Origin of the sequence: Hungatella sp. SL.1.14 (assembly GCF_024460495.1) — a bacterium.
GTDB classification, from domain to species: Bacteria; Bacillota; Clostridia; order Lachnospirales; family Lachnospiraceae; genus Hungatella; species Hungatella hathewayi.
Genome location: NZ_JANFYJ010000025.1, coordinates 57,672 through 109,568, shown reverse-complemented (window position 1 = coordinate 109,568; position 51,897 = coordinate 57,672). Strand labels below are relative to the sequence as shown.

General features: G+C 47.5%; 41 protein-coding genes (1 of these 41 cut by a window edge). 4 read left to right on the top strand and 37 right to left on the bottom strand.

The genetic code is table 11. The features are described from left to right. Positions 1–320: 320 nt before the first annotated feature. From NE473_RS23390 to NE473_RS23345, 10 genes are all read right to left on the bottom strand, one after another. Positions 321–1,469, bottom strand: coding sequence for a glycerate kinase family protein (locus NE473_RS23390; RefSeq protein ID WP_155560960.1), 1,149 nt, complete (start codon positions 1,467–1,469; stop codon positions 321–323). Between the two features lie 47 nt (positions 1,470–1,516). After that, complete coding sequence (locus tag NE473_RS23385; protein WP_243145815.1) at positions 1,517–2,236, bottom strand: sulfite exporter TauE/SafE family protein; 720 nt, start codon at positions 2,234–2,236, stop codon at positions 1,517–1,519. 90 nt (positions 2,237–2,326) lie between these two features. Continuing rightward, positions 2,327–3,757: a sodium/glutamate symporter gene (locus NE473_RS23380; RefSeq protein WP_243145814.1), complete on the bottom strand. Its 1,431-nt coding sequence runs from the start codon at positions 3,755–3,757 to the stop codon at positions 2,327–2,329. A 20-nt stretch (positions 3,758–3,777) separates the two neighbouring features. Beyond that, positions 3,778–5,100 carry a C69 family dipeptidase gene (locus tag NE473_RS23375; protein WP_256265398.1) on the bottom strand — a complete coding sequence of 441 codons (1,323 nt, stop codon included), beginning with the start codon at positions 5,098–5,100 and terminating at the stop codon, positions 3,778–3,780. Positions 5,101–5,252: 152 nt separating this feature from the next. Beyond that, positions 5,253–6,392 carry a CdaR family transcriptional regulator gene (locus tag NE473_RS23370; protein WP_207746983.1) on the bottom strand — a complete coding sequence of 380 codons (1,140 nt, stop codon included), beginning with the start codon at positions 6,390–6,392 and terminating at the stop codon, positions 5,253–5,255. Positions 6,393–6,427: 35 nt separating this feature from the next. Continuing rightward, the gene (locus NE473_RS23365; RefSeq protein ID WP_155560957.1) at positions 6,428–6,955 is read right to left on the bottom strand and encodes a shikimate kinase; all 528 of its coding nucleotides are present in this window, start codon (positions 6,953–6,955) and stop codon (positions 6,428–6,430) included. Beyond that, a complete protein-coding gene (locus tag NE473_RS23360) occupies positions 6,952–7,641 on the bottom strand; it encodes a flavin reductase family protein (RefSeq protein WP_118041814.1) in 690 nt (229 codons plus the stop codon). The genes NE473_RS23365 and NE473_RS23360 overlap by 4 nt, the downstream gene beginning before the upstream one ends. Positions 7,642–7,682: 41 nt before the next feature. Further along, entirely contained in the window at positions 7,683–9,353 is a 1,671-nt protein-coding gene (locus NE473_RS23355) for a putative manganese-dependent inorganic diphosphatase (RefSeq protein ID WP_006774968.1), read from the bottom strand. Between the two features lie 467 nt (positions 9,354–9,820). Continuing rightward, positions 9,821–10,606: a histidinol-phosphatase HisJ family protein gene (locus NE473_RS23350; protein WP_055650872.1), complete on the bottom strand. Its 786-nt coding sequence runs from the start codon at positions 10,604–10,606 to the stop codon at positions 9,821–9,823. Positions 10,607–10,621: 15 nt separating this feature from the next. Beyond that, the gene (locus tag NE473_RS23345; protein WP_155560956.1) at positions 10,622–12,019 is read right to left on the bottom strand and encodes an MATE family efflux transporter; all 1,398 of its coding nucleotides are present in this window, start codon (positions 12,017–12,019) and stop codon (positions 10,622–10,624) included. Between the two features lie 207 nt (positions 12,020–12,226). Here NE473_RS23345 and NE473_RS23340 point away from each other — a divergent pair, with 207 nt between their 5' ends. Further along, positions 12,227–13,138: an AraC family transcriptional regulator gene (locus tag NE473_RS23340; protein ID WP_006771832.1), complete on the top strand. Its 912-nt coding sequence runs from the start codon at positions 12,227–12,229 to the stop codon at positions 13,136–13,138. A gap of 93 nt (positions 13,139–13,231) precedes the next feature. Here NE473_RS23340 and NE473_RS23335 read toward each other — a convergent pair whose 3' ends face one another. The 16 genes from NE473_RS23335 to NE473_RS23260 all read right to left on the bottom strand — a co-directional run bounded on the left by NE473_RS23335 (position 13,232) and on the right by NE473_RS23260 (position 32,715). Then, positions 13,232–14,014: a glucose 1-dehydrogenase gene (locus NE473_RS23335; protein ID WP_022030428.1), complete on the bottom strand. Its 783-nt coding sequence runs from the start codon at positions 14,012–14,014 to the stop codon at positions 13,232–13,234. Between the two features lie 116 nt (positions 14,015–14,130). Next, positions 14,131–14,679: an AraC family ligand binding domain-containing protein gene (locus tag NE473_RS23330; protein WP_022030429.1), complete on the bottom strand. Its 549-nt coding sequence runs from the start codon at positions 14,677–14,679 to the stop codon at positions 14,131–14,133. A gap of 20 nt (positions 14,680–14,699) precedes the next feature. Next, a complete protein-coding gene (locus NE473_RS23325) occupies positions 14,700–15,881 on the bottom strand; it encodes a helix-turn-helix transcriptional regulator (RefSeq protein WP_138313504.1) in 1,182 nt (393 codons plus the stop codon). 274 nt (positions 15,882–16,155) lie between these two features. Further along, positions 16,156–16,524, bottom strand: coding sequence for a desulfoferrodoxin family protein (locus NE473_RS23320; protein WP_006771828.1), 369 nt, complete (start codon positions 16,522–16,524; stop codon positions 16,156–16,158). A gap of 99 nt (positions 16,525–16,623) precedes the next feature. Further along, positions 16,624–17,568 (bottom strand): ROK family glucokinase, encoded by a 945-nt coding sequence (locus NE473_RS23315; RefSeq protein ID WP_022030431.1) that lies wholly within the window; start codon positions 17,566–17,568, stop codon positions 16,624–16,626. Positions 17,569–17,649: 81 nt separating this feature from the next. Further along, positions 17,650–19,629: a transketolase gene (gene tkt, locus NE473_RS23310; RefSeq protein WP_155560955.1), complete on the bottom strand. Its 1,980-nt coding sequence runs from the start codon at positions 19,627–19,629 to the stop codon at positions 17,650–17,652. Between the two features lie 19 nt (positions 19,630–19,648). Continuing rightward, on the bottom strand, positions 19,649–20,905 hold the full coding sequence (locus tag NE473_RS23305; RefSeq protein ID WP_155560954.1) for a DUF5711 family protein: 1,257 nt from the start codon (positions 20,903–20,905) through the stop codon (positions 19,649–19,651). A 97-nt stretch (positions 20,906–21,002) separates the two neighbouring features. Further along, positions 21,003–22,373 carry a LysM peptidoglycan-binding domain-containing protein gene (locus NE473_RS23300; protein ID WP_155560953.1) on the bottom strand — a complete coding sequence of 457 codons (1,371 nt, stop codon included), beginning with the start codon at positions 22,371–22,373 and terminating at the stop codon, positions 21,003–21,005. 62 nt (positions 22,374–22,435) lie between these two features. Further along, positions 22,436–23,035 carry a spore protease YyaC gene (yyaC, locus tag NE473_RS23295; RefSeq protein WP_006771823.1) on the bottom strand — a complete coding sequence of 200 codons (600 nt, stop codon included), beginning with the start codon at positions 23,033–23,035 and terminating at the stop codon, positions 22,436–22,438. Positions 23,036–23,153: 118 nt separating this feature from the next. Continuing rightward, entirely contained in the window at positions 23,154–24,956 is a 1,803-nt protein-coding gene (locus NE473_RS23290) for a sensor histidine kinase (RefSeq protein ID WP_155560952.1), read from the bottom strand. Positions 24,957–24,966: 10 nt separating this feature from the next. Further along, entirely contained in the window at positions 24,967–26,520 is a 1,554-nt protein-coding gene (locus NE473_RS23285; protein WP_155560951.1) for a response regulator transcription factor, read from the bottom strand. 8 nt (positions 26,521–26,528) lie between these two features. Next, positions 26,529–28,043 (bottom strand): extracellular solute-binding protein, encoded by a 1,515-nt coding sequence (locus NE473_RS23280; RefSeq protein WP_006771820.1) that lies wholly within the window; start codon positions 28,041–28,043, stop codon positions 26,529–26,531. Between the two features lie 23 nt (positions 28,044–28,066). Next, on the bottom strand, positions 28,067–28,918 hold the full coding sequence (locus NE473_RS23275) for a carbohydrate ABC transporter permease (protein WP_207636231.1): 852 nt from the start codon (positions 28,916–28,918) through the stop codon (positions 28,067–28,069). After that, on the bottom strand, positions 28,915–29,832 hold the full coding sequence (locus NE473_RS23270; RefSeq protein ID WP_243145813.1) for an ABC transporter permease: 918 nt from the start codon (positions 29,830–29,832) through the stop codon (positions 28,915–28,917). The genes NE473_RS23275 and NE473_RS23270 overlap by 4 nt, the downstream gene beginning before the upstream one ends. A 35-nt stretch (positions 29,833–29,867) precedes the next feature. After that, positions 29,868–31,316, bottom strand: coding sequence for an FAD-dependent oxidoreductase (locus tag NE473_RS23265; protein WP_050797752.1), 1,449 nt, complete (start codon positions 31,314–31,316; stop codon positions 29,868–29,870). 307 nt (positions 31,317–31,623) lie between these two features. Then, a complete protein-coding gene (locus NE473_RS23260) occupies positions 31,624–32,715 on the bottom strand; it encodes a hypothetical protein (RefSeq protein ID WP_155560949.1) in 1,092 nt (363 codons plus the stop codon). A gap of 210 nt (positions 32,716–32,925) precedes the next feature. Between NE473_RS23260 and NE473_RS23255 the strand changes: the two genes are divergently transcribed. Next, a complete protein-coding gene (locus NE473_RS23255; protein WP_006771815.1) occupies positions 32,926–33,192 on the top strand; it encodes a hypothetical protein in 267 nt (88 codons plus the stop codon). A gap of 70 nt (positions 33,193–33,262) precedes the next feature. Beyond that, on the top strand, positions 33,263–34,150 hold the full coding sequence (locus tag NE473_RS23250; RefSeq protein WP_155560948.1) for a hypothetical protein: 888 nt from the start codon (positions 33,263–33,265) through the stop codon (positions 34,148–34,150). An 89-nt stretch (positions 34,151–34,239) separates the two neighbouring features. Here the strand turns inward: NE473_RS23250 and NE473_RS23245 are convergent, their stop codons facing one another. From NE473_RS23245 to NE473_RS23210, 8 genes are all read right to left on the bottom strand, one after another. After that, positions 34,240–35,022, bottom strand: a complete 783-nt coding sequence (locus NE473_RS23245; protein WP_022030614.1) for a DUF6612 family protein — start codon at positions 35,020–35,022, stop codon at positions 34,240–34,242. 124 nt (positions 35,023–35,146) lie between these two features. Continuing rightward, on the bottom strand, positions 35,147–36,664 hold the full coding sequence (locus tag NE473_RS23240) for an MFS transporter (RefSeq protein ID WP_155560947.1): 1,518 nt from the start codon (positions 36,662–36,664) through the stop codon (positions 35,147–35,149). Between the two features lie 104 nt (positions 36,665–36,768). Then, positions 36,769–37,980: a helix-turn-helix domain-containing protein gene (locus NE473_RS23235; protein WP_196411681.1), complete on the bottom strand. Its 1,212-nt coding sequence runs from the start codon at positions 37,978–37,980 to the stop codon at positions 36,769–36,771. A 37-nt stretch (positions 37,981–38,017) separates the two neighbouring features. Then, positions 38,018–40,306 carry a glycoside hydrolase family 2 protein gene (locus NE473_RS23230; RefSeq protein ID WP_256265397.1) on the bottom strand — a complete coding sequence of 763 codons (2,289 nt, stop codon included), beginning with the start codon at positions 40,304–40,306 and terminating at the stop codon, positions 38,018–38,020. 210 nt (positions 40,307–40,516) lie between these two features. Further along, positions 40,517–42,673: a 1,3-beta-galactosyl-N-acetylhexosamine phosphorylase gene (gnpA, locus tag NE473_RS23225; protein ID WP_022030618.1), complete on the bottom strand. Its 2,157-nt coding sequence runs from the start codon at positions 42,671–42,673 to the stop codon at positions 40,517–40,519. A 40-nt stretch (positions 42,674–42,713) separates the two neighbouring features. Next, on the bottom strand, positions 42,714–43,556 hold the full coding sequence (locus tag NE473_RS23220) for a carbohydrate ABC transporter permease (protein ID WP_006771808.1): 843 nt from the start codon (positions 43,554–43,556) through the stop codon (positions 42,714–42,716). Between the two features lie 18 nt (positions 43,557–43,574). Next, on the bottom strand, positions 43,575–44,468 hold the full coding sequence (locus NE473_RS23215; RefSeq protein WP_006771807.1) for a carbohydrate ABC transporter permease: 894 nt from the start codon (positions 44,466–44,468) through the stop codon (positions 43,575–43,577). Positions 44,469–44,584: 116 nt separating this feature from the next. Then, the gene (locus NE473_RS23210) at positions 44,585–46,018 is read right to left on the bottom strand and encodes a carbohydrate ABC transporter substrate-binding protein (RefSeq protein WP_256265396.1); all 1,434 of its coding nucleotides are present in this window, start codon (positions 46,016–46,018) and stop codon (positions 44,585–44,587) included. A 286-nt stretch (positions 46,019–46,304) separates the two neighbouring features. Here NE473_RS23210 and NE473_RS23205 point away from each other — a divergent pair, with 286 nt between their 5' ends. Beyond that, positions 46,305–47,150 (top strand): AraC family transcriptional regulator, encoded by an 846-nt coding sequence (locus NE473_RS23205; RefSeq protein ID WP_022030620.1) that lies wholly within the window; start codon positions 46,305–46,307, stop codon positions 47,148–47,150. A 60-nt stretch (positions 47,151–47,210) separates the two neighbouring features. Here the strand turns inward: NE473_RS23205 and NE473_RS23200 are convergent, their stop codons facing one another. From NE473_RS23200 to NE473_RS23190, 3 genes are all read right to left on the bottom strand, one after another. After that, on the bottom strand, positions 47,211–49,178 hold the full coding sequence (locus NE473_RS23200) for a diguanylate cyclase domain-containing protein (protein WP_256265395.1): 1,968 nt from the start codon (positions 49,176–49,178) through the stop codon (positions 47,211–47,213). Further along, a complete protein-coding gene (locus NE473_RS23195; RefSeq protein WP_155560942.1) occupies positions 49,171–50,610 on the bottom strand; it encodes an ABC transporter substrate-binding protein in 1,440 nt (479 codons plus the stop codon). Before NE473_RS23195 ends, NE473_RS23200 begins: the two co-directional genes overlap by 8 nt. Positions 50,611–50,911: 301 nt before the next feature. Next, positions 50,912–51,897, bottom strand: partial view of a glucose-6-phosphate isomerase gene (locus NE473_RS23190; protein WP_022030028.1) — the 3' portion only. Its footprint extends 364 nt past the window's final position; the window shows 986 of its 1,350 coding nt (coding positions 365–1,350); its start codon lies beyond the right edge, outside the window — the gene reads right to left on this strand; the stop codon is at positions 50,912–50,914.

Genomic DNA, 51,897 nt, shown 5'->3' with positions numbered 1-51,897 from the left:
AGAATAAGGGATACCACATCCTTTCAGACCAGCGGATAACGGTGGTCTATTTGTTGTACCTGAAATTCAATCAACAATAAATTTTGAAAATTTTTCATTTTCCTATTGACTTTTTATTTGCAGGCTTAAAAGTTTTTTCATACTTATGTTAGCAGGAAATTAACTGAGTAAATACCTTATTGTTGTAAATGGTTTGTAAATTATTTGTATAGGCAGGAATTTCACAACAAGGATTCCGGCCCGCTAAACTTTTAGGTAACAAAAATGGCCGGAGCACATCATGGCTCCGGCCGCAATTCCTTTTATTTTACCTATTATGATTATGATCTGTCATGAAGTCTCATTCCCGCCTTTACCATACGAAATGCCCGCTCCGCCGCACCGGCGTACAGCTCTTCCGCCCGTTCCAGCGCCTCATCGAGCCCCATGGCCCCGTTAATGGTAGTGATGATGCTGTCAATCCCATGATCGAATATCATCTCCGCCTTATCGCCCATGCCGCCGACAATGGCTATAGCCGGGATTCCCTTCTTGCGGCAGCGATTGCCGATTCCGCTGGGAACCTTTCCAAAGGCAGACTGCCAGTCGATTCTTCCCTCACCGGTTATGACCAGATCCACCCCTTCCAGTAGTTCATCAAAATGAATCAGATCCAGCACCGTCTCAATTCCCGACTTCATCTCCGCTTTGAGAAATACGCTGAATGCCGCTCCCAGCCCCCCGGCCGCGCCGGAGCCTGGTATCTGGTCCACATCGATCCCCATTTTCTCCCGGATCAGAGCCGCATAATGAATCATTCCCTGTTCCAGTTCGTCTAAGATCTTCGGAGTGCCGCCTTTTTGCATTCCAAAGGTATAGGTCGCTCCGTCAGGACCCGTTAATGGGTTGTTTACATCGCACATGATGGTAAACTTCGCATCTTTCACTGCACCGTGAAGTCCTCTGATATCAATGTCAGCCACCCGGGCCAGGTCGTTTCCGCATCCGGAAAGTTCCTCTCCGTTCTCATCCAGAAATCGTATCCCCAGCGCACGCATGGCGCCCATACCTCCGTCGTTGGTGGCGCTGCCGCCGATCGCAATCGTGATGTCACGACAGCCGCGGTCAAGGGCAGTTTTAATCAGTTCACCGGTTCCATACGAGGTCGTCACTCGGGGATCTCTTTTATTTACTGGTACCATGGGCAGACCCGAAGACACTGCCATCTCAATGACCGCCGCCCCATCTCCCGACTCTCCATAATAGCTGACCACCTCTTCCATTAATGGACCGTGTGCATTTATCTCGTGAACTGATCCATGGAGCACGGATATGACGGCGTCGATTGTACCTTCCCCTCCATCGGCCACAGGAATTCCCACAGTCTCGCAGTCTGGAAATACTTTTTTTGCAGCTTCAGTCAGAAGAGCGATAATCTGTTCCGAAGTCAGCGTTCCTTTGAATGAGTCTGAAGCAAATAAAAATTTCATTACCACCTCTCCTGTCATAGCAAATTTTATTTTGAGAATAAATTCTATCAGATAACCAGGCTGACCCCCGAAATGATCAATAACAAATAGGTCAAGTGCACAAACCGTTCCTGTTTTATCTTATTATGCAGATAATTTCCCAGAACCAGTGCAAGAATAACAGGAATCATACACATTCCGGTAAGGCGCAGGGTATGAAATGTAATTCTTCCGAACCAGATATCCTGAAGCAAAATTATGGTATTCAGCATTAACCAAACTGGCGCAAGCGTAGCGCGGATTACACCTTTCTCCTTTATTACCGCAGTAACATAGACTACAAGCAGTGCCCCTCCGGAAAGAAACAGACCGTGAATGATCCCTGCAGCCAACACAATTATGATCAATATCCCAGCCGGCAGCTCCATTCTTTTTTTTGATGCCAGCCCGTTCACTGCAACAGCAATAATGAGAACACCATAACAGACTGACAGAAGCTTAACAGGAAGAACAGCAAACAGATACAGACCGATGACCATCCCCAACATCATGAGTGAGGTGATTTTTACCAGCTCTTTTCTGTTGATTTTTTTATAAGTTTTAACTGCAATCGTACTGCTTACCATGAGTGCAACCATGTTTAGAATAACTTTTGCCTCCTCAGCCCCAATCAGCAGCATAGATGCAGGCATTGCAAGCATGGTTCCGGCAAATCCTGTAATTCCTTCTATAATATTAGCAAAAAGAACGATAATAATAAATAGATATTCCCTTATATTTCCAGACATTTCTTCTCCTGTCCCTAAAGAAAGAGAGGCTCTCCGGACCATCAGCCTTTACCGGAGAGCTCCCGCATATCCATATAATCCTCTCTCTGCTTACTGGGCCGCCTTCTGTTCTGTTTCATCATCCAGGGAGTAATAAAGTTCTCCCTTCCTGTAGTCATAGGTCTTCTTGCCCCATACGCCAGTAACAAGCATTGCTGCCATAAATGCAACGCCAACTCCTATTAAAGACACAAACAATGCCGTCGTCGAAATTTCTCCGGCTGAATAAGCAATAACCGCGGGCATAACAACGTAACAGGCCGGTACATTAATTACATTCATTGGACCCATTTCTTCCAAAACTGTAGTTTTCCGATCCGGATCTACCATTCGAACTAATGCCTGTCCTGTAGCATTTGTTCCCGTCATTGCTCCCCATACACCGAGAGAACGCTCGAATCCATATTTTCCTCCCATTCTTTCTCCAAAATAACGGGTAATGATATAGGTGAAAACCGTTGTAATCAGTACGAGGATCAGAATCGGAACCAGCCATTTTCCTACTACTTCAAGAGATATGGCCATAAATGCACTTGTTACCATCATGTCAATACAAAATCCTGACAGATGAATCTGTGTTCCCCTGTCCAGATACTTTGACAGCCCCAGTTTTCCAATAATCCATCTGATTACATATCCGCAAAGCATACTGTTCAGATATAAAAATCCGGAAAATAATGTTCCTATGTACCCCGGTACCAGCGCCCAAAGTTTACCGATATACATACCGCCTACCCAGGCAATACCAACTAAAGCCACATGGAAAGCAAGTGTATCCACATTTCCGGGATGTGTTGTCTGTTTCCCGTAGAATTCCTGTTCATCCGGCTCGTATAACCCCTTTAACATACTTTCGCCGATCTTACCGCTGTATGGTGCAAGCCCTTTTTTAATTCCTTTTTTTGCATAAGGCACCCCAATCAGAAATGCAACCAGAAATCCCATTGCCGCAAAAGTGACACCTACCTGCACAGCATCCGCTACTCCATTTGCTTCCATCATTCCGCCATAGTTAACCGACTGTCCTGGTCCCTGCGCAAATGCAAAGGGAAGCTGCAGACCGTGAATCGCAGGCATACCAAAGTATTTTCCAATCACCTGCAGTACAAGAAATCCGATAAGACCTGAAAACGCATACGGAATGACCCAGATAAATCCCATTCCGCAGATACCGGAAAACTGGCTGTTCGCAAGCTTTTGTCTGAATGACTGGCCATCTGCAGTTTTTACAGTCTCCTTTTTCGCCGCCAGAGTAACGCCCATATTGGCAAATGTAAAGATCCACAACAGGTTGGCAATATCCCCAAATTCACCAACCGTACAGTCCGTAATAAATCCCAGATTCATTACTATAAAGCCTATAACACCACCAATTACACTTGCAGGTACCAGATTATTGCGTAAAAAAGGTACTTTCGCCCTCAATACCACTCCCGCTATAATCATAATTCCGGTCCATGCCAATGCCGCCATACTGATCATAAGTAAATCCCCCATTCATTTTAAAATACAATCTTCGCCCGTTTCTTTGCTACTTCATTTGCCTCCGCCTTCTGTGGCTCTCCGGATGCGCTGGGATGGCAGGTAATCATATGGTACATGTTATCTGCCGCTTTCAGCATTTCCTCCGTATTTGCTTTGATTTTCTCATTTGCAGGTGCGCCATGTTCCCTGACATCTTCTAAGTATTTTTCTTCCAGCTGTCTCTGAACAGTTCTCCACTGCCCAATGTACTTTGGATAATCCTGTTCCATCGCATACTGCATTCGTTCAAACTGCCACCATGCAGAATTTTCCGTGTAACACTGCTCCGCATGGGAAATAATTTCAGGAAGCTCTGACTCTACGGTATACGGTGCAAAAATTGACATACAAGGTACAGAAAAACAATTCCACCAGACAGGCGTCTCTCCTTTTGCAAGCTCTATATGAGCGGCAGCGGCAGTTCTGCTGGCTTTCTCATTGATTGCATGCATACAGATGCTCACGTGAAGACCATCGGCCGGGCTCCATCTCGGTTCAATAATTTCTCCCTCAAAATGGTCTCTCTGTATCATTCTGATCACGTTTAAATCAATACTGCCCTTATGCTGGTTCAACAGTTTATTGAGTCTCGCATATCTTGGATGGGCCGCCCGATGCTTTAATCCCATCGCACTATATACCTTTGCAAAATTAAACGGAACATCACGGCTGACCCAGCCATTCTCATATGCGTATTCTTTCACATCACCTGAGTCTTCATCCCATTGCTCTTCCGTACTGTAGCAATTGGAAATTCCCGCCACATCCTTAACCCTGCGCGCCACCCATCTGCGGCCGCATGTATCCAGGATCCATGCCTCATGATCATCTGCAATCAGAAACGCATTATTGTACCTGTGTTCCATGCCCAGCGCTGCATTTCCCCCCTGTCCATACTGTTTCAAGAGTCCTGTAATAACATGAAGCGCTTCATATGCAGTTCTTCCCCGCTCTAATCCCAATCTGAGAAGGTCCATCCCCAGCAGACCGTCTTCTTTTTCTTCCGGCTCTCTCGCCCATACCGCTTCGTTGCCGATCACCACGTGGTGCTCATTCATACCGTGCTCAAATCCCCATATCCAAAATGGTTTTGATCCCAGTACCCGGTAAGTATGAGCAGCCTGTGGTATCTTAATATACGTACATTGAACCATTTCATCCGGCTTATGATCACCTGCCGGATATACCACCAGCGGCTGGGCTTCTGTCAGCGGTCTGTCACTGTTTTTCGCAAAGATTAAATTTCCGCTTTTTGTACTGTTTCCCAGGGCAACCATTGTATCACAGGAAAAAACCTCCATATCTTCTCCCCCTCCATTTTTTTTGATATATTTAGTATAGCGAAAATAAATTCTTCTGTCATCGTTACCGAAAACGAAAAAAGCTGCCGCATATTTGTTATAAGCGACAGCATATCTTGTATTTTATTTATTTTTCTATACTATTTGCACAATTAAAAGGAATAAAAAAACTTGATAGCAGTTTGATACAGTCCCGCACATGACAGACTTCTTGGGTCGTACCCCGTTATGGAGGCAAGCTTCTTCAGTTGATACTGCAAAGTGTTTTTGTGAATAAACAGTTCGCTGGCAGTCTCTGTTATCGAACCTTCACATCGGTAAAATACTTCCAGAAGGCTTACCCACTTTGCAATTTCTTCATCCGATATAAACGCAAATATACGTTTAACATACTCTTCCCTTGTGGCCCTCGATACCTCATCAACGAAAAGTCCCAGGGTCAGCTGATTGTAGCAGACCAGCCATCGGTCGTTAGAAGCCATTGCGACCAATAAACTTTTACATGCCTTTGTATATCCGCTTCTTATATCTGCACCCGAATACAACGACTCATCCAGGCCGGCTTTTATCTCGATTCCTTCCGGCAGAGTAATCCTCTTCCTGATATCTTCTGCCGTTCTTTTTACCTCTTCACTGTCTTTTCCCGGTATAAAGATACTGAGCTGTGTCAGTTCTCTGTAAACCAGTATCTGTTTCGCTTCTGCCTGATATTCATGTACTTTCTTTTCTGCCATATCAAGATATTCATAAATTTGTTTTGGCCGCTCTCCCCTGCTCCCATCTTTAAAGGACACAGTCAGACATGCCCGGGCTAAAACCGCATCAATTCCTATAGAAAAACCATATTGATAAAATTGTTCCGGGATCCTGTCAAACTCTTCAAACAACAGTTTATAAACGTACTCTCGTCTGGAAGCTTCATCATGCAGCTCTCTGTTTTTCAAATATGATTCCATCAATAAGATTTCCGTTGCCTTCCGTATCAACTGAACATACTGGCTGATCTGATCCCACTCTCCAGTAATTCCAATCACTCCGACAATTTCACCCTGAAAATAGATGGGCATATTAATTCCCATTCTGGAGCCGGAATACTCCTGGTCCGTATAAATAGTTAAACAATCCAGTTTTTCCTCTACAATTTTCTGTGCCCCCCGATGAAACGTTCCAACCCGGTCAGAAGCTGTGCTGGCAATAATTCTTCCGGTTTCGTCCATTAAATTAACATTCTTATTAATTGTATTACTGATTTCATTAACAATTGTCTTTGCCACATCCTGGGTAATTCTCATCCTGTGCTCCCCCTCTCCTTTTGCCGGTCCGGATATCACGTTCTGAGTCCATACATATCTGTCAGCATTTCCCTTAACTTATCAACCGTCTGTCCCGCGTCCAGCCCCGTCTCATCCACAGTAATATCCGCGTATCTCTCATAGTAAGGCACACGCTCCTCATAGAGATCCCGAAGCGTCATTCCATCCTTTAACACGACTCCCCGGTCCACCAGGTTCCCCAGCCTGGCTTCTACCGCCTCGTAACTGAGCTTTAAATAGACCACCGTACTGATCTCCTTTAAATGTTTCATGGCTTCCTTCCCATAGATCACGCTGCCTCCCGGGGCTATGATACTTTTATGTACGGAAATTCCGGCATTTACCCGGTTTTCCACTTCCATAAAGCCGTTTAATCCTTCTTCGGCTATGATTTCCTTTAACAGCCGACCTTCCTTTTCCTGTATGACGATATCCACGTCCACAAAGGAATAACCGAGACGTTTTGCAAGAAGTACACCTACTGTGCTCTTTCCCGATGCCGGCATTCCGACCAGTGTGATATTGTCCAGTTTCTGCATCATTTGCTCTTCCTCCTGTTACCCCCTGCGCGTTTTGCTCCCGTGCCTTTTACGGAAGCATGTTTCTGATTGTCACGTTTATTTCCGATATTCGTCTTCTCCGCAGAACCGCTTTTCTTCCCGTTTCCCGTCTTCTTCACCGAATACCCGAAGCTTCCCAGTTTTTTCCCCAGTTCAAAGTACTCACCGTGAGAATATGCCACCAGCCCGGTACTGTTTAAAAGGAACTTCCCATTCTCATCCATAAAGTTCTCATTCACGGAAACACCCACCACTTCCGCCAGAAATAAATCATGGGTGCCCAGTTTCTTAACTTCCGTCACCCGGCACTCCAGGTTTACGGGACTCTCCCCGATTCCCGGTGTCTTTACAAACTTTGAAGGCGACGGAGTCAGCTTCATCTCTTTATATTTATCCACATCACGCCCGGACTTCACACCGCAGTAGTCCGCGGCGAACACCAGATCCTTTGTAACCAGATTCACCACAAATTCCTTCGTCTCCATCAGGATTGCGTGGGAGTACCGTTCAGGACGGACAGAGATAGACAACATGGCCGGTGATGAACAAACCGTCCCTGCCCACGCAACCGTGATAATATTAGGCGTTTCGCCCTCCCGCCCACAGCTTACCATAACCGCAGGAACCGGATACAGCATATTACCCGGTTTAAAATATTGTCTCGCCATCATAATTCCTTTCCAGCCGCAGCTTCCTTTCCGTCTGTGGCCTAAGCCTGTACTGCCAGCATGATGCCTGGAATCAGCTGTTTCTTCCTGGATACCACGCCGGGAAGGCTGACCACGTGATCTTTAACGCCCATGCCCTCTTCCGAGTAAGTGCGGAAGGCGCCGGCAATCATCTGCTCTGCGCCCTGGCCTTCACAGAGAAGCTCTGTGGACTCGGTCAGAATATTGGTCAGCATGAAGAACATCATATCCATTCCATGTTCTTCCCTGGCCTTCGCCATATACGGCAGCATACGGCCCTTTAACTCCTCCAGCTCTCCGGCATTTAAGGAGCTGATCTGGCCGACACCGAAGGATACCTTTCCAACAGAAAACTTCTTGAAATCCTGATAGAATATTTCGACATCGGTTTTCCCTTTCAAATTGCTTCCGGCTGCAAACATGGCGGACGCATAAGTCTCCACCTCCACTCCGGCGATTTCAGCCAGATGAAGCGCCGCCCTCTTATCCACATCGGTACATGTCGGCGACCGGAACAGCAGCGTATCGGAAATAATCGCGCTGCACAGCAGACCCGCAACCCACGGTTCAATCTCCACACGATTTTCCTGATACATCTGATAGACGATGGTCGCAGTACAGCCAACCGGCTGATTGCGGAAAAATACCGGCGCAATCGTTTCCACCGTTCCCAGCCTGTGGTGGTCGATGATTTCCAGAATCTCGGCGCTCTCCATGCCTTCCACCGCCTGGCTCCTCTCATTATGGTCCACCAGAATGATCCGTTTGCCCTTGGCTCCCAACAGGTTCCGGCGTGAAATCATGCCGCGGTATCTGCCGTTCTTATCGAGAATCGGGAAATCGCGGTGACGTTTGCTTGCCATAACATCCTTGATATCATCGATATAGTCATCCATCTCAAATGTAATCAGCGCCTCTGTCTTCATAAAATAGCTGATAGGCATGCTCTGATTGACAAGGCGGGCCGCCGTAAATGTGTCATACGGCGTCGTCATAACCGTGCATCCGTGTTCCTGTGCCAGTTTCTTTATGGTCATGGAGACAGCCGCTCCCTCGCACACAATGATGCAGGCGGCATCCATCTCGATTGCACAGAGCTGGGATTCATAGCGGTTGCCAAGAATGACCAAGTCCCCCCTGGAAATATAATACTCCATCATATCCGGATTGGCCGCAGCAATGAGGACCTTTCCCTCGCTGAAATACGACGTCTCATCCCCCACGACCATGGCGCCCTCCAGGGTCTCCACGATATTGGCATACTGTGTATTGGCCTTGGACAGAATACTGCTGTCGTAGACGTTCATATAGGATTTGGCGATATCACCTACTGTGATGAGTCCTTCCAGCAGCCCCTCCTCGGTGACAGCCGGAATGGTGACGACGTTCGCCTCCTGCATGAGATTCCAGGCCTTCTTTAGCGACAGATTCTTTTTCACGCCTGCCGTCTCCCTGATTTCAATATCGCGTACCTGTGTTTTCACGTTTTCCACAAATTCCGGGGCTTCCACATTAAAATGCTTTAAGACAAACTGTGTTTCTTCGTTGACTGCTCCGGCCCGGCCCGGCTGATAATTCTCCCCTGTAATGCACCGTTTTAAATTGGCATAACAGATGGCCGAACAGATCGAATCTGTATCCGGATTCTTGTGACCGATAACAATTGTTTTTCTGCTTATTTTCTCTCCCATGAAGCCTCCTTATATTTTTCATAATCTGTTTACATGAAGTTCATATTTTATTCATATGTATTTTTTATACTAAATGCATAGGAAATCATTTATGCGAATTGATTATATCGTCAAATTGCACATAGATTTTTCATAATTGCCCCGGTTGCTCGTCGACCGGGGTCTCCTCATTTATATGAGGATTTTTTTGTTTAAATTCACAGCTCCTGTCCGGTCCGGTCGTTTTCAAAGAGGCACGCAAACCTGCGGCACGCGTGTTCATTATATCATAAAGTGTCATTAAAATCACAGGGTTTCTGCCATCTTCTGCAGATGCACAATCAATTGGATTATAGTATACCATATCCTCAAAAATTGTAAACATCCGAAGACTGGGCAAATACAAAATTTAAAACGGCACTGCAAACCGGACGAAAGTGTTGAACTTTCCTGTTTGCAGTGCCGTTTCTCTTCAGAGCAGATTTTATTTACAGGCTGTGATAAACCGGCTCCATATTTGAAAAGGTGTTAAACGTCTGATACCCCATTTCCTTCAACACCTGTTTCACTTCCGCAATATGGTCACCGAGATGCACCGTCTCATGAGTATCGGACCCGATGGTCAGTATCGTCCCTCCCAGCTCCCGGTAGCGTCTCAATATGGCGCGGCTCGGCATCAGATCCTTTAAGCCGTATTTAAAGCTTGATGTATTGACTTCAATGCCTTTTCCGTCAGCAATCACCTGACTCAGAATCCGGTCCACCATCCCCATGATCCGGTCGTCCGGATAATCTCCGAAGCGGTCATACCTCTTTATCATGTCCAGATGCCCCAGCACGGAATACTCCTTATACTGCCGGATCACATCGTAAATCGCCTCGTAGTAGGCCGTCTGATACTCTTCCTGGCTCTTTCCCTCCTGGAACGCATAGTTCCAGAATTCCCTGTCTCCCACCTGATGGTTGCTCAGGATTACGAACTCGAAGGGATACCATTTAAAATCACGGCGGAACAAAGGAATGGTGTGGCTCTGCACCCCGAATTCTATCCCCGCCTTTATAGTGATCCTGTCCCGGTATCTCTCCTTAAGCCTGTCTGTCTCTTCAAAATATGCCTCATAGTCACAATTCAAATCCGTCTTCACACCGTAATCCACGTGCTCTGTAAAGGCAATCTCATCAAGTCCGATGGCCACGGCCTTCCTGACCATGTCCTCCATGGGACACTCAGAATCATCACTGTAATACGTGTGTGTATGGTAATCCGCCAGCATTTTTCCATCTCCTTTTTATTTCTGCAGCGGGATTTCTGTCTCTGCATTCCCGCTGAGAACCGTTTCCTCCCTGGTCAGATTTCTGACCCACTGATATTTTTTATAATGACGGTAAACCGCCGGAAGCTTCACAAATTCATCCAGATTCAGCAGAAAATAGACCGCCAGCACCGGGAGCTTAAAGACAAACGCAGCCAGCAATCCGACTGGCACGATAATGATCCACATGGTGACCGTATCACACAGAAAACCAAACTTCGTATCACCGCCTGCGCAGAAGATCCCCGCCACAACCGTCATATTAGCCGACTTCGCAATCAGATAATACGCACACATAAACAGCATCCCCTGCAGATAAGCCTGCGCCTGTGGGCTTAAGTTAGCGGCATATCGCATGATCCAGGGACTGAACGCCAGCAAAATAACACCTGACACAGCTCCCATCACCAGGGACAGGCGGCAGAGCCGCCCTCCGTACTCTCTGGCGCGAACGAGATTTCCGCTCCCCAGCTCATTTCCCACGATAATACCGCTTCCGGAACCAATACCGATGCATAAGCAGGATATCAGGTTTTTTACAATTCCGGCTATGGAGTTGGCCGCCACGGCATCGCTCCCCAGATGGCCCATAATAACGGTAAACATCGTAAAACCGCAGCCCCATACCAGTTCATTTGCCATAACAGGTGTCGTGTATTTCACAAAATCTTTCCTCAGTACGGCGTGTGATTCTTTCAGAAGGCTCCAGCGAATCCGGACCACATCGTCTCTGCGGTTTTCCCACATTGCCAGAATCAGCTCTGCCGCTCTGGCCGTCACGGTTGCCACGGCCGCCCCGCCGATCCCCAGCTTTGGAAACCCCAACAACCCGAAGATCAAAATTCCGTTCAAAAAAATATTTAAAACCATGGAAACAGAGCCAAACACCGTACTCTTAAGAGTTCTGCCGCTGTTTCTCATGATACACAGATAGATCTGCGAGATTCCCGCCAGCAGATAAGACCAGCTGACAATCCTCAAATATTCGGCCCCCAGCGCGATCAGCGTCTCATCATTCGTAAAGATATGCATCAGCACACGCGGACAGAGCGCCGCCGCCGCGAAAAACAGAAACGATATCACAAAAGAATACTTCAGGACAATCGCAAGAATCTTTTCCACAGACAGCCTGTCGTTCTTTCCCCAGTACTGCGCCGCCAGAATGGTCGTCCCGATGGTCAAAGCTGCCCAGAACAGGCTCAGTACAAACTGCACCTGTGCCGCCAGCGATACCGCCGATAAGGAATCCTGGTTCACCATACCGAGCATCATGGCATCAGAAGCGCTGACCAGGGCCGACATCAGATTCTGGAATGCAATCGGAAGAACCAGTACAAATAAATTCTTATAAAAGTGTTTGTCATTTTCTCTCATTGGAACTCCTTAAAAGTAATAGTTAAGTTATCGCTGTTAAATCACATTTTATAATTATATTACTTGAAGTGCAGCTCCAATATCTGTATAATCGTTTTATATTATAACAATCGTATTTTATTTCGTGGTTTTATAAAATGAATCCCGACCGCCAATGCCCTGAAATCAGAACCTCCGCCGCCTTCACCAAATGAAAGGGTCAAAAATATGCTGAATAACGAGGAAAAAATAAACGTTGATATCATGCAGGACGCTTCCGAGATCGTCCGTTACGACGAGACAGGCATACCGCTCTACATACAGACAGGCGAATTGTCCCGGTATCCGGACAGAAAAGCACTGTGCCACTGGCACGATGACCTGGAATTTATCAGAATTGTACATGGTGAGATGAATTATTATATTAATGGGAAGAATCTGGTTCTGAAAGAACACGATGGGATCATGGTCAACACGAGGCAGATGCATTACGGTTCCTCCATTAACCAGAACGATTGTTCCTTTCTCTGCATTCTTGTTCATCCTGCGCTGTTTTCATCAAACAGGCTGATTTATCAGAAGTATCTGCTGCCGCTTCTGGAAGACCGCGAGACTGAATTTGTATATCTGGATTCCGGCCGACCCGATCACGGATTTATACTGGACTGCCTGATGGAAATGACACAACTGAAAGAACACGGTGAGTATGGATATGAACTGGAGATCATCGGATTATTCTATCTCATATGGAGACATCTGGCCCGGCAGTTCAAGGCCGGTAAAACTGCCGCTCCGGGCATTGAAGACATGGATACGAAAGTTCAGAAAGATATGGTTTCCTTTATTTACCAGCATTACACGGAAAAGCTGACGCTCTCAGCCATAGCCGCCTCCGGCGGAGTGTGCCGGAGCAAATGCTGTCAGATATTCAAAAAATACTTATGCCAGTCACCGATTGATTTTTTAAATTCCTACCGGCTGGAGGTAAGTTCCCATCTTCTTAAAAAGACGGATAAAAGCATTACAGAGATCGCAACAGAATGTGGATTTAACCACTTAAGCTACTATTCCGAGCTGTTTATGCGCCATTATGGCTGCACACCCAGACAGTTTCGCAGTCAGCATCCTGCAGACAGCTGACAAGCCGGTATGGGGGAAGGTAATCGCTGCCGGATTGTCAGCACAGTTCAACGGTTCGTTAAAACGAACGGAATGCAGGTTTATCTCGCGTTTTTAATAGGCACTCCACCCCCCGTCTATCGTCAGCGTCTCACCGTTGATGAAGGAAGCAGCGTCAGAAGCCAGGAACACCGCCGCGGTGGCAACTTCATCTGCGGATCCGTTGCGGTGACGGCCGGCATTGCCCGTTACCGCCTTCGTAAATCCCAGCTTGCTGGGTTCCCGCATTCCGCTTCCGATGTTACTCTCGATCGCGCCGGGACACAGGGCGTTGCAGCGGATTCCCGCATCAGAATACATGAACGCCACATTCTTTGTCAGACCTACTACGGCAAACTTGGAGGTCGTGTAGGCCAGACCGCCGCGGCCGGCACAGAGTCCGCTTAAGGATGCCGTATTGATGATGGTGCCCTCGCGGTTTTCTTTCAGGAAATACTGAACCGCTTTCCGGCATGCGTACATAACACTGTTTAAGTTAATGTTCATGATTCTCTCCCACATGTCGTCCGGCATCTCGGCAATCGGAAGAAGATTATCCATAATACCGGCATTGTTGATGACCACATCCACTTTGCCAAATGCCTCGATGGTATAGTCAATCATAGCTTCTACTTCCTCTTTACTCGACACATTCACCCTGCGAATCTTAAGCTTATCTCCATACTCCGGCTCCAGTTCTTCCTGAAGTACTTTCAGGCTCTCTTCGTTGATATCCGCAGCCACCACGGAGGCGCCCTCCGCCAGATACCGCTCCACCATAGCTTTTCCGATTCCGGAACCTCCGCCAGTGATTACAGCGGCTTTCCCCTTTAACGCCCCGATCATACATTTTGTCATACTGATATACCTCCTCTAAACTTATCTGACCCTGTCAGAATTTTGCCTCAGTATAAAATAATTTTAGAGGAGTGTCAATACAGCCATTTTTTTCGTTTATTTTTTGACAAAACCGGTTAAAAACTGGAACAGTCTATTACTTTTCCATGTTTCCGGCAGAGAACCATAATCCGCATCATAAGCGAAAACTGCATTTTTCCGCCGTAGCAGTCCGTCGATTCATTTTCCTTCAAAAGCCGGTCCCACAGCCGCTCCACACGGCTTCCATATTCCTGGTCCAGCCGGTAAACAGAAGGGTTTTCTTCAAAAACCGGCACCGGACGGTGGTACGGAGGTATGGCAAACAAAAACAGCATCGCCCCCATATTCATCACGCATTCTTCCCCTTCCAGCTCACCGCCTTCCTCCGCCTGCATCTTCCAGATATGAAACGGATAAAGAATAAATACCATGCCTGGCTCCAGCGGATAAATCCGGTTGTTTAAGTACATGCGCCCTCTTCCCTTCCGTATGGACAGCACGGTCACATCCTCCCTGTTTTCAAAGGCCCCCTCCCCTTTGAAGCGAAAGGAGCGCGCCTTCAGCCTTTCCGGCAGTAATTCCGGTGAAAAATACTGTTTTCCGCGAAACCCGGAGTCTTCTCTCGTCTCCAGTGAACATTCCATATTTCTTCCCTCCTGTCACCTTATCTGCTTTCATAACCGCCATGTACGGAGAAACGCCGGTACTCTCCGGGCGTCATTCCGTGACGCTCGGAAAAGATTCTGATAAACGTATGAGAACTGTTATACCCGCACGCAAATGCAACATCAATCACCGGCATCCGGCTGTTTTCCAGCAGCGACTCCGAATACGTCATTCGAAGCTCTGTGAGAATCCCGCTGTGATCCAGACCAAAGTTTTCCTTCAAAAGGGGATTTACAGAATTCTTCTCCATGTATAAAGCTTTTGCCGTGTCCTGCGTGGTCAGAGGTTCCCGGTAATGGCCAAACAGATGGTTAAGGATCAGCAGCGCCCGCACGTCAATATGAGCCGCCTCGTTACCGCCTTCCGGAAGGACGGCCTTCTGGTACTCCTGAGGCGTCATCCCCATCACCTGTTTAAAGGATCTGTAAAAAGAAGTCTCTGAATGGTATCCCACATAGCGCGCGATATACTGCATTGTCAGGCCTCCAAAATGCATCATATCACAGGCCCGGTCCACCCTCGCACGGTTTAACAGGCTTGCAAAGCTCTGTCCTGCCACAAGATTTAACTGGCAGCTGACCACCCGGTCCGTGACACCATAGGCAGACGCAAGCTTTTCCCTCGTCAGATTCTCATTGCTGTAGGTAAAAATATGCTGAAGCAGCTTCCAGGCCAGACTTCGCTCAAACCTGTTTTCCTGCCCTTCCTGCCGCTCATACTCCCTCGCTGAATACCGGAGAAACAGCGTGACGATCTCCAGAAACAGCGAGTATCCATGTACGATATCTGCTGCTTCGCTCCCGGATCCCTCCTCGATCAATTCTTCCATCAGTGATCTGACATATTCCTCATTTTCCCCGCGCAGCATCACCACAGGGGAACTCTCTGTCAGGACAGTCATCGTAATTTTCAAACTGTTCCGATAGGCGATATAAGAGGCTGACGCATAATCAAATGGACAGCAGAACAGCTCCAGAACCTCCCCCCAGTCCGGTTCGAACTGATAGATATGGTACGTGTGAAGCCAGCCAAAGCTCCCTTTTTTAAGTTTCAGCTTTACTCCGTTTACATGAAGAATACCACTGCCGGAGGCAGTAAAAAAAATCAGGGATTCACACGCAAATACAGGCGGAGACTTCTCTGTAATGACTCGTTTTTCGGGATTGAATCCAAACTTCATGACGTCCCTCCTTTTTCCACGTTTCCTTCACTCCAGACCGGAGTTATCCACTTTGTAAGTCTTTTTCCACTTTTTATACCTGTTATTTTACTTACAAATACAGGTTATGTCCATACTATTGTAAATTTTTCCCACTTATTCTTCCTGTTTGTTAACAATCAAACGGGTTTGCCCACAAATTATCTATAAATTTTTGAGATTACAACATGGCCGGATGCAAAAAAACAGCGCCTGAGGCGATCTGCTTCAAGCGCTGTTTCTACATTTTAACTGCTCATGCCTTCCATAATCCATGCAGATTACAGTACGCATATACCTCTAAGACCTCATCATCCTCGCTGATCATAAACTCTGCCTGAGGCTCCTGGCCCGGTTTCAGTTCTTTCCTCTGATTGCCCTGCTTTGTCGCCAGCGCAATCCATTCGATATAATGCTCTTCAAGCATCGGATGGCTGGTGGAACCTACCGTTACAGTTACCTTCTGACCATCTGTATGTATCACGGGGACATGTTTTTCAACCGCGGCATCCGTGGTATTAGGAACCAGTTCCTTCATGGCTTCCCCACAGCAGACGACAGGAACACCGCTGTTTTTTACATATGCGATAATATTTCCGCAGTGGCTGCAAACATAAAATTTCATAAGAATACCCCTTTCGTTATGTAATATCTATAGTTTGAGTTTACCACATTTATTCCTGATTACAAGTCTTTACGGGCATATTAACGGAAAATTAGCAAATTAATCCAGGATCTGTCTGGCTGCCCCATAGATACCGGCGTCATTGCCCAGCGTAGCCAGCACGATTCCGCTCTTATTCTTGGAAATAGGGGTATACTGATCGTAATGCTTATAGATGGTATCAATCAGGAACTGTCCCGCCCTTGACACGCCGCCTCCGATTACAAACACTTCCGGATCCACTACCATGGAGATCTGTGCCAGTGCGAGCCCCAGATAATGGCCTACCACCTCCATCGTCTCAAGCGCCAGTGCATCGCCGGCCTTCGCGGCATCCAGCACGTTCTTCGCGGTAATGCGGTCGCCAAATTTCCTCATTGCAGACGGCGCATCCGATGCCGCCATCTTTCTTCTGGCCTCCCGCGCAATGCCCGTAGCGCTGGAAATCTGCTCCACACAGCCTACGCCGCCGCAGTTGCAGTGCTCCGTCTCCTCGTCGCGGATATGAATGTGGCCGATCTCTCCGGCCAGCCCATGCTTTCCGGCAACGATCTTCTGTCCGATGATAACACCGCCGCCAACACCGGTTCCCAGGGTGACCATGACGATATCATCAAAACCCTTACCGCCGCCCTGCCACATCTCGCCAAGAGCAGCCACATTGGCATCATTGCCGCTCTTTACCGGCATTCCGCCGAGGAGCCCGCTTAACTCTTTTCCGGGATTTACATTACGCCAGCCTAAGTTTACGCATACTTCCACAGATCCGTCCGGCATAACCGGTCCGGGAACTCCCAGTCCGGCACCGACCACCTCTTCCATCGGAATCTGCTTCTCCTCCAGAGTCTTTAAGATAGAGGCCGCCACATCACCGATGATATACTTTCCGCCCTCTTCTTTTCTCGTTGGAACTTCCCACTTTAACAGAAGGTCACCTGTCGTTTCGAATAACCCGATCTTTACACTGGTTCCGCCTACATCAATGCCAATACATTTCTTTCCCATTTTGAACGATACTCCTTTTCCCTTTTGTATTATCCGGCGGCGCATTCGGTTTTCCTCCTGCGCCGCATCACATTTTACTGTCTATAAGGATCTTGCAACCTCAGCCACATGATCGGCCGTAAAGCCAAAATGCTCAAACAGCTGGTTTGCCGGACCGCTGGCTCCGAATCCGGTCATGGTCACGCAGGCGCCGTCCAGTCCTACGTATCTGCCCCATCCAAAGTCACTTAAGGCTTCCACTGCCACACGCTTCCGAATAGACTTCGGAAGTACGGATTCTTTATATTCTGCGGACTGTTCCTCGAATAAATCCATACACGGCATGGAAACGACGCGGACCTTTCTGTCAGAAAGAAGCTTCTTCGCATTGACAGCCAGTTCTACCTCGGAACCGCTGGCAATGAGAATCAGATCCGGCGTGCCTTCACAGTCGTCAATTACGTAACCGCCCTTTAACGCCTCTTTGCTGCTGCCTTCCATCGGCGTTAAGTTCTGTCTCGTCAGAACCAGTGCCGTAGGTGTCTTTTTGGAGGTCAGTGCAGAATACCATGCGCACTCGGTCTCAGTCTCATCACAGGGACGGAACACATGGAAATTCGGCATGGCGCGAAGCATGGCCATCTGCTCAATCGGTTCGTGGGTCGGTCCGTCTTCACCGACGCCGATACTGTCATGTGTAAACACATACGTCAACGGTACTCCCATCAGTGAGGAAAGACGCGCCATCGGCTTTGTATAATCGCTGAATACGAAGAATGTGGCAATAAACACGCGCAGTCCGCCGTGAAGCATCATTCCGTTGCCGATCGCCGTCATCGCCAGCTCACGGACACCAAAATGCAGGTTGCGGCCGCCGCGGTTATCTCTGGAGAAATCCCCCAGATCCGACATGTTCGTCTTGTTGGACGGAGCCAGGTCAGCAGAACCTCCGATCAGATTCGGCATATATGTCTTAATTTTATTTAAAATCTTTCCTGATATATTTCTTGTGGCATCGGCCTTTTCCGGTTTGCTCCAGAAGCCTGCACACGCTTCGATGGCTTTTTCACCTGCATTCTCATCGTGATAGGCGTTCCACAGCGCTTCCATCTCCGGATATTCCTCGCAGTAGGCTGCAAACATGACGTTCCATGCGGCTTCCGTCTCCGCCTTTTCCTCTGCAATGCGGGCATAGTGCTCATAGACTTCATCCGGAACGTAGAACGGCTCCATGGATGGCCAGCCCAGGTTCTCTTTCATTGCCAGTACGTTTTCTTCGCCCAGAGGCTCGCCGTGAGCACTGGCCTTGCCCTGCTTGGCCGGACAGCCGAAACCGATCTGTGTCTTAATGGTGATAAAAGACGGATGCTCCGTATCTTCTTTGGCTTCCTCGATGGCTCGTCCGATTGCTTCCAGGTCGTTGCCGTCTTCCACGGTAATCGTCTGGAAACCAAACGCTTCCATACGCTTCTGAACATTTTCCGTAAATGCGATATCGGTGCTTCCTTCGATGGAAATTTGATTGGAGTCATAAAGGACGATCAGCTTGGAGAGTCCCAGCGTTCCTGCCAGTGAGAACGCCTCGGAGGAAATTCCCTCCATCATACAGCCGTCTCCGCCCAACACGTACGTATAGTGGTCTACAACCGGGTAATCCTCTTTATTAAAGACCTCCGCCAGATGAGTCTCCGCAGCTGCCATACCGACAGCCATCGCCATACCGGCGCCCAGCGGTCCTGTGGTGGCTTCAATTCCAACTGTGTGGCCATACTCCGGATGGCCCGGTGTCAAGGAACCCAGCTGTCTGAAATTCATGATATCTTCTTTGGATAAGTCTCCATAACCAAATAAATGAAGCAGGGAATACAGCAGCATGGAACCGTGGCCACCGGATAAGATAAAGCGGTCTCTGTTGGCCCAGTTCGGGTCTGCCGGGTTGTGGTTCATGTGATTTGCCCATAACTCATAGGCAGCCGAAGCACAGCCCAGAGGAAGGCCGGGATGACCGGATTTCGCTTTCTGTATGGCGTCGGCGGAAAGAACGCGAATTGCATTGACTGACATGGTTTCGATCTTACTCATTGGTATTATTCCTCCTGGTCTATTTTAATCTTATCTCTTTCATGTTCTGAGGTCCGGTTACCAGCAGCGTATTGGGAAATCTGCCGTTCCGGATCTTGGATACGGGAAAATCAAATGTTCCTTCAAACTTCAGTCGTCCGGACATATTATAAACCCTGCACGAGTCTTCATTATACAAAATTACATGCTCTCCGTCAATATCGGCCTGGGTGTACTGATAACGAAACGCCTCCGAAAATACGAGGTTTCCGTCAGGACTGTAGACGTCCATCCGGTCCGGATTCTCGCCTTCCGCATTATTTACAATAATCCCCACGTACTTATTCGAATAGAAGACCGCCCTGATCTCCTCCTCCACCACAACCTGCTTAAGCAGCTCCGGCGACAGCGCGTTCTTTGTCGAATAAAAGGATACGCTGTTATCTGCAAATGCACAGGAGTAAGTGTCATCGAGGAAATGGACCCGCGCCACCAGAGAAGACTCGTAAGGCTCGTCAAATCCGCCTACCACTCGATCCGGCACGCTTTTTCCGATTTCCGCAAAATTGTGGAACGCGACACGGCCGTTCAGTGCACCGTTCTTTAAATAGGCGTACGCTCCTATCAGCTGGGTTCCATCCGGGGAAAGGCTGATATCCACGGGGTAGCCGGTCTCTCCGTTTAGCAGCGCCTTGATCTTTACATCCAGAACGCTTCCGTCATTCTTATAAAAATAGATGTAGTTTGAGGTTGAGTCCTCCAGGATCGCCGCGACCACACCATGAGCAGAGACCGTGGCCTTAATGATGGGAAGCAGCGTAGTCGCCGTCCCCGTAGGCCCCGACTTATCAAATATGTAGATGCTGTTGCCCTGCTGATCCGCCACCGCCGCATAATTACCGTTGACACACGCAGTGGGCGACTTCATCTCAAAGCTCTGGACCCAGATCTCTTTTCCCTGGTTATCAATGTAGGAGGCTCCATCCTTGCTGTATTTTAAGACGTTGCCGCCAAAATCCATATAACCCACAAAGCTGCCTTCCTTTAACTCTTTTTCCCACACGACGTCATAACTCGTATACTGGTAGAGCCGGAAATACTGGAACAGGCTGATTCCTGCAGCGATTAAGATCACTCCAATAATCAGAATAATCTTAAGCCGTTTCCTTCTGACGCGCTTTCGGGCTTTCCGTACGATTTCCTCACTGTCTTCTTCCTGAGGGGCTGGGGGCGGAACAATCTGCCGTCTCAGCTGCCTTTTTTTAATTTCTCTGTTCATAGAGTCTAAATCACTCATTATGTTTTCTCCTAAAATGCCGTAACTGGTTTGATTGTAGTATACATCATTTCCGGGAGAAACGCATTATTTTTTTCTTTCCGCGAGTTTGCGGCCTTTAGGGAAGCAGAAGCTTCTGGCCGGATACTATTTTATTTTCATCCTCCAGCCCGTTTAACTCACAGATTTCCTTTAATTTATTTACATCATGATATTCCGATATACAGATCCCATACAGTGTTTCTCCATCCTGAACCACATGAACTCTCTGGGTACCACCGGCCGCAGCCTGGGAGGCACCGCCGGATGAACTCTGGCTTCCGGCCCCCTCTTCTTTAGACGCCCCCTTATTTCCTCCCTGCGTCTGGGCAGACTCCTGACTGTTTCCGCCATCCTGGCCGTTTCCGCTGTTCTGACTGCTTTCGCCGTTCTGACCGCCTCCGCTATTCTGGCCGTTCCCGCTGCTCTGGACGTCTCCGCCAGCCTGAGTATTTTCACTCTTCTGGCCGCTTCCAGCCGCCTGGCCGTCTCCGCCATTTTGATCTTCTCCGCCGTTTTGACTGCCCGGCTGGGTTTCTGACATGGTTTCCTTTGTCACCGCCGCCGTCGTCGGATAGACTCCGCCATCCGCCTCTTCCACGACCACATGGGATTCCGGTTTATCCTTCGCCACCGCGTTATCCTTTCCCATCAGGGCCGACTCCACCCGTTCCGGAATAGCGGATGCGATAACGCTCTCCATCTCCTGCATCCGCTCATAATTATTAAACATTACGATTCCGCCTGCCAGGATCACGATAGACATGGCCATGCACATACCACGTAAAAGCCCAAGAGTCTGGTGCCTGTCCGTCACCTCGTCCTTGTGCTCATCCATCCGCTTTCTGAATTCCTGAATAACCTTCTCATCCGATCCGGACTCAATTCTCCTCACATCCTTCCGGAGAACCATATAATCCTGCATCATCTGATTTCTTTCATAATAAATGCTGTAGCCGCAGAGCTTGTAGAATCCGTCTTCCGACGTTATGTAAACTGATTCGTCTCCTTCCACTCCGCTGCTTAAATACATCAGCTTATTAGGTCCCTGAAAATACTGAACATGCTGCTTCCAGTAATTAAGCGGACTTAAATCATTTCCCGGCGCTCCACACAGAAACCAGCCCAGAACGGACCGTTTCGGAAACAGCTGTTCCACGCTCTGATACGCCTTTTTCCACGCAAGTTCTGAAAAGACCACTTTCTGGCCCTGTTCCGTTACATCTTCCATTTCCATGGCGCCGTCAATAAAGATATACGGCGTCCCATCGTTCATCTCCACGCTTCCGAGCAGTAGGCCGACCCGTAGGTCCTGTCCACCCGCCGGATACAGACGTCTCAAATACGTATTCACGTAATCTTCTACATACAATTTTACGATTGCGTCACGCTCCCCGATCTGCCGTATATTCTTCGGCAGCTTCGGGAACGGATTGTACAATTCTCCCATAGGCTCACCCCGCTATTCATATTAATCCAATGAATCATAGCACAGGATGAGCGCAAAACCTGTCAAAGAAGGGAAGCATTTTCCCATAACTTTTCGACAAGATAAATGCTTCTGCTGATGCAGTCCGCCATCCGCATGACGACAGACAGCCGGATGCTCTGGAGCATTAAGGGATCGAAGCTGCCGCAGCTTCCGACAATACCCGTGATAAAAATGTCGCCTACCGCCTTCAGTTCCTTGCTGACTCCAAGTCCCGGCTTCAGCGAGCCTTTTCCAAGCGTCACATACCCGATATGCTCCATGTTCCCCACGGAGGCATCCACTGCCACCACCACGTGATCCGGGTACTGAAATTTTAAAATTGCCTGGTAGGTCTCTAAATTCATGGCGTGTACAGGGCGTTCCAGTGTCCCCAGAATTTCCACCCGCTCCAGCCGTTTTTCCTTCAGCTTGTACCCGATTAACGGTCCTAAGCTGTCACCCGTGGAACGGTCTGTCCCGATACACAGAAACACAACCCCCGCCGTTTTTCCGTTTTCCTGTTCCATACAGATCAAATCATAAAGCCTCGAGGCAAACTCTTCCGCCTCAAAGGACTGTTTTGTGTCATAGTAATAAACTTCCCGATTGCCGCGGATTGCGATGCGTTCCCATAGTCTCATAATATCCTGCCTTGATGTCCTTCTTATTCTCTGTTCTATTATAAGCCGCGATTTCGGGAATTATTCACTATGATCCGGAAGTCGGCACTTCCTTTTTTCGGTACGGAAAACACCGCACTCAATTCTGTATCTGGCGCTCACGCGGAAAGCTTAAAAATATACACGTTCCCCTTTCCTCTCTGCTGTATAATTTCAAATCTGCCCTCTCTCCAAAGCTTCTTTTCAGTATATAATAAATATTAGGCAGTCCAATCTCCGTATGAGGCGCCTTCGAATCCTCATTCAGCCATATGTCGGTCTCCTTCATTGCATCGAGAAGCTGCTGCTGCTTTTCACGGCTGATACCGATGCTGTTGTCACAGACCGCTATTTTGATCATATCCCCCCGCTGTTTGCAGCTCACCAATATATTAACCCTCTTAACAGATTTGGAAACCCCGTGCACAATAATGTTTTCTATTAAAGGATGCAGTAAAAAGCTGGGCACCATACACTCCTGCAGCTCCGGACTGATCCTGTACTCGGTATCGATCCGGTTGGGATATGCCAGCTCATAGAATCTCATACACAGCTTCACATACTCCAGTTCATCCTCCAGCGTAACAAACTGGTGGATCCGCCTTACATTCGCCCGGAACAGCGCTGCGCATTCACAAACCGCATTGCTGACCTCAGCCGCTCCATATAAGAGCGCCATACTGCTGATGGTTTCCAGTGCATTATAGATAAAGTGAGGATTCATCTGGGATTGTACCGCATAATAGCGCAGCTGAAGCATTTGAACCTCCATCTCTTTTTTCTGCTTTTCTTCCGCCACCGTATTTTCCAGAAGCTGCTCAATCTGTTTCCCCAGAATGTTCAACCTGCATCGAATCTTGTCAATCTCATCTCTGCGTTCCGATTGATATTCCGTATGAAACTCTCCGTCTGCAATCCGGTCCATCTGTCCGATGACCCCTTCGATCCTTGCAGATAAATTCCTGGAAAACTTTGAAATCAGCAAAATGGCGACTGCAACTGCACAGCCACCTATCAGGATGGATATCATAATACTGGTTTTCCAGCCGTCGGTAAACACATTCCCCGGTATCAGGTTGACAATCTGCCAGCTGCCCGTCCCGCCCATCAGCGCCTGCATCAGATAGACCGTTCCATCATGGAACAGATACTTCTCCTGATATCCCTCCTCATAAAGGATCTTAGGCGAGATATCGCTCCAGCGGGGGACCCCTTCTGATTCCGTGTAGGTATAACATTTCCCCGTGTCTGACAGCAAATAACAGTAATTCATGGAATTGCGGGGCAGACCTATCAGTTCATTGAAATAATTCTGATTGATATTTAATACAATGGTCCCGAGTCTTTCCATGGTAGTAACGTTAAATATCTCCCGTTCCACATAGATTTCCCCATCTTCTATCTCCCAGATACACTTCCCCGTCTGAGCTTTCAGCCTCTCCCCGTTTTCACTGTCCCACTGCCTGATAAAATCAAGCCCGGAGGAGCCGCCAGAACCGTACCATATCCCCTGTAAATCTTTTACCACAACAAAGTCGATAAAATGGTAGAAATGGCACATCTGTTCCAACTCGGTTCTTATTCCGTCTCTCGAAAACACATCCAGCGGTTCCGTCCCTGCCTCCGCCAGCAGCTGCTGAAGCCTTTTATTCTGCATCAGTGCAAATATCTGTCCTTCCAGATGCGGAATGTTGCTGTTCACGGTATGGTACTGCTCCTCCGTCAGCTGACGGGCAATTTTCTCGATATTCTGCGTGGATTTTTCCAGGTTTAAGAAAAAACAGAACAGAAACGTCAGCAGAACCGCCGCCGACACGATGGCAGAGTTTATCATGATAATCTCTTTTTTAATACCAATATCGGAGTACCGTTCTTTTAGGTAATTCTTAATCTTTTCTCTCATAGGCTCACCTTCACCTGCATTCTCTGGGCGACATTCCCGTTGCTTTTTTAAATGCCTTGTAAAAGCTGATGTAATTCGTATATCCTATTTTCTCTCCGATCTCCTCGATTGAATACTCCGGATGCTTTAACAGTTCCTTTGCCGCATTAATTTTTTCCTGCAGCACGATCTGATTATAATTGATTCCGGTTTCTTTCTTTACCAGACCACTTAAATATCCGGAAGATACATTAAAGTACCGCGCAGTCCTTTCAAGCGAAATATCGCCGTAAACGTTGCCTCTGACATACTGCAGAACGGCCAAAACCAGAGCAGAATACTTTTTATCCTCCCCTGATCGCTGTTTTAAACATTCCCTGTATATCGCATGTAGCTGTTCCTTCGCCTGTTTAATGTTCATGACGGTGTTGAACCCGTTCATCAGTCCGTGGGCGCCCGTCTCCCCATATTCCATACCGTCAAAGGCCCTCACCAGCAAAACAGAAAAACCATTGAGCGCCGTCCGTATCAGAACAAGATCAGGCGTATAGAACTGTGATATCTCTTCCACCAGTTTATCGAGCGCCAGAACCCCATCTTCATATTTACTGGTCTTTACATTCGTAATTACCGTCTCAAAATACGTCATGATGTGGCTCTCACTGAACTTTAACTGATCTCCGGCAACTGTCTCATATAAAAAATACATGCGTTCCTCTAACTGTAATATCAGCTTTTCATATCGGTCCTGCATCCTGTAAAAATGATTGTTCGCGCAGGTTACCGAAAGAAGGTATTCTTTCTGATCCCCAAAATCACGCAAAATATTTCTCATCTTTTCTTCCGCATATGAGATTTTATCTTTCCTCATGTATTTTTTATACAAAACCAGTGTTATAAAGTAACTGCTGTTTACAAAGGAAACGATCTGGATCAGCGGCGCGATATCTCTGTATTTTTCCATCTCGCTTTCGATCACTGCGGAATCTTTTTCAATGATAGACTTTTGATCGGCGGGCATAACAAAAATCGTATACCCGCCGTCATAGCATTCGTGCTTCTCCGTCTGTTTATCAATCCACGCCTGATCGCAGCAGGGAAGAGTTAATAATAATTGAAACATGCGTTTTCTCTGTTCCCGCTCATAGTTTCTCTTATTTAAATCCAGCTTTTTCTGTAAGCTGATAAAATTGTTGTTCCGCTCTTCTTCTTTCTTAAACTCTTCCCCGATTGCTGACAGGGCGCACTGCAGATCATGTAAGGAAACTGGTTTCAGCAGTATTTGATTTACTTTTAACTGAAGCGCCTTCTGTGCATATTCAAACTTGTCATAACCTGTGATAATCAAAATTTTACTGCCTGGACACTCCTTGCGGATGGCTTCCACCATGGTTAATCCATCCATTTCGGGCATACTGATATCGGTGATAATAATATCCGGTCTGAGCTCCTCTATCATCTTTTTTCCGCTGATCCCATCATACGCCACCCCTTCCAGACAACAGTCAGTTTCATTCCAGGGGCCGTTTTTTTTCAGGGATTCCAAAAAAATCTCATTATCATCGATCAGTACAACCTTATACATAATCTCTCCTATTTAATGTATCCACATTCTTTCAATGTAGATTCCGCAGCCGCTTTATAGGTGCTCAAATGATACGTGTCCTCTAATGTTTTCAGGAAATCATCGAACTCATCCATGTCCCTCTTACCATAGATAAAATTCACCAGTTCCTGCTGCTCGTAGCTTCTTAGATCAACAATGTTGAACTTATCCGGAATCTGAATCAAATTTGTATACACATTGATGCGGTCCAAACCGTAAGCAAAATCCCGGTACTCCGTGAGCGTCGGATATTTTACTCCGTAATAAGGAACATCATCTCTTCCAACCAGCTGGTAATTATAGGACCATGTGATATCAGACATTGCCGGCAGAGCGGTAATCTGATCTCCCTCCTTCTTATAATGGACGCCCTCCACACCGTAGCATACGAGATCAAGTCCCTCGCCGCTTGCAATATAATCCATCAGTTTTAACACCTGATCCCTTTTTTCCGGCGCTATATCCTTCGGCATCGCATATCGGTTCGGAGTGTCGCCCAGATCGATAAAACCGTCATAGGAACCTCCCGGGCCTGCCGGCGGTTCAATCTGGATCCATTCCGCATCCGGATTTACTGCCTTCATCTGTTCCTGAAGGTTGCCCTTTACCATATCCGTCCACGCGATATAGATGATGCCTGCCTCCCCGCGAAATGCCTTATCCCGCTCTGAAAAGTTCTTATTCACCACCAGCTCCGGATCAACGGACCCCGTTGCAATGAAGGATCGGATAAATTCAATCGCATCACGGAATGCAGGGTCTTCCGTGGAATAAACCGCTTTTCCGTCTTTCACATAAAACTGGCCCTCCTGAGTCGTTCCAAACGCCCCAAAGACAGGAGATAAACCAAACAGACCCTGAGAACCGGCCGCCGTCATGCCGGGCGCGGTGAAGCCATACGTGTCATCTACCCCGTTTCCATCAGGATCCTGTTTGGTAAATGCAACCGATACATTCACCAGATCCTCAAGCGTCTTTGGTACTTCCAGCCCCAGCGCATCCAGCCAGTCCTTCCTGACCCAGAGAGAGTGCAGCTTGATAAACGGCCTCTTGCTCAGGGCAACGATTTTTCCGTTTACCATTCCCTTCACCCAGTCCTCCTGCTTCAGAACTTCCTGCACATGGGGCATCTGATCCAGATAAGGAGTCCAGTCCAGCAGAAGATCCTGCTCCGCGTAGGTATGCATCTGCTCGTAATTCAGTGAAAACAGATCCGGAGGGTTTCCTCCCGCCACACGGACATTCAACTGGTTGCTGTATTCATTTTGAACAACGGAAAAATTCATATCCATGTTCAGCCGTTCATTCAAAGCATCCAGGATAGGATCTTCATCCGATGACGCCGGCATTCCGGCGCCTTCAACCAATACTTCTAATTTTACCTTATCCGCGTTTTCCTGTCCAATCTCTTTTGTTTCCTTTTTTTGGCATCCGGACAGCAGCGTCATCCCCGCCAGTCCCAGTAAAACCGCAGCCAATCCATATTTCATCTGTTTTTTCATTCAATTTTCCCTCCTGCACACACTCATCCTTTTACCGCTCCGGACAGCATCCCTTTTTCAATATGCTTTTGAAGCAGAAAATACACAATTAAAACCGGAAATATAACTACTACAACCGCCGCCATCTGTATCGTCAGCGTAGGAACATTAATCTCCGTACTCGCCATCGTAGAAACATCAATAATATTGCGGAGAACTACCTGCAATGGGTTCAGCTTCACATCTGTAATGTAATAAACCGCATTAAAAAATTCATTCCAGTGGTTAACCGCATAATACATTCCAACCGTTGTCACTGCCGGTTTCGACAATGGCAGTACAATATGCCACAGCACCTGAAATTCCCCCGCTCCATCTAACATTGCAGACTCCGCCAGACTTTCCGGCACCCCTTCAAAAAACGTTTTTAATATAATGGTATTATACCCCGTTACCGCCAAAGGAATAATCATCGCCCAAACCGAGTTTAACAATCCTGTTGCTTTTACAACCAGGTAAGTGGGAATAATACTGGCCCCAAAGATCATTGGAAAGAGTACAAATAAGAGCCAGAACTTTCTTCCCGGTAAATCTTTTTTGCTCAGCGGATACGCTAAAGTAACAGTCAGAAGCAGATTAATAAAGGTTCCCACCGCTGTTATAAACACGGTGATCATAAAAGCCCTGGGTATTCCTGAATTTCTGAAAATTTCTTTATATCCCTGCAGTGTAATCCTTTTAGGGATCAATACAAATCCTCCATTTTTAAGCACTTCAGAGTAAGGAGTGAGCGACACTGCAATTACATAAATCAGCGGAAATATATAAATGAATCCTATGACCAGCAAAATCGTATGTACAATAAAATCGACTGATTTATCTGATATTTTACTCACCACATTGACTCCCCCCATCTTTTTGATACCTTATTGGCCGCTACTACCAGGATAAAGCTGATGACAGACTTGAAAAGACCTGCCGCCGCCGCAAGGCTGAAATTCATCTGCTGCAGTCCAACTCTGTATACCCAGGTATCCAGAATATCAGCCACCGGGTAAACCGGAACACTGTACATGATGAAGACCTGTTCAAACCCGGCATCCATAATTGTTCCCAGCTTTAAAATCAGCATCATGATAATCACATTTTTTATGCATGGCAGCGTAATACTTATGATCATGCGGAGACGTCCTGCCCCATCCACTCTGGCTGCTTCGTATAGCGCCGGGTCGATACCCGCCATGGCCGCAATGTAAATGATGGAAGACCAGCCGGCCTCTTTCCATACATCTGTCATGATCAGGATAAAACGGAACCACTTGTCCGAAGATAAAAAGGGAATGGTTTCTCCGGTTGACTGACGTATTGCATGATTAATCAATCCTGTTGACTGGCTGAAAAACACCTGGGAAATACTGTAGATAACCACCCAGGATAAAAAGTACGGCAGAAAAGAAGCCGTCTGGACAGTCTGTCTCAACCGTTTCTTCCTGGCTTCATTTAACAGTAAAGCCAGGCTGATTCCTCCAAACGTAACAAAAACCAATTTATAAAAGCTTATAATCGCCGTATTGGTCAGCAGCTGCCTGAAATTGGGGGATTCAAAAAACATCTTAAAGTATTTATTTAACGGTTCCACCCAGTTACTGCGAAAAATTCCGGCCTGAATGTTATAATCCTTCAGTGCAATTATATTTCCAAAAATTGGAGCATAACGATAGACCACGTAGTAGCAGATGCTTACACTCATCATTACGTATAAGGATATATACCGTTTATAATTTTTTTTCTTCACTGGTATTCTTTCCATCTTCCCATCCCCATTTCTTCTCCAGTGAGTGATTATCAAAACGTCAGCCCCTGCCGTTTCAGCTCCTGATGCAATTTTTCATATTCCAGTTCTGCAGGTATTGTATCATATTTTATACATAAGCCCGCCGCAGCGCCTGCCGCCTGACCAAACCACATGCATGGGATCATATTCCTCGTAAAGCTGTCGATCATGTGACTGACAGAAAGGCTTCTTCCTGCAACCAGAAGATTTCTGATATTCTGCGGAATAAGGCATCGGAACGGAAGCTGGTACTCATGGTGTTCCATCGGTACTCTTTCAGGATATTTTTCCAGCCAGTCTTTATCGGAACCCTCAATCGGCTCCGGCATGTGAACATCCAGATCCTTCGGCAGAGGCCGCTTTACCAGATTCCCACTTAAAAACAGAATAGGATCCTCAAACGTGGCATCTCCATATGCGTCTTCATCAGTCAGTGTGTAAACGCCCTTTATTCGGCGGGTTTCACGCACTCCCAGCCTGGAAGATATATCAATTACAAATGCGTTTTCGAATCCGGGAACGTATTTCCGGGCAAATTCCAGGAGCTTATCAATCTGACGGCGGCATATGATCTCTGCTTTTGTTAAATCATCCGCATCTGTTCCATCCAGAAAGTAGGCTCTTGCGGTATTACAAATAACAGTTCCCCGGCTGGCCCACAGATTTTCCAGTCTGAAATAATGACATTCCGGGAAAAGACCGCCTTCCTCTTTTGCCTGTTCCACAAGCTTGTAGAATCCGCTTAGCCTCTGAACCACGTCTTCTTCTCCTGCCTTCAGTATTCCTCCATTCCGGTACTGCGGCTGTATTTCTTCCGGATTCTCTTCCAGGTACTTTAGTGTTTTATATACGTCTACACCGCCCATCCGTGCCAGGAGAGACAGCGGACGCATCTTTCCATCCTCCTCTCGTCCTTTTACACAGGGAGCTCCTGCCCGATAAGCCAAGTCGGCATCCCCCGTGCAGTCGATCACCTGTCTGGCCAGTATCGCCTGCCTGCCATTCTTATTTTCAATGATAAATCCTCGAATTTCATCTCCCACTACAATGGGCTCTGTTACAATGGTATAAAACAATACAGAGGCGCCCGACTCCATCAGCATCTGTAATGCGCAGGTTTTAAACGTTTCCGGATCAAATGGTATTGTATTTACATTTTTTTCCGGTGAAAGCAGGGGAGCTCCATTCCTTTCTCCCATTCTCTTAATCAATTCTTCTGAAATCCCATTGGCTCTCTTTGCATCCACCAGGGCTGCCATCATTGTTGACGTAGCCACACCCCCTAAAAATGACTGACTCTCAACCAGTAACGTATCTGCCCCCGTTCTGGCTGAAGCAATTGCCGCGGCCAAACCGGACGGCCCGCCCCCTGCAATTGCCACATCACAATTCCTGGCAACAGGAATCTCTTTTTTTTCTTCCCACAGACTTCCATTTACAAATTCAAATTTCGGCTTCATTTTCATCTTCCCTTCGTATTTTTAGTATATGGAAAGTATATATTTCTTAATCAAGTTGTACAATATACCGAATTTCATATTTTATATACTTTTTTTATTCATATAATTATTACTTTACCTGGTTTATTTTGTATTCCATTGTGCATGTTTTATATCAATCTATGACGCCAGCCTTATTTACAGTGCTTGCGGTAATTCCGGCTCCTAATGAGTACTACTAAAAAACCGCCGAGCGGATGATTTTTTAATCCATCCGTTCAGCGGTTATTAAAGTCTGTCTAATATTGAATTACCGGTTCCTGTCAGCCTACCCTTTCATACTCCTGTAAAGCGCCTCCGCCTCACTGATGGTAGTCGCCTTCCCCATCCGGATAAAATCGGCCAGTTCATCTAACTTCTCCGGTACCATAAATTCCGTTCCGAGGTACGACTCATAGTTATCCGTAATGAAAAGCGTCTGCTCTTTTACCTTCACCTCGGCTTCCTTCGCCTCTTCCGAAGCCCGGAGCAGTTCTTCCTCCAGCCGTTCTATCTTCTCTCTGCTGGCGCCTGCGATCTCATCAGATATGATTGTCTTCGTCACCTTTTCAAAGGTATTAAGCGCTTCCTTCTTCTTGCTGGTGATATCGCTTAAGTCCTGCTCGATCTGGGCAATCTCATCATCGTACTTCTCTAAATCATATACGGCCTCATCCCGGTCACGCCTGATGGAATTGGTAATGACACGGATTTTTTTATGATTCGTGCGCATCAGATCGCGGATCTTTCGGCCCTGTTTTAACGCCTCCTGATGGCGTACCTTCGTCTTATTATTAATCAGAATATAGATACCGCCAAAGACAACAACCACGGCAAAATATATCCCTATCAGATAATACGTGGACTTCTCCGAAAGCAGCATATAGATCCCGTACGGAACAGCCAGAAAACAGATGAGGATCGTAACCAGCAAGATAAGAAATTCCGAAAACCCTCTCGTAAAATACAGAGAATAGTACCATGTAGATTTACAGAAGCGGGGGACCCGGTCCTTCTGGAACGTTGTCTTCATCTGCAGCTTCAATTCCCGGTTATCATCATGCAGTTCCTTCGTCTCTTCCGCGATCCGTTCCTTAATTCCCTGGCTCTTCGCCTTTTCCCGTTTGCTCCGAACACGCTTTAAACGGTCCTGACCTTTTGCAATCTCCTTGTCATAGGAACCGTTAATCTCTTCCATACGCTTCTTCACAGTCAGGCTGATCGCATCCGCCACGGCCTTCTTTTCCGCCTCCAGATCCTTCTCCAGCCGCTTTTCATCCAAACGGATTTTATCCAGTGAATTTTTACTCGCAGACAGTTCCTGTACGGCTCTGCACGCCTCAGACAGGAATCCGACCTGGTCTGTTATCGGTTGTGCCATTCGTTGTCGTCCTCCTTCGGTTTTATCCGATTCTTTTCCACAAAAAACGCTAACTTGATTCTATCATATTCTAATCATTTTTACAAATTTTTAATCTCATGTTTTGGGTGATAAATAATAAATCCCTTGCGCCGCTTCCGGCCTTAATGATATAATCAACATCGTATTCATTTTATCGCAGCCACAGGTATACGGAAGGAGGAAAAATCTATGTTTCGCATGTGGGGAAAGATTGTTAAGGACACGAGACTCGTCCGGGATACCGTTATCTGCATCTCAGATTATTCAATGTCCAGGACTGCCATGGTATTTCAGGCTCTTGATGATATCTGCTACGAGTTCGACTTAGGCAAGCCAATCTGGCTGGACGCCACGATACATGAATTTAAAGTTCATGACAAGGCCCGTTTCTTACAGGATAATTTTATCGAGCATATTGATTTCGATTTTCTGGAAATTCAGGTCATTGAAGAATAAATATTAAGGAAAAAGAAATACTTCCCTCCCTGTCATCTGTTAAAATTAAATCAGACAAGGAGGGATTTTTATGATACAAAAAAGCACACGTTACTTAAGACTGCTGCCTGCTGTAAGTCTTTTTACTCTCTCTCTTCTTTTATCAGGCTGTTCTTCGGGAAACAGTGAAAGAAAGCTTGCAGACGCCGCAGACGCCATAAATGCCGCCATTGAACAGGATCTATCCATGGACAGCTATGAATTCACGATCCGTGACGGCACCTATTTGAATGATACAAAATATGAGCTCCAGACCATTGCCTACATCTGCGTTTCTGAAGACGGCGGCCGGAATTACTACGTGGCAGGCATACCGTCGGATAAGACTTCCTCATTTACCGTTGAACATAAGATTATCGGAGACAGCCACTATCACCGGATTTTTGATAAGAATAAAGGGGAATACCATATCTCGGCTGATTTGACCAGCCAGTCAGCAGCGCAGACAGAACCTCCGGTAAACGGCTGGATGCTGGAATCCTCCGGAGACCAGAAAGGAAATGAATCCTACAAGGGCAGACTATGGATTTATAACCATCGTATCTCCCCTGAAGATTTCACAGAAGTATCCAGAAAAAAGGAAGACGGCAAAACCGTCATTACCCTTATACGCAGCACGGAACAGCCCGGCTATCTTCCTCTTCCCCTTCAATTAGTCCGGGATGAGCGGCTTAAGCGGCATGAGCAGGAGTTAGAATCCCCGCCTTATACTGACAACCGAAAGTATACAGCAGAAACGCTGGAGGCCGCCATCGACTCTACAGGCCGGCTTTTAACCATTGAGTATAAACTCACTTATGAAACAGCTGATGGAACACCGATCACGACACTCGAGGATAGCGAAATAAATTCCATGACAAAATACAATTATGTAAACTTAAAGCGATTCAATGACGCTTCCATCACCATTCCTGAATAGCCCGCGGGAATAAACGGCAGGCATGCCAGATGAATTCCCACCTGACATGCCTGCCGTTATCTTCATAATAAAAAAATGTGTTTAATTTCTTACTGCTGTACTCCCATTGCCGCGGGATCAACTTCCTGATAGCCGTCAAGACTCGGCGCAGCCAGTGTAACCACCTGGCCCGGGTTGCGGTAGACAGCGTCTGTATCCATATCGATGCTGATGGTTTCCCCCTGCACTTCCATATCCATAAGCATCTTAATCTTCATGCTTGAGAAGTATCCATCTTTATTCACAACCGCTTCACCGCTGGCTTCCTTAATCTTATAGGTAACGCCTTCCATACCGGCGGCAGCTGTTCCCATGCTGCTCATGATGTCCTGCACATACGCATCCATCTTTTCAGCATCAGCCGTAAAGGTGAGGCGCTGGTTCTCTCCGTCCTTCTTTGCCGTAATCTCCTTCATGTAGGAAGATTCCATATTTGCACCTTCCGTACTCTGCTTCACCTGTTCCATAAGCTGATTTAAATCCATGGCGTACTTGATCTTCTGTCCCATCGTCTCCATATAGTAATAGCCGCCCTCATAATACATCGACATATCGATGTCCTGGCCCGCCATGGAGGTCTTTCCCGTCGCCAGATATCTCATGTCTTCCGTATTGGCTCCGGTCATCTGAATATCCATAGCGGTTGTCACATCGATGGTCTGATCCCCCTGAGACATCGTCATGGCAACGTTCGTAGTAAGATCCATATCCTTCAGCTCTGAAGTCTTCTTAGAAGCTTCATCATAAATTGTTCTGGCGTCTTTTCCACCGCCGCATCCGGCCATGGACAGTACCATGGCGGCACTCAAAAGAAGTGCTAAAACTTTTTTCATAGATTCCTCCTTGAAATATATAATATGATCTAGTATACTATACCCCACTTATTAATTCCAGATCATTATTCTTAAATAAATCTGACGAAAAACGAATTACGGCCGTGTACAAACAGTAAACCGCTTAATTATCAAAAGAGGCGGCCTTAATCTCTGCAATCCTGTCCTGAATTTCTGCCATTTTTTCCTTAGTCAGAGGATAGAATTTCATGGCCACAAGGTTACACAGCCAGCCGATAATCGGTACGAGACAGAAGCTGATGATACCGACCCAGAACAGTCCGGGAGTCAGAGGTGTGGTCTGATCCGGCTGTACCTTTGCGAAGCCAACGGCGGCCAGCTCCAGAGCCACGATCGTGGTTCCCAGTGAGGAAATCAGCTTGTCCACGAAGCTGAAGAGTGTTCCCATCAGGCCCGGAACATACTTACCGGAACGGTAGGTCTCATAGTCGGCGCAGTCGGCCGTCATGGGAATTACCAGTGTTCCCGCCATGCCGGAGCACGCCTTCTCCAGAATCCAAAGGGTACAGAGCGCGACCGTAAAAAATGTAATGCGGGAGAATCCGAAGTCTTTCGGATTGCCGAATATAAACAGCAGCGCCATGCAGGAAGCGCAGATGATGGCTCCGATGGAACCGGTCCACAGCGCCTTTCTCTGTCCCATTTTAGCAGCAATCTTTCGAATACCAAAACCGCAGAGAAGAATCTGAGGCACAATAATGAGCATGCTCATGGTGCCATAGCTGCCATAGTCTCCGCAGATGATGCCAAAGACGATAACGAGAATAATACTGTTAGTCATAATATTCTGAAACAGCTTATCCGTAGACGCCGCCACCACCAGCATCTGAATCGCGCGGTTATGCTTTAAGATCTCCCAGTAATCGCGGATTCGGATCTGCTGAGGAACGCCCAGTCCGTAATACTGCGGTCTGTCCTTTCTCCACAGTCCAACGATTGACAAAGCCGCCAAAAGAAGCGACAGGCCCGCAAAAATCAGCCAGAATTCATGGAACATGGCAGGATTGCGGAAACCGGAAATCCCATCGACCGTATATTTAGGAACAAGATACTTAGAGACCAGCATGCCGGTTCCGGCAAACATTAATCCGCCGTATGCGGCATCAAAGACTGCAAACGTGGGTCTCTGCTCAGGATCATTCGTCATACACGACTGTGCCGACTTTGTGACAACGCACTGGCATGTGTATCCAATAATGTAAACAGCATAGATCAGCACAAAGAAACCGAGCCTCAATCCGTAATTGTCCGGCAGCTTATGACCGAAATGGTAAAGGATATAAGTTGTAATAATCATAATTACATTGCCGATTACGATAAACGGGCGGTTTTTCCCAAACCTGCCGTTGGTCTTATCCACAACAAAGCCGATGACGGGATCCGTGACGCCGTCCCACACCCGCATAACCGTAAGCAGTGTTCCGACCAGAACCGCAGCCACGCCCATCAGCCCGGATACGTAGTAAGAAACGTATCCCATCAGCATCGCATAGAGATTTGTCGACGTATTGTTCAGCGCATACAGCCCAATTTCCCACGTATGAGCCCGGTGAATTCCATTAACTTTCGTGTTATTCTGACTCTTCATATTTTCTTCCCCTTCTTCTTTCAGCAGCTGCATCTCTTTTCTCTTTCATGAATGTACTTAGATTTTACAGCTATTTCCGGAGAAGCATGAGTAAATATCTTGTCAATATTTCATTTTATCTTGTATATTTACTAATTCTATAAATTTTTCTTGTATACGCTGGGAGGCATCCCTGTCATCTTTTTAAACAGCTTGCTGAAGTAATTCAAATCGGTAATCCCCACGGCAAGAGCAATCTCCTGAATCTGCATGTCGGTCGAATTAAGATACAGAATCGCCTGTTTCATCCGCTGCTCCGCAATATAGGCGGTAATGGACTGCCCCATCTCTTTCTTAAACAGTGTGGAAAGATAGCTGGCATTGACGCAATACTCTTCCGAAAGCCTCTTTAGCGACAAATCGTGAGCCAGATTTAAATCAATATGATTTACGATCTTCTGTATTACGGAAGAATGGCCTTTCAGAGAAAAGTTGCGCACCAGAAGGCAGTATTTGCGTACCATCTCAAGGGCCAGCCGGCTGGCTTCCCTTTCTGTGCAGACCGTCTCGATTTTCTTGGCAAATCCGGACGAAAGCCGGTCTATATGAACCGGATGTACACACCCATTTTCAGCGGCCTTCCGGTATATGGCGTTGGAAGTAATCAGGATATTGCGCCGGTCGCGGTTCGGATCCTTAAAACGCCGGGAAACTGAGGTACTGGAAAATTTCCGGCAGATCCTCAGAGCAGTATCCGCATCCCCAGATGCAATTGCATGTAAAAGTTCATTCTCCATTCGGTACCGGTCTTCCAGCATTTTTGTGTGCACCAGGGTATCCTCCGGCAGATCTTCCTTCCAGCCCATGCTCTCATCCTCTTTCAGCTCAACAAGGCGTTTTTTAATCTCCTGGCCGTCATAACACATGCGGACAATGGAAAGCAGCAGCTCATCCCAGGAGCCGCTGTCCATCACAATGGGAACCTCACAGAAGTAATCTCTCAGCCCGGAGGTCAGACTAATGGGAAGCCCGCATTTTTGAATCAGCCGGTTTAGCCGGAAGTCATCCATATACTCTTTCCGGTACGGCCCGATCAAAATATAGTCACCGCAGGATCTCATGTCCTCCGGAAGTGCAAACAGATCGTATTCCGAGTCGTACCGGTCAATCACATGGTGCAGTATGAAAGGTCCGCATCCCGCATAAATATTGTGGAGAACATCGTTTGGGCGGCCGCATTTTAAGATATTCTCCCGCAGTCCTAAGTCAAAGCAGTTTTTCTCATCCTCGGGCGATTTCACGATGGATAAATTGATATGAAAACTGGCTGTCACACATTCGATCATGCTGATTAAATCAACTTCCTTCATCACGCCTCCTCCTCCCACAGGGTCAAAAAGCAGACAATCAGGATTTCCTGATTGTCTGCAGAACGGCATTCAGCCGTGTCATAACCTGTTTCATAGAGGGCTTCACACTGTTTTCTTCCCCGGATGCCTTATCGATCATCTCCTGGAGATCTTCCAGTGAGTTATCCCCCATCATGCTGAGCATGCTTTTCTTAAACTTCATGCCGGAGGATGAGTACATGGCTCCGACGACTGCCTCCATCGCCTCATTGCATCCGAGTAATTCCCGGATTCTGTCTTTCACGGAAAAATACTGCGGATCGAACGTCATTTCCGGAGGAGTCTCCACGATCAGGTTTGTAAACCAGTTAGCCGCCCCGTCTCCCTGGGCCGCTTCCTCGTCCACGAGAATATACGGCTCCCACGGCTCAGTGACCCGTTCCAGAGTGATACAGTCTTCGCAGTCCTGCCCCACGGCCCGGACAAAATGAATCCCCTCCGTCCACGGAATCTCCTGAAATTCAAATACCTTATCCCCCATCCGGTCCGCGATCCTGATTCCGTCCAGAAACAGCGTCACATCCGGCAGGTTGGAATATACCTTAACACTCAGAAAATCTCCGGTCCGCCTCGCGAATCTCCTTCCGCAGATATGAACAAACGGTTCTCTGCTCCAGTATGCTTTATAGATATAAAAAGCGTCCTTTTTTATGGTTCGGTCCAGCGTGACAAGCCCCTTGTTGTTGCGCCCTTTTACACCGCCCTCGTCTCTGGCGTCGCAGCCGAAATCGAACATGTTCCACACATGGGTCGCCCAGATGTACGGCCGGCGGCTGATAACCTCAGCCAGGTGCTCATGATACAGCGCCTGGTATTCCTCACTGTAATCCCGGCATCTCGGTTCGGAACTGTGGTACGTGATGTTGGCCTCCGCTCCGTACTCGGATATCCCGACCGGGCGGTTCGGATGCGCCTCATGGAACTTGTCCATCCAGGCCTCCGTCCCTGTCAGCTTACCGCCATACCAGCCAAAATAATGGTTATAGCTCATCACATCCGTGAGATACACCTGCTCATTATCCGGCTCCAGCATCGAGATGTGAGCCATGGTTGTAAGCCGCGTGGAGTCCATGGCGTGAGCCAGATCGTTCAGTTCTCTTAAATTCCGGTGAAGCTGCGGGCTGTCGCCGCCAATCGTAATCTCGTTGGAGATTCCCCAGAAGCAGACCGACGGATGGTTATAGTTCTGTAAAATCAGTTCCTTCAGCTGCAGAATACAGTTTTCATGGGCGGCCGGATTGCCGCTCATACGCGAAATAAACGGGATTTCCGCCCATACGACAAATCCCATGGCGTCACACGCCTCATAGAAATCCTGGCTGTGCTGGTAGTGGGCCAGACGAACTGTATTGGCGCCAATCTCCCGGATCAATTCGGCATCCTCAAGATTCTGCTCTCTTGTCAGCGCGCTTCCGACACCGAGTCTGTCCTGATGACGGGAAACGCCGCGCAGCGGGGTAGGGATACCATTTAAAAGAAATCCCTTTTCAGGGTCAACAGAAAATTCCCTGATTCCCATTTTAACGTTTACACAGTCGATTCTCTCATTCCGGCGTACAAGCTCTGCCCTTACGGTATACAGATAAGGATCTAAAACTCCCTGCCATAAATGAGGAGATGTCAGGCAGAGCACCGTACTGCTGCACGCTTCCGCCGGAGTATAGCCCTGAGCCGCTGTGATGCCCTGGCTGTCCAGAATCGTAAAGCAGACGCTGTCTCCCGTTTCCGGAGCCGTGACCCAGGCCTTCAGTTCCACGGCCGCAGTTTCTCCCTCTGTCTTTGCAGTGTATGCAAGACCCGGTGCGCCATAATAGTCCAGGTTAAAATGAGTTTCCGGTACTGTTATCAGGTTTACATTCCGGTAGAGACCTCCATAAAACGTAAAATCCGCCATCTGCGGATAAATCCGGTCATTTACTCCGTTGTCCACAGATACACAGATCAAGTTCTCTCCGACCCGCAGATGGTCTGTGATATCCGCGCGGAAGGTCGAATATCCGCCTTCATGGCTGCACACATTGGTTCCATTTACATATACGGACGCCGCCATCGCCGCCCCTTCAAATTCCAGATAGCTTCTCAGCCCGTCAGTCCCGCAAGGCTGGTAAAGGGACCTCGCATACCAGCAGATCCCCCTGTAATAATCATTGCCTCCATCCTGACCGTCTGCCGCATTCCACGTATGGGGCAAATTTACTTTTTCCCAGCCGGCAGGCAGAGCGTCGGGAAGTACTCCGCATGTCTTTGAAAAGAACCAGTTTTCATTTATACATACCGTTTTTCTCATTCCGTAATGTCCTCTCTGTATTGATTATGGTACCATTATAGAACAGAGAAGGGAAAACAGAGAGGATAATTTCATGTGTTTTTGAATTTTAGCCAATATTTTTACTAATTCTCACTTTGCTCTGGCATAAAAAGGAAAAAAGGCATTCCATGGCCGTTCCCGGCTGCTGAATACCTTTTTCTTTTTCTGATCATCACATATTTGATTGTTTTACATATCGATCCACCGCATCTCCATGGGTTCCATGTCAAGACGGCATTTCAACACGCCTTCCACATACAGTTCCGTAGTCTTCGGCTCCTTTGAATTGTTGATCACTACAATCTTCTTTGTCTTCTCATATGCAGCGACCTCCGTATCTACGTTGGTTACATAATATTTCTTCATTTCCTCTTCTTTATGAGCCGCGTAGTATATGGCGCGAAGCAGGATTCGGCAGTTCTGGGGAGAATAAGGAAGACCGGTAAAGTAGACGCTGCGGCCCTGACCGTATTCATTTACAACGAGACGGCTGTATTCTCCGTCCTTGTTGAGAATCTGATAGTGGTCGCCCTGAGCGTAGATCCGGCTCTTGCTCTCACCGAAGTCAATTTCGCCTTCGATATCTTCCAGAATAAAATGCTCCTGATTCAACTCATTGTACTTGTCAGTACTTAAAGAGAATCCCATCTCGCGGTCAACTCCCAGTACATCGCTCAGCTGGAAGTAACGTCCCTGATGCTGGCAGGCGGTCGGCTCTCCCACTCCGATCAATCCGCCTCCCTGATCTACGAAGCGGCGGACAGCCGTCACGACCTTCTCATCCTTCCAGTTGTCTCCTCCGCTCCACGCAGTGTAAGCGTCGCCGGAGTTGATGATGACCTTAATGTCTGGGTCGATTCCCTCTCTGAGCTGGTCGAAGTCAATAAATTCCACATCGATCGGCATACCGCTTAAGCACTCCAGAACACCGACATAGGAATAGATCTCCCTGTGATAAATGGCGTGGTGAACCTCATTGGCCATAAAGCCTCTCAGCGCGCCCCAGCAGTTTAAGACAGCCACTTTAAACGGCGCCATATGAGAACGGCTTCCATCCATATTTTCCTGAATCTGGCGGAACTCTCCCACCACTTTCTGGATTTCTTCAATAAAGCCCGGCCACTCGATCGCCAGCTTTAAGTAACCGCCGTATCCGATACGGTCCAGCGGGGAACGCAGCATGGCTCTTCTGGCCTTCATCCAGTTGTCTTCCGCCTCTCCAATCGGATCTCCTCCTTCGCAGAATACATCCGGGAAGAAATAGGGAAGCAGCCGGCCCTCCGTATATTTCACACCTTTGATATCTGATATCATGCGCATGGTTACACCATCGCCTACGGAACCAACAACAGAATCAAGGCCTATCCCCGCAAAATATTTGCCAAAGGGCTCTGTTCCAATCCAGTGATCTCCCAGGAACATCATGGCTTCCTTGCCATAGCTGTGGACGATATCCACCATCTCTTTGGCCAGCCTGCTTACCTCAATCTGCTGGAATTCAATAAAATCGCGGAATTCTTTCGACGGTACACGGAAGCAGGAGTTATGATATCCCTGATCCACGATGTATTCCGGACGGAACTTATAACCGGCCCATTTCTCGAACTGCTCCAGAATATAGGGGCTGACACTGGCACTGTAGCCAAACCATTCCACGTATTTTTCTCGTTTTTTATCATCAAAGGTTAAGGTAAACTGATGGAAGAAGGTAGTAAAACGGACTACATCCACATCCGGATTCTCCTCGCACCAGCGTTTTAACTTATTCTTAACGAAGACCTGAGTCTTTGGCTGCCGGACGTCAAAAGTCATCTGATGCTCGGCATCTTTCCAGTCATTGGTGATGAAGTTGTACATATGTACCGGATCCCAGATCAAAAAAGCCAGGAAGCTTACCGTATACTCGTGATATGGTATCGTCTTAATCCCGACCTCTCCGGAAGCCTCGTCGTACTCCCAGTCGGTCACAGGAACCACTTCACCGGTTGTCCGGTCGATTACTTCCCACCAGCGCTTTGGATCATCGATGGTGTTGACCTTTAACTGCTCGGTGTGGAAGCCGTGCATCAGTTCGATGCGAAGCGTCTCCCCCCGTGCCGTGATCCGGTCGCTGATTAAATATTCCTGCTGAACCTCTTCCGGATTCTGCATGGCCCAGTCATTATCTTTTCTCGTTGTATAATAGGTGGCGTAAATCTTGCCGTCCAGTTTTAACAGCTCCTCCGGCATATTCGTTCCGTCACAGTCACGAAGGGCGTCCGCCCCCAGCAGATTTTTCAGTCGGATTGTCTCATCTACCATGTCCACATCCGTAGGCAGGGTAAGTCTTCCGGTAATCTCATTCATAGTCAGTTTTGTCCTCTCTCAAAATCTTTCAGTTTCAGTATTATCCCTTTAATCCACCCATGCTCAGACCTGACGTCAGTTTCTTCTGTACCATCAGATAGAAGATCATGGTCGGAATCATAACAATCACCATAGCGGCAAACAATGCGCCCCAGTCTGTCGCAAATCTTGCCTGCTCCATAATGTTTTTAAGACCTACCGGCAGAGTCTTCTTGGTATCATCCCGCAGGAACTGAAGGGCCAGAATGTACTCATTCCAGTATTCCATAAAAGAGAACATCAGCATCGTTGCAACACCCGGTTTACACATGGGGAAAACCACGCTCACCATGGTCCGGAAATGGCTGGCGCCGTCGATCCCGGCAGCCTCCACATATGCATTATCGATCCCTTCCATAAATCCGGACATCAGGAAGATATAGAACGGGAGTGTTGTGCAGGCATAAACAATACACATGGCCACACGGCTGTTTAACATATTAAAGCTTAACAGCTGTAAGAACAGCGGCACTACCAGATAGTTCTTCTGAATAAACATACCGGCCATAAACAGCGCTTTCACCGGCGTTAGGATCTTGCCTTTATATCTGCCCAGCGCATAGGAAGCCGGAACCACCATGACGAGTGACAGCACCATGGAAAACACCGTAATAAAAATAGAATTTAAGAAGTTCTTGCCGATATCCGCATTGGTCCAGGCCCTTGCAAAGTTATTCCACTGAAGCTTTTTCGGAAGGCGCATGGGGAACTGGGAGATCTCATTATTATCCTTTAAGGCAGATATAAATGTCCAGATTAAAGGCAGGATAACCAGTACAACGGCTACGAACAGCAGGATTCGGAGCAACAGTCTGACGACTTTACTTTTTTGTTCTTTACTCATTCTGATTCCTCCCTTCAATTAACTGTCTTTCCTGGCAGTCAGCGCCTGAGCGATGAGTGACAGGATAAAGGAAAACAGGAAAACAACGACGGAAACGGACATTGCATATCCAAAGTTTGCGTTGCTGAAGGCCTGCTTGTTGACATAGGATAAGAGCACCTCGGAATGGCCCTGAGGTTCTCCGTTGGTCATAACTGTAACGAACTGGAAACTCATGTTCATGGTGGACAGAATAAAGAATACCAGTGTCGTACGGACTGTCGGCCAGATAAGCGGAAGTGTGATCTTGAAAAATTCCTGAATTTTATTGGCGCCTTCCAGTTCAGATACCTCATAAAGCTCCGCGGAAACACCATCCATTCCGGCTATGTACATAACCATGTAGTAACCGACCGCCTGCCAGATCATGGCCAGGGCAATTACCCACAGTACATACTTACTGTCTCCCAGCCAGTTAGGCAGATTGGCCTTTCCCATGGCTGATAAAAAGGAATTGACAATACCGGTCAGGGGGTTAAACAGATTTTTAAAAATAATACCGATTACAACAATAGAAAGGACATTCGGGAAGAATAATACAATTCTATATAAATTTGCCTCTTTTAATTTACCCCTGCTGATAATTGCCGCAAAAAACAGGGACAGCGCCATGGTAACAATTGTAACAAATACCATGAGAAACAGCGTATTTACAAATGCAAGCCAGAATTTATCACTTGTAAACAGTGTCACAAAGTTATTAATACCTATAAAGGTCTTTTTTCCAGTACCGCCGCTCCATTTATATAACGACATCCGGAACACCTGAAATGCCGGATAGAGTATAAACAGGCAGAACCCTATCAATGCAGGAGCTACACAGCAGGCCAGGAATCGTTTCTCTTTTTTCTTCCTCTGGGCTAATCCGTTCATCTGCACCTCACCTTTCTATTATGATTATCTCTTATCATTACCTCTTATTGATTAGTGCCTGACTGTCAGGGACAATTCAGGCACTAAAATTATGCTTTATTCAGTTATTGCTTTCCTTATTCAGCTGTAACGAGAGAATCTCTTACCGTGTCAGAAAGCTTATCGCAGGCTACAACCCAGTCATCAACCGTTTCTTTTCCATCAACGACTGCATTTACATGGCCGTAGAATTCTGCCTTCGGTACTACTTCGCTGTCAACTGCTGCAAATCCGCCAATGTATGGCTTGTAGCCGTTGTCGAAGGACTGGAATGTGGAAAGAACCATCGGATCAAGGATGTCTTTTGTTAAATCTGTAGCGCCAACGACTGGCGGAATTCCACCGGTCTTCTCAGCATTCAGCTTGATCGCTTCATCGCTGTATAAGAATGCAAGGAAATCCTTTGCTGCATCAACATTCTCACTAGCTGCCGGAATGTAAACTTCTTCTACAGAAGACATTAAGTACTTGTCAGCTGTTCCATCCATAGCCGGAACAGGAGCGAAGCCCCATGCAAACGGCTTACCGTTAATTTCTTCGCCTGTGATGTCAGCCATCTCGCCAACGATCCAGGAACCACACGGAACGAATAATGCAGAACCGTTCATAACAGCAGTCTGGGCTGTCGTATGGTCAATACCGGTTGTATTCGGAAGTAAGTATCCGCCGCTTCCCAGTTTGGCAACCAGGTCAAATACTTCTTTTACGCCTTCTTTGTCCCATGCTCCCTCTTTGTAGGTAAAGCAGTCGTTCATGCCTTCTACGCCTAATTTAGCAGTCAGCAGAGGAATGATAACGGTCTCCATGTATCCCGGTGCGTTTCCGCCCTGGTATGTAAATAAGGAACGGTCGCTCTTACCGGCGATATCTTTGCCCTTGATCTCATCGCCAAGTGCGAAGAATTCATCCCAGGTTGTCGGTACATTCAGCCCGGCTTCTTCAAATAAGGTTGCATTGTAGAATAAGCCGTTCGCTGTGTAGTACAGAGGTGCCAGATACACTTTTCCATCGCCGTACGGCTGGGAAAGAGAAGTGTCCAGGAAACCGTCTAAGATTTTACCTTTTAAAGGTCCTTCAAATACGTCTGTCAAATCTGCAAGCGCCTGATCCTTGATCAGTCTCTGTGCAAGGCCGGACGGGTTGCTGCTCGGGCAGTAGATGAAATCCGGAACGTCGCCGGCCAGCATGGAGGAGTTAACCTTCTCACCGATGGACGGGTCTGCATCGATCTCAAATGTTACGTTCGGATTAGCTTTTGTGTAGGCGTCTGTCACTGCTGTCCAGAATGCATCGCCGTATCCGCCTTTAAAAATTGCCAGCTTTAAGGTAACCGGATCACCGGTGCTCTCTGCTGCGTCTGCTGTGGTCTCTTCTGTCTTAGCGGCATCTGCTGCCGTAGTCGTCTCTTCTGCCTTCGGGGCAGCGGTTGTCTCTGCAGGCTTGGAGCCGCAGCCGGCAAGTGTGGCTGCTACCATGGAAGCTGCCAGCAGAATGGATAATGTCTTTCTCATAAATATCCTCCTTATCATTCCTTGTCATATTGCACAAGAACCGTTTGTTGTAGTTACAGTATATTGTATTGTTCCCCCAGTTTCAACGTTATTCTTGCTTCATTTTTTATATATCTTGCTTTAAGAACAATAAAATACTTTTCTTTTCCACACATATCACCTATAATAAACAATATAAACGGGATATATCCGGTATTTTCACGTATTTTAAACAACTCTTTTATTACTATTTTGCTTTTTTTATGTAAAATAGGTAAAAAACCCTTAAAAACAAAGAGGTGCCTCTATGAGTAATGAACGATTGAATTTTGACAAGAATCTCGAAACGCTCCAAAAACTGAATTTCCAGCTTCTGTATGCCTCTACCTCCAAATACGAAGGCGACTGGCAGAGTCTTCCCCACACCCATCACTTCACCGAGCTGTTCTATGTCATCAGCGGCCTGGGAAAATTCCTGGTAGAAGACCAGCTGATCACGGTTAAGGAACACGACATGGTCATCGTTAATCCCAACGTGGAACACACGGAAAAATCCATGGATTCCAAACCGCTGGAGTACATCGTATTCGGCGTTGAGGGACTGACCTTCTCCTTCGGCAGTCCGGAGGCCCCGCAAAACTACGGTTACTATAATTATTCCGCTGAAAAAAAGCATCTGCTGAACTTTTCCCAGCTGATGCTTCGCGAAATCAAAGAGAAAAAGAATGGTTACGAACAGGTATGCCATGACCTTCTGGAGGTGCTTCTCATCTATATCACGAGAAACGACCAGTTTGGCATCATCTCCACGGACACCTCCCGCATGCCCAAGGAATGTGCCAGCGCCAAACGGTATCTGGATGCGAATTATGCGCAGCCGATTACCCTGGACTCTCTGGCGGCGGCCACCCATATCAACAAGTTTTATTTGTCGCATACCTTTTCCAAATATCTGGGGATGTCGCCCATCACCTATCTGATCCAGCGCCGCCTTCAGACCAGCAAGGACTTACTCACCCAGACAGATTACTCGATCGCAGAGATCGCATCCAGCACGGGATTCGCCTCACAGTCGTATTTCTCACAGATATTTAAAAAGTTTACGGGGATGAGTCCGAATCAGTACAGGAAACAGAATACGGTACATCAATAAAAGCTGATACAAAGGCCCATGCCTGCAATCCTCATCAGATTGCAGGCATGGGCCCCATATTTACAATGAATCAGCAGACTTCATCTGTTTCTTCATCTCATACATATTATGATCCGCGCGGGACAGCAGTTCGCTGAAGTTTTCCTTACTGCCCGGGTCTGAGCCTGCATATCCCCAGGCGATTCCCGCCTTAAAGCCATTTTCTTTTCCGTAAGCCTCCACCTGGCCGGCTAACAGACGGCTGCATTCTTCCGGAGAATTCTTCGATACTCCCTCAATTACAGCGGCAAATTCATCACCGCCGATGCGGTATATCCATGCATCCTTCAGGGCTCCGGAGATCGCTCTGGCTGAAAAACGGATATACTTATCGCCTGTTTCGTGCCCGAACTCGTCGTTTACCCCTTTGAGGCAGTTCAAATCGAACATCAGGACGGTCAGCGGTTTTCCAAACTCCAGCATTCCCTCCCATTTCTGCTGCCTGTGTTCGAATGCTTTTCTGTTCAGCACCCTTGTGAGGCCATCCAGGTCATTTTCCGCTCGGAGCGACTGGGTCTTAAGGACTTCCTCTGTGACATCCTCCACGACTCCGCTCTTTTTCTCGCCGTCCTCCCGGAGCGTTAAACGGATCCAGCGTTTTCCTTCCGGCTGTTCCAGACAGAATATATTTTCATCCTCTGTAGGCTTCTCACAAATCTTCTTTAAAAATGCCTGAAATTCATTACGGCTCCTGCAAAAAGTCCGTTCCTGATCCTTCGATAATCCCAGGAGCCGCGGAATCTGGTTCGTCATGTAAACCCGATTGCCTTTGGCCCCCATCTCAAAGACCCCCACAGGGACCTCGGAGAGTTCCAGAAGTCGTGAATAACGGGTAAACCACCGGCTGATCAGCACCGCGATTCCTGCGCCGGCGCAAAGCGAAACAAGAAACGAATAGAACAGGATCTCCTGGATTCGATGCGGATACTGCAAAAGCGCATCTTCCTCCATCAAACCAATCAGATACCACTCTTCTCCCGAAAACGGGGTATTGTTGTAATACATTCCCATCTGTTCCAGACATGCATAGACCGCACCGTTTCCATTGTGATTTCCCAATAGAAAAATACCATTCTCAGAGTCTTTTGCCTTAAGCTCCATCGGACTCTCAGCCTGCAGGATACGTTTCTGAAGAGCACCGTGTGTGACAAGCGGACGGATCCCGTCGTTCTCTCCGGAACGGATTCCGATCACATAACCGTAGGAATCCACCGCCAGCAGGTCAGACGGAGGCAGATACTTATACAGATAATTCAGCGATATCTCAACACCGAATACACCGACCGCCCTTCCCCGCTGGTCTACCAGGGGTATCGAATAGGTAACCACCTCTTCGCCCCCTTCATAAAGGCGAAACGGCGGACACCAGTAGCCCAGCAGTTTTTCATCACCTGCCAGTCCCACACTGCTGAATGGCTTTTCATAAAACGCACGGCTGGCATCCGTCAGTTCCAGCCGGTACTTCCACGCAGTATCCGTCACTACCTGAGTCTCCTGAGCCACATCCCAGGGGCCTGCCAGAAGATAGGTATTGGAATTGCGTTCATCAACCCGGTTCGGATTGGCATTCCTGAAGTAGAGGGCCGGATAACTCTCTGTTTCCTCCGTCCCCCTGTCTAAAATCAAAAATGCCCCCGTTGTTTTTGTATAGTACAGCGCATTCAGTACCGTAGGGGCGACCGCCTTAAGCAGTTCTTCCTTTTCCAGCAGTTCCCCGTTCTCATCTCTTTCAGCTTCCGTAAAATACCGGCTCAGTTCATCCGTATAAAGTTCAAAATTCGTCCAGACATTTTTCATCTCCCCTTCAATGGTTACCGAACGGTTTTTCACTTTCTCCGAAAAAATCTGGTACGCATTCTCCCGGGACTGCCCGATCACACCGCCCAGACTCAGAAGAGCCGTCATCAACAGACTCTGAATCACAACCGACGCCACAAATGTGAGCGCCAGTTTAAAGGCGATCGAATCACTTCTCACCTTTTTATTCATTTATTTCTCCATTAATCTCTCCATTTATTTCTCTCATTAAGTTCTGATACCATGCTTCAAAATTCCCGTCGTCCATAAACCCGGATATCACCGTCCCCCTGTCTTCACCATTCTCCACCCGGTTCTGAAGCTCATTTAAATCAAGCTCCACCTTCTTCTCCAGGGAGCGGGAAAACAGTTCATTCACTTCATAGGAATTCTCAAACGGCCTTCTGGCATAAAACTTCCCTTCCTGCATCGCCTCAAGGGCCGCCGTCACACTCTTTTTTACCGCCTCCGCGTTATCACTCTTCTGTACAAATTTTTCCAGCTCTTCTATGGATGACAATGCCGCATTTTCCACCGGAATATATCCGATCGACGCGGTAAACTCAATGTTCCGTTCAGAATCCGTAAACCATTTCAGGAATTCGGCAGACGCATACTCTGCTGCCTCCCCGGAACGGAATATTCCCATATCCGCCCCCCTCTGGGACATATACCCGTGTCCCCCCTCAAACGTAGGGTAAGGCCGCACGCTGCACTCTATGGGGTACTGATTCTCTCCATCCACGATCACCTCTTTTGGAAAGTAACCGGCGCCGGCAGACGAGCCTATGTAGGCAAGCAGGCTTCCGCTCTTAACCCCATCCTGATTAAATACGCTGCTTTTATACCACCCCATCATATGGGGAACGTAATAAGCATCCCACGCCTTCCTCGCTGTCTCTTTCGAATAGGCAAACGAAACGCTTTTCCCATCTGTGGGGAAGGGATCCGCTCCATCCTGAATCGCTGTCAGCACAGCAAAATCATTAAAACTGTTCATTCCCAGAAACGGCTGTCCGCCGGACCATCTGTAATACGCCTCCGCCGCCGAAACCAGCCCCTCCCATGTGCCAGGCGCCTCATCCGCAATCCCTGTGTCTGAGCAAAACTTTCTCCAGCCAGTCTCGTTGACAAATAAAAGTTCTGTCGATTTCGCCACCGGGATCAGTTTATGTCTGCCTTCTTCTCCCCAGACGCCCTCGCTTAAGAACTCTGGCCGGTATCGCTCCAGCTCTTCCGCACTGAAATACTCCTCCATCTCTACCAGGGGCGCCAGCTGATCCAGCCGGTATGCGCTGTCCGGATATACCGTAAACACATTGGGAAGCGGGTCAGATCCAATAATCTTATTGGCGGAGTTAAACAAAGCATCGTCCAGTTCACCACTCGAACCATAACCGTAGGCATCCACCACGATTCCCAGTTCCAGCCCTTTCGTCTCGTTAAATTCCGTTACTTTTTCATCAAATTTCGTCTTTGCAAAAGCATTGTATGCATGCCAGACTGTAATAACAGTCGGTTTTTTCGGATCCAGCCCATGCTTTTTCCCCTGCGCACAACCGGATACTGCGCAGGCAAGAGTCAGGGACAGCACCACTGCCTTCCATATTCTTTTCCTTTTCATGAGATCCGCCCCTCCACTTCTCTTCCCCTGATCCGCAAATATCAGCCATTCCTATAGATCCGTCATGATCCGTCATGCTTGCTGACTGCACCGGAGTCACAGATCCCAATCGTCTGCAGATACTCCGCCAGTTCTGATGTATGCTTTTATTATATCATACACTTATTTAATGAACATATTAATTTTTTTGTATAATCAGGGAAAAATATGGATATAGAAAAGGACCCGCACTCCGCAACTGCTCACCCAGCTGTGGAATACGGGTCCTGACTATCTATTCATACCCTATTCAGTTTTCGTCCTATAATCTCTTTAACAATTCTTCTCTTTCCTTCTCATATCCAGGCTTGCCAAGAAGAGCGAACATATTCTTCTTATAGCTCTCCACGCCTGGCTGGTTGAACGGATTGACACCCAGAATATAACCGCTGACGCCGCACGCATACTCAAAGAAATAGAATAACTGACCCAGGCAGTATTCGTCCTGTTCCGGGATCTTTACCATCAGGTTCGGTACATCGCCGTCCGTATGGGCTAAGATCGTGCCGTTCATGGCACTCTTGTTGACGAAATCTACACTTTTGCCTGCCAGATAGTTCATGCCGTCCGTGTCCACTTCTTCCTTCTGAAGCAGAATCTCGGCCGGGGATTCTTCGACATTCAGCACGGTCTCAAACATCACACGGGAACCGTCCTGGATGAACTGGCCCATGGAATGTAAATCCGTGGTTAAATCAACGGCTGCCGGGAAAATACCTCTGCGGTCTTTTCCTTCGCTCTCACCAAATAACTGTTTCCACCACTCGGAAACGTAATGAAGGCTCGGCTCATAATTAGCCACAATCTCAACTGCCTTGCCTTTTCTATGTAAGATGTTGCGCACCGCTGCATACTGTAATGCGGAGTTGGACTCATAAGGAGTCTCCAGAGCCGCCTTTCTCGCTGCTGCAGCACCTTCCATTAATTTATCAATATCAGCGCCTGATACGGCAATCGGAAGCAGTCCGACCGCTGTCAGGACCGAGAAACGTCCGCCTACGTCATCCGGCACGACAAAGGACTCATATCCCTCTTCTGTCGCCAGATTCTTAAGTGCTCCCCTGGCCTTGTCCGTCGTAGCGTAAATTCTCTTATTCGCCTCTTCACGGCCATACTTTTCGATCAGCATCTCCTTGAAGACACGGAATGCAATTGCCGGTTCTGTCGTTGTACCGGACTTGGATATGATATTAACGGAGAAATCTTTTCCTTCCAGCACATCCTTCAAATCCTGGATGTATTTGCTGC

Coding starts and splice junctions, on each gene's coding strand:
- NE473_RS23255 (WP_006771815.1), top strand. CDS start 32,926: ATGTTTCGCATGTGGGGAAAGATTGTTAAGGACACGAGACTCGTCCGG.
- NE473_RS23245 (WP_022030614.1), bottom strand. CDS start 35,022: ATGAAAAAAGTTTTAGCACTTCTTTTGAGTGCCGCCATGGTACTGTCC.
- NE473_RS23235 (WP_196411681.1), bottom strand. CDS start 37,980: ATGAAGGAAGTTGATTTAATCAGCATGATCGAATGTGTGACAGCCAGT.
- NE473_RS23270 (WP_243145813.1), bottom strand. CDS start 29,832: ATGGAAAGAATACCAGTGAAGAAAAAAAATTATAAACGGTATATATCC.
- NE473_RS23285 (WP_155560951.1), bottom strand. CDS start 26,520: ATGTATAAGGTTGTACTGATCGATGATAATGAGATTTTTTTGGAATCC.
- NE473_RS23380 (WP_243145814.1), bottom strand. CDS start 3,757: ATGATCAGTATGGCGGCATTGGCATGGACCGGAATTATGATTATAGCG.
- NE473_RS23315 (WP_022030431.1), bottom strand. CDS start 17,568: ATGGGAAAGAAATGTATTGGCATTGATGTAGGCGGAACCAGTGTAAAG.
- NE473_RS23355 (WP_006774968.1), bottom strand. CDS start 9,353: ATGGGAGAGAAAATAAGCAGAAAAACAATTGTTATCGGTCACAAGAAT.
- NE473_RS23290 (WP_155560952.1), bottom strand. CDS start 24,956: ATGAGAGAAAAGATTAAGAATTACCTAAAAGAACGGTACTCCGATATT.
- NE473_RS23300 (WP_155560953.1), bottom strand. CDS start 22,373: ATGGGAGAATTGTACAATCCGTTCCCGAAGCTGCCGAAGAATATACGG.
- NE473_RS23230 (WP_256265397.1), bottom strand. CDS start 40,306: ATGAGAAAAACGGTATGTATAAATGAAAACTGGTTCTTTTCAAAGACA.
- NE473_RS23220 (WP_006771808.1), bottom strand. CDS start 43,556: ATGAGTAAAGAACAAAAAAGTAAAGTCGTCAGACTGTTGCTCCGAATC.
- NE473_RS23195 (WP_155560942.1), bottom strand. CDS start 50,610: ATGAAAAGGAAAAGAATATGGAAGGCAGTGGTGCTGTCCCTGACTCTT.
- NE473_RS23265 (WP_050797752.1), bottom strand. CDS start 31,316: ATGAAGCCGAAATTTGAATTTGTAAATGGAAGTCTGTGGGAAGAAAAA.
- NE473_RS23390 (WP_155560960.1), bottom strand. CDS start 1,469: ATGAAATTTTTATTTGCTTCAGACTCATTCAAAGGAACGCTGACTTCG.
- NE473_RS23250 (WP_155560948.1), top strand. CDS start 33,263: ATGATACAAAAAAGCACACGTTACTTAAGACTGCTGCCTGCTGTAAGT.
- NE473_RS23215 (WP_006771807.1), bottom strand. CDS start 44,468: ATGAACGGATTAGCCCAGAGGAAGAAAAAAGAGAAACGATTCCTGGCC.
- NE473_RS23340 (WP_006771832.1), top strand. CDS start 12,227: ATGCTGAATAACGAGGAAAAAATAAACGTTGATATCATGCAGGACGCT.
- NE473_RS23210 (WP_256265396.1), bottom strand. CDS start 46,018: ATGAGAAAGACATTATCCATTCTGCTGGCAGCTTCCATGGTAGCAGCC.
- NE473_RS23365 (WP_155560957.1), bottom strand. CDS start 6,955: ATGATGCAGAAACTGGACAATATCACACTGGTCGGAATGCCGGCATCG.
- NE473_RS23350 (WP_055650872.1), bottom strand. CDS start 10,606: ATGCTGGCGGATTACCATACACACACGTATTACAGTGATGATTCTGAG.
- NE473_RS23240 (WP_155560947.1), bottom strand. CDS start 36,664: ATGCAGCTGCTGAAAGAAGAAGGGGAAGAAAATATGAAGAGTCAGAAT.
- NE473_RS23345 (WP_155560956.1), bottom strand. CDS start 12,019: ATGAGAGAAAATGACAAACACTTTTATAAGAATTTATTTGTACTGGTT.
- NE473_RS23360 (WP_118041814.1), bottom strand. CDS start 7,641: ATGGCGAGACAATATTTTAAACCGGGTAATATGCTGTATCCGGTTCCT.
- gnpA (WP_022030618.1), bottom strand. CDS start 42,673: ATGAATGAGATTACCGGAAGACTTACCCTGCCTACGGATGTGGACATG.
- yyaC (WP_006771823.1), bottom strand. CDS start 23,035: ATGAGACTATGGGAACGCATCGCAATCCGCGGCAATCGGGAAGTTTAT.
- NE473_RS23260 (WP_155560949.1), bottom strand. CDS start 32,715: ATGGCACAACCGATAACAGACCAGGTCGGATTCCTGTCTGAGGCGTGC.
- NE473_RS23375 (WP_256265398.1), bottom strand. CDS start 5,100: ATGGAGGTTTTTTCCTGTGATACAATGGTTGCCCTGGGAAACAGTACA.
- NE473_RS23385 (WP_243145815.1), bottom strand. CDS start 2,236: ATGTCTGGAAATATAAGGGAATATCTATTTATTATTATCGTTCTTTTT.
- NE473_RS23330 (WP_022030429.1), bottom strand. CDS start 14,679: ATGGAATGTTCACTGGAGACGAGAGAAGACTCCGGGTTTCGCGGAAAA.
- NE473_RS23280 (WP_006771820.1), bottom strand. CDS start 28,043: ATGAAAAAACAGATGAAATATGGATTGGCTGCGGTTTTACTGGGACTG.
- NE473_RS23325 (WP_138313504.1), bottom strand. CDS start 15,881: ATGAAGTTTGGATTCAATCCCGAAAAACGAGTCATTACAGAGAAGTCT.
- tkt (WP_155560955.1), bottom strand. CDS start 19,629: ATGAGTAAGATCGAAACCATGTCAGTCAATGCAATTCGCGTTCTTTCC.
- NE473_RS23335 (WP_022030428.1), bottom strand. CDS start 14,014: ATGACAAAATGTATGATCGGGGCGTTAAAGGGGAAAGCCGCTGTAATC.
- NE473_RS23305 (WP_155560954.1), bottom strand. CDS start 20,905: ATGAGTGATTTAGACTCTATGAACAGAGAAATTAAAAAAAGGCAGCTG.
- NE473_RS23205 (WP_022030620.1), top strand. CDS start 46,305: ATGAGTAATGAACGATTGAATTTTGACAAGAATCTCGAAACGCTCCAA.
- NE473_RS23200 (WP_256265395.1), bottom strand. CDS start 49,178: ATGAATAAAAAGGTGAGAAGTGATTCGATCGCCTTTAAACTGGCGCTC.
- NE473_RS23370 (WP_207746983.1), bottom strand. CDS start 6,392: ATGAGAATTACCCAGGATGTGGCAAAGACAATTGTTAATGAAATCAGT.
- NE473_RS23320 (WP_006771828.1), bottom strand. CDS start 16,524: ATGAAATTTTATGTTTGCAGCCACTGCGGAAATATTATCGCATATGTA.